The sequence below is a fragment of the Pseudomonas sp. MH10 genome (genome assembly GCF_034353045.1).
In the GTDB taxonomy this organism is placed as follows: domain Bacteria; phylum Pseudomonadota; class Gammaproteobacteria; order Pseudomonadales; family Pseudomonadaceae; genus Aquipseudomonas.
The window spans coordinates 3,838,598-3,896,268 of the sequence record NZ_CP133783.1 but is presented as its reverse complement, the minus strand read 5'-3'; the positions used below and the strand labels follow the sequence as shown (position 1 = coordinate 3,896,268).

The 57,671-nt window shown below is 56.5% G+C and carries 49 protein-coding genes (2 of these 49 running past the window's edge); 16 read left to right on the top strand and 33 right to left on the bottom strand.

What is annotated here, in order from left to right:
- A protein-coding gene (locus RHM59_RS17310) for an acetyl-CoA carboxylase biotin carboxylase subunit (protein WP_297837925.1) crosses the window boundary here: on the bottom strand, positions 1-1,378 show its 5' portion. Its footprint begins 38 nt before the window's first position; only the first 1,378 of its 1,416 coding nucleotides appear in the window; its start codon is at positions 1,376-1,378; its stop codon lies off the left edge, out of view.
- A 206-nt stretch (positions 1,379-1,584) separates the two neighbouring features.
- Here RHM59_RS17310 and RHM59_RS17305 point away from each other — a divergent pair, with 206 nt between their 5' ends.
- A complete protein-coding gene (locus RHM59_RS17305) occupies positions 1,585-2,550 on the top strand; it encodes a LysR family transcriptional regulator (RefSeq protein WP_322224875.1) in 966 nt (321 codons plus the stop codon).
- On the opposite strand, the gene RHM59_RS25560 is transcribed toward RHM59_RS17305, so the two are convergent.
- The 4 genes from RHM59_RS25560 to RHM59_RS17290 form a co-directional block, all read right to left on the bottom strand.
- Entirely contained in the window at positions 2,489-2,635 is a 147-nt protein-coding gene (locus tag RHM59_RS25560; RefSeq protein ID WP_369124696.1) for a PA3496 family putative envelope integrity protein, read from the bottom strand. The genes RHM59_RS17305 and RHM59_RS25560 overlap by 62 nt on opposite strands.
- Positions 2,636-2,932: 297 nt before the next feature.
- On the bottom strand, positions 2,933-3,799 hold the full coding sequence (gene hexR / locus RHM59_RS17300) for a transcriptional regulator HexR (protein ID WP_322224872.1): 867 nt from the start codon (positions 3,797-3,799) through the stop codon (positions 2,933-2,935).
- 165 nt (positions 3,800-3,964) lie between these two features.
- A complete protein-coding gene (locus RHM59_RS17295) occupies positions 3,965-4,267 on the bottom strand; it encodes a DUF2845 domain-containing protein (RefSeq protein WP_322224870.1) in 303 nt (100 codons plus the stop codon).
- A 679-nt stretch (positions 4,268-4,946) separates the two neighbouring features.
- Positions 4,947-7,484: a putative bifunctional diguanylate cyclase/phosphodiesterase gene (locus RHM59_RS17290; RefSeq protein WP_322224868.1), complete on the bottom strand. Its 2,538-nt coding sequence runs from the start codon at positions 7,482-7,484 to the stop codon at positions 4,947-4,949.
- Between the two features lie 246 nt (positions 7,485-7,730).
- Here RHM59_RS17290 and uvrD point away from each other — a divergent pair, with 246 nt between their 5' ends.
- The 5 genes from uvrD to RHM59_RS17265 all read left to right on the top strand — a co-directional run bounded on the left by uvrD (position 7,731) and on the right by RHM59_RS17265 (position 12,715).
- On the top strand, positions 7,731-9,914 hold the full coding sequence (gene uvrD / locus RHM59_RS17285) for a DNA helicase II (protein ID WP_322166735.1): 2,184 nt from the start codon (positions 7,731-7,733) through the stop codon (positions 9,912-9,914).
- A gap of 232 nt (positions 9,915-10,146) precedes the next feature.
- Positions 10,147-11,001 carry a Tim44 domain-containing protein gene (locus RHM59_RS17280; RefSeq protein WP_322224866.1) on the top strand — a complete coding sequence of 285 codons (855 nt, stop codon included), beginning with the start codon at positions 10,147-10,149 and terminating at the stop codon, positions 10,999-11,001.
- A 126-nt stretch (positions 11,002-11,127) separates the two neighbouring features.
- Complete coding sequence (locus RHM59_RS17275) at positions 11,128-11,535, top strand: SMI1/KNR4 family protein (RefSeq protein WP_322166737.1); 408 nt, start codon at positions 11,128-11,130, stop codon at positions 11,533-11,535.
- A gap of 196 nt (positions 11,536-11,731) precedes the next feature.
- The gene (locus tag RHM59_RS17270) at positions 11,732-12,217 is read left to right on the top strand and encodes an acyl-CoA thioesterase (protein WP_322166738.1); all 486 of its coding nucleotides are present in this window, start codon (positions 11,732-11,734) and stop codon (positions 12,215-12,217) included.
- 105 nt (positions 12,218-12,322) lie between these two features.
- A complete protein-coding gene (locus RHM59_RS17265) occupies positions 12,323-12,715 on the top strand; it encodes a DUF3301 domain-containing protein (RefSeq protein WP_322184535.1) in 393 nt (130 codons plus the stop codon).
- Between the two features lie 39 nt (positions 12,716-12,754).
- Here RHM59_RS17265 and RHM59_RS17260 read toward each other — a convergent pair whose 3' ends face one another.
- Entirely contained in the window at positions 12,755-13,717 is a 963-nt protein-coding gene (locus tag RHM59_RS17260; RefSeq protein ID WP_322184534.1) for a CobW-like GTP-binding protein, read from the bottom strand.
- 39 nt (positions 13,718-13,756) lie between these two features.
- Between RHM59_RS17260 and RHM59_RS17255 the strand changes: the two genes are divergently transcribed.
- Positions 13,757-14,113, top strand: a complete 357-nt coding sequence (locus tag RHM59_RS17255; protein ID WP_322171283.1) for an NADH:ubiquinone oxidoreductase — start codon at positions 13,757-13,759, stop codon at positions 14,111-14,113.
- Positions 14,114-14,132: 19 nt separating this feature from the next.
- On the opposite strand, the gene zigA is transcribed toward RHM59_RS17255, so the two are convergent.
- Positions 14,133-15,341 carry a zinc metallochaperone GTPase ZigA gene (gene zigA, locus RHM59_RS17250; RefSeq protein WP_322224864.1) on the bottom strand — a complete coding sequence of 403 codons (1,209 nt, stop codon included), beginning with the start codon at positions 15,339-15,341 and terminating at the stop codon, positions 14,133-14,135.
- A 103-nt stretch (positions 15,342-15,444) separates the two neighbouring features.
- Here zigA and RHM59_RS17245 point away from each other — a divergent pair, with 103 nt between their 5' ends.
- Positions 15,445-15,834: a glutamine synthetase gene (locus RHM59_RS17245; RefSeq protein WP_322184532.1), complete on the top strand. Its 390-nt coding sequence runs from the start codon at positions 15,445-15,447 to the stop codon at positions 15,832-15,834.
- Positions 15,835-15,843: 9 nt separating this feature from the next.
- Here the strand turns inward: RHM59_RS17245 and RHM59_RS17240 are convergent, their stop codons facing one another.
- Positions 15,844-17,073, bottom strand: a complete 1,230-nt coding sequence (locus RHM59_RS17240; RefSeq protein WP_322224862.1) for an N-acetylmuramoyl-L-alanine amidase — start codon at positions 17,071-17,073, stop codon at positions 15,844-15,846.
- Positions 17,074-17,403: 330 nt separating this feature from the next.
- On the opposite strand from RHM59_RS17240, the gene RHM59_RS17235 reads away from it, so the two are divergent.
- Positions 17,404-18,297, top strand: a complete 894-nt coding sequence (locus RHM59_RS17235) for a metal ABC transporter solute-binding protein, Zn/Mn family (RefSeq protein ID WP_322166746.1) — start codon at positions 17,404-17,406, stop codon at positions 18,295-18,297.
- A 108-nt stretch (positions 18,298-18,405) separates the two neighbouring features.
- Here RHM59_RS17235 and RHM59_RS17230 read toward each other — a convergent pair whose 3' ends face one another.
- Complete coding sequence (locus RHM59_RS17230; RefSeq protein WP_322166747.1) at positions 18,406-18,927, bottom strand: DUF3617 domain-containing protein; 522 nt, start codon at positions 18,925-18,927, stop codon at positions 18,406-18,408.
- Positions 18,928-19,085: 158 nt separating this feature from the next.
- On the opposite strand from RHM59_RS17230, the gene cls reads away from it, so the two are divergent.
- Positions 19,086-20,525, top strand: coding sequence for a cardiolipin synthase (cls, locus tag RHM59_RS17225; protein ID WP_322166748.1), 1,440 nt, complete (start codon positions 19,086-19,088; stop codon positions 20,523-20,525).
- Between the two features lie 46 nt (positions 20,526-20,571).
- On the opposite strand, the gene cfaB is transcribed toward cls, so the two are convergent.
- From cfaB to RHM59_RS17195, 6 genes are all read right to left on the bottom strand, one after another.
- On the bottom strand, positions 20,572-21,756 hold the full coding sequence (cfaB, locus tag RHM59_RS17220; RefSeq protein WP_322166751.1) for a C17 cyclopropane fatty acid synthase CfaB: 1,185 nt from the start codon (positions 21,754-21,756) through the stop codon (positions 20,572-20,574).
- 272 nt (positions 21,757-22,028) lie between these two features.
- Positions 22,029-23,969 carry a heavy metal translocating P-type ATPase gene (locus RHM59_RS17215; RefSeq protein WP_322166752.1) on the bottom strand — a complete coding sequence of 647 codons (1,941 nt, stop codon included), beginning with the start codon at positions 23,967-23,969 and terminating at the stop codon, positions 22,029-22,031.
- Positions 23,966-25,024, bottom strand: coding sequence for a protease modulator HflK (locus tag RHM59_RS17210; protein WP_322224860.1), 1,059 nt, complete (start codon positions 25,022-25,024; stop codon positions 23,966-23,968). The genes RHM59_RS17215 and RHM59_RS17210 overlap by 4 nt, the downstream gene beginning before the upstream one ends.
- The gene (locus tag RHM59_RS17205) at positions 25,021-26,052 is read right to left on the bottom strand and encodes a protease modulator HflC (protein WP_322166756.1); all 1,032 of its coding nucleotides are present in this window, start codon (positions 26,050-26,052) and stop codon (positions 25,021-25,023) included. Before RHM59_RS17205 ends, RHM59_RS17210 begins: the two co-directional genes overlap by 4 nt.
- Positions 26,053-26,063: 11 nt before the next feature.
- Positions 26,064-28,046 carry a protease modulator HflK gene (locus RHM59_RS17200; RefSeq protein WP_322224857.1) on the bottom strand — a complete coding sequence of 661 codons (1,983 nt, stop codon included), beginning with the start codon at positions 28,044-28,046 and terminating at the stop codon, positions 26,064-26,066.
- 142 nt (positions 28,047-28,188) lie between these two features.
- Positions 28,189-29,331 (bottom strand): acyltransferase, encoded by a 1,143-nt coding sequence (locus tag RHM59_RS17195; protein ID WP_322224855.1) that lies wholly within the window; start codon positions 29,329-29,331, stop codon positions 28,189-28,191.
- Positions 29,332-29,684: 353 nt separating this feature from the next.
- Here RHM59_RS17195 and RHM59_RS17190 point away from each other — a divergent pair, with 353 nt between their 5' ends.
- From RHM59_RS17190 to RHM59_RS17165, 6 genes are all read left to right on the top strand, one after another.
- Positions 29,685-29,999 (top strand): hypothetical protein, encoded by a 315-nt coding sequence (locus RHM59_RS17190; RefSeq protein WP_322224853.1) that lies wholly within the window; start codon positions 29,685-29,687, stop codon positions 29,997-29,999.
- Positions 30,000-30,289: 290 nt separating this feature from the next.
- Positions 30,290-31,909 (top strand): glucan biosynthesis protein D, encoded by a 1,620-nt coding sequence (locus RHM59_RS17185; protein ID WP_322224850.1) that lies wholly within the window; start codon positions 30,290-30,292, stop codon positions 31,907-31,909.
- Between the two features lie 388 nt (positions 31,910-32,297).
- Complete coding sequence (locus RHM59_RS17180) at positions 32,298-33,608, top strand: hypothetical protein (RefSeq protein WP_322184523.1); 1,311 nt, start codon at positions 32,298-32,300, stop codon at positions 33,606-33,608.
- Positions 33,609-33,620: 12 nt separating this feature from the next.
- Positions 33,621-34,922 (top strand): hypothetical protein, encoded by a 1,302-nt coding sequence (locus tag RHM59_RS17175; RefSeq protein WP_322224848.1) that lies wholly within the window; start codon positions 33,621-33,623, stop codon positions 34,920-34,922.
- A gap of 46 nt (positions 34,923-34,968) precedes the next feature.
- Positions 34,969-36,858: an acyltransferase family protein gene (locus RHM59_RS17170; RefSeq protein ID WP_322224846.1), complete on the top strand. Its 1,890-nt coding sequence runs from the start codon at positions 34,969-34,971 to the stop codon at positions 36,856-36,858.
- A gap of 689 nt (positions 36,859-37,547) precedes the next feature.
- Positions 37,548-37,859 (top strand): DUF6124 family protein, encoded by a 312-nt coding sequence (locus tag RHM59_RS17165; RefSeq protein WP_322224843.1) that lies wholly within the window; start codon positions 37,548-37,550, stop codon positions 37,857-37,859.
- 749 nt (positions 37,860-38,608) lie between these two features.
- Here the strand turns inward: RHM59_RS17165 and RHM59_RS17155 are convergent.
- The 18 genes from RHM59_RS17155 to tagH form a co-directional block, all read right to left on the bottom strand.
- Entirely contained in the window at positions 38,609-39,388 is a 780-nt protein-coding gene (locus RHM59_RS17155) for a hypothetical protein (RefSeq protein ID WP_322184518.1), read from the bottom strand.
- A 136-nt stretch (positions 39,389-39,524) separates the two neighbouring features.
- Positions 39,525-40,325, bottom strand: coding sequence for a hypothetical protein (locus RHM59_RS17150; protein WP_322224841.1), 801 nt, complete (start codon positions 40,323-40,325; stop codon positions 39,525-39,527).
- Positions 40,326-40,660: 335 nt separating this feature from the next.
- Entirely contained in the window at positions 40,661-43,234 is a 2,574-nt protein-coding gene (locus tag RHM59_RS17145) for a DUF2235 domain-containing protein (protein WP_322224839.1), read from the bottom strand.
- Positions 43,219-43,776 (bottom strand): DUF3304 domain-containing protein, encoded by a 558-nt coding sequence (locus RHM59_RS17140; RefSeq protein WP_322224837.1) that lies wholly within the window; start codon positions 43,774-43,776, stop codon positions 43,219-43,221. The genes RHM59_RS17145 and RHM59_RS17140 overlap by 16 nt, the downstream gene beginning before the upstream one ends.
- Positions 43,761-44,318 carry a DUF3304 domain-containing protein gene (locus RHM59_RS17135; protein WP_322224835.1) on the bottom strand — a complete coding sequence of 186 codons (558 nt, stop codon included), beginning with the start codon at positions 44,316-44,318 and terminating at the stop codon, positions 43,761-43,763. The genes RHM59_RS17140 and RHM59_RS17135 overlap by 16 nt, the downstream gene beginning before the upstream one ends.
- On the bottom strand, positions 44,303-44,860 hold the full coding sequence (locus tag RHM59_RS17130; protein WP_322224833.1) for a DUF3304 domain-containing protein: 558 nt from the start codon (positions 44,858-44,860) through the stop codon (positions 44,303-44,305). The genes RHM59_RS17135 and RHM59_RS17130 overlap by 16 nt, the downstream gene beginning before the upstream one ends.
- On the bottom strand, positions 44,845-45,399 hold the full coding sequence (locus RHM59_RS17125; RefSeq protein WP_322224831.1) for a DUF3304 domain-containing protein: 555 nt from the start codon (positions 45,397-45,399) through the stop codon (positions 44,845-44,847). The genes RHM59_RS17130 and RHM59_RS17125 overlap by 16 nt, the downstream gene beginning before the upstream one ends.
- A complete protein-coding gene (locus RHM59_RS17120; RefSeq protein ID WP_322224829.1) occupies positions 45,384-45,905 on the bottom strand; it encodes a DUF3304 domain-containing protein in 522 nt (173 codons plus the stop codon). Before RHM59_RS17120 ends, RHM59_RS17125 begins: the two co-directional genes overlap by 16 nt.
- Complete coding sequence (locus RHM59_RS17115) at positions 45,902-46,711, bottom strand: DUF4123 domain-containing protein (protein ID WP_322224826.1); 810 nt, start codon at positions 46,709-46,711, stop codon at positions 45,902-45,904. The genes RHM59_RS17120 and RHM59_RS17115 overlap by 4 nt, the downstream gene beginning before the upstream one ends.
- Before the next feature lie 35 nt (positions 46,712-46,746).
- Positions 46,747-46,884: a hypothetical protein gene (locus tag RHM59_RS17110; RefSeq protein WP_322224824.1), complete on the bottom strand. Its 138-nt coding sequence runs from the start codon at positions 46,882-46,884 to the stop codon at positions 46,747-46,749.
- The gene (gene tssI, locus RHM59_RS17105) at positions 46,884-48,857 is read right to left on the bottom strand and encodes a type VI secretion system tip protein TssI/VgrG (protein ID WP_322224822.1); all 1,974 of its coding nucleotides are present in this window, start codon (positions 48,855-48,857) and stop codon (positions 46,884-46,886) included. Before tssI ends, RHM59_RS17110 begins: the two co-directional genes overlap by 1 nt.
- A gap of 489 nt (positions 48,858-49,346) precedes the next feature.
- Positions 49,347-50,228 (bottom strand): serine/threonine-protein kinase, encoded by an 882-nt coding sequence (locus RHM59_RS17100; RefSeq protein ID WP_322184509.1) that lies wholly within the window; start codon positions 50,226-50,228, stop codon positions 49,347-49,349.
- On the bottom strand, positions 50,225-50,941 hold the full coding sequence (locus RHM59_RS17095; protein ID WP_322224820.1) for a PP2C family serine/threonine-protein phosphatase: 717 nt from the start codon (positions 50,939-50,941) through the stop codon (positions 50,225-50,227). The genes RHM59_RS17100 and RHM59_RS17095 overlap by 4 nt, the downstream gene beginning before the upstream one ends.
- Positions 50,941-54,438: a type VI secretion system membrane subunit TssM gene (gene tssM, locus RHM59_RS17090; protein WP_322224818.1), complete on the bottom strand. Its 3,498-nt coding sequence runs from the start codon at positions 54,436-54,438 to the stop codon at positions 50,941-50,943. The genes RHM59_RS17095 and tssM overlap by 1 nt, the downstream gene beginning before the upstream one ends.
- Positions 54,435-55,322: a type IVB secretion system protein IcmH/DotU gene (icmH, locus tag RHM59_RS17085; RefSeq protein ID WP_416195099.1), complete on the bottom strand. Its 888-nt coding sequence runs from the start codon at positions 55,320-55,322 to the stop codon at positions 54,435-54,437. The genes tssM and icmH overlap by 4 nt, the downstream gene beginning before the upstream one ends.
- Complete coding sequence (gene tssK, locus RHM59_RS17080) at positions 55,319-56,650, bottom strand: type VI secretion system baseplate subunit TssK (protein ID WP_322184505.1); 1,332 nt, start codon at positions 56,648-56,650, stop codon at positions 55,319-55,321. Before tssK ends, icmH begins: the two co-directional genes overlap by 4 nt.
- A gap of 2 nt (positions 56,651-56,652) precedes the next feature.
- Positions 56,653-57,153, bottom strand: a complete 501-nt coding sequence (gene tssJ / locus RHM59_RS17075; protein WP_322224815.1) for a type VI secretion system lipoprotein TssJ — start codon at positions 57,151-57,153, stop codon at positions 56,653-56,655.
- Between the two features lie 5 nt (positions 57,154-57,158).
- On the bottom strand, positions 57,159-57,671 hold the 3' portion of the coding sequence (gene tagH, locus RHM59_RS17070; protein WP_322224813.1) for a type VI secretion system-associated FHA domain protein TagH. 627 nt of this gene lie beyond the right edge of the window; 513 of the gene's 1,140 nt are visible here — the last part of the coding sequence; its start codon lies off the right edge, out of view; it ends in the stop codon at positions 57,159-57,161.

The window sequence follows — 57,671 nt, the reverse complement described above, 5'->3', positions numbered from 1 at the left end:
CCAAGGCCAGCTCTTCGGGTTTGCGCTTGATCGAATAGTTGGTCAGTTCTGGGTGGGCTTCAACGAAGCTGGTGTTGAACTGGCCGCTACGGAATTCCGGGTTTCGCAAAATTTCCTGGTAGTACGCCGCCGTGGTCTTGACCCCTTGCAGGCGCATGTCGTCCAGCGCGCGCAGGCCACGGTCCATCGCCTCTTCCCAAGTCAACGCCCAGACGATCAGCTTCAGGCACATCGAGTCGTAAAACGGCGGAATCGTGTAGCCGGTGTAAATCGCTGTGTCCGTGCGCACGCCGGGACCGCCGGGCGCGTAATAACGGGTGATCTTGCCGAAGCTCGGTAGGAAGTTGTTTTTCGGGTCTTCGGCGTTGATCCGGAATTGCAGGGCGAAACCACGGTGAATGATGTCTTCCTGCTTGACCGACAACGGCAGGCCGGAAGCGATGCGAATTTGTTCACGGACGATGTCGATGCCGGTGATTTCTTCGGTGATAGTGTGTTCCACCTGCACCCGAGTGTTCATTTCCATGAAGTACACCTCGCCCTCGGCGAGCAGAAACTCCACGGTGCCAGCGTTCTCGTAGCCCACCGCCTTAGCCGCACGCACTGATAAGTCGCCGATGTAAGCGCGCTGTTCAGGGGTCAACTGGGGGCTGGGGGCAATTTCGATCAGCTTCTGGTTACGGCGCTGGATCGAGCAATCACGCTCGAACAGATGAACGACGTTGCCGAAGCTGTCGCCGAGAATCTGGGCTTCGATGTGCTTGGGATTGACGATGCATTTTTCGAGGAAGACTTCCGCCGAGCCAAAGGCTTTGGTGGCTTCCGAGATCACCCGAGGAAACGCCTGCTCCAGTTCTTCAGGGCTGTTGCAACGGCGAATGCCGCGACCGCCACCGCCGGAGGTCGCCTTGAGCATCACCGGATAACCGAGGCGCTCGCCTTCGACCAACGCTTCGGCGATGTCCGCAACGTTGCCTTCGGTGCCCGGCGTCACGGGCACGCCCGCCTTGATCATGCTGCGGCGCGCTTCGGTTTTGTCGCCCATGCGGCGAATGACTTCAGCCGACGGACCGATGAATTTGATCCCACGCTCAACGCAGATATCCGCCAGTTCAGCGTTTTCCGAAAGAAAACCATAACCGGGGTGTAACGCGTCACAACCGGTTTCCACGGCCAGATTGACCAGCTTGCGCGGGTTCAAATAGCCAGCGAGCGGTTCGGCGCCAATGCTGTGGGCTTCGTCAGCGCGTTTGACGTGCAGCGCATGACGGTCGGCGTCGGAATAGACCGCAACAGAGCGAATGCCCATCTCGGCGCATGCACGCACGATCCGGACAGCAATTTCACCGCGGTTGGCGATCAGGATTTTTGTTATCACTGGCATTCCTCGACTGATAAGCCTCGACCGTTAGAACAGACGAACCGGCTGAGCCGTTCGGCGTGTGACCCGCATACTCCGATGAAGTCGCATGGCGAGAGCTACCCTAAGCCGTGAGCAAGATTAATAAAAATCAGTAAAAGTTGGGTTGTGTATAAGTAAAACCTTATAGTTGCTTTCATCGGCGTTTAGAGAAGGTGAAAAGTATGCGCAAGTCATTGATGCGTATGACATTACGACAGCTGCGGATTTTTAATGAGGTCTGTGACTTGAAATCCTACAGCCGGGCGGCTGAGGAAATGTCTCTTACACAACCGGCTGTTAGCCTACAAATTCGTCAGTTAGAGGAGCTTATTGGGCAACCGTTGTTTGAATACGTAGGCAAAAAACTCTACCTGACGGAGGCTGCGGACGCGCTCAAAGCCGCCAGTCGCGACATTTTTGGGCGCCTGGAAAACCTCGATATGCAACTGACCGACATGCAGGGTTCGTTGCAGGGTCAGCTCAAATTGGCTATTGAATCCAGCGCCAAGTATTTCGTGCCGCATTTGTTCGCCGCGTTTAAACGGCAATACCCCGACGTCATGCTGAACCTGACGGTGGTCAATCGGGCGCAGGTTATCCGGCGGCTGTCGGACAACCGGGATGATTTGGTGGTGATGTCGATGGTGCCGCAGGACATGGGCTTGGAATTCATGCCCTTTCTCAACAATCCGATCGTGGCCGTGGCACCGCCGGATCATCCGTTGTGCACTGCCGAAACGCTGACGCTGAAGGACCTTGAACCGTACTCACTGGTGATTCGTGAGGCCGGCTCAGGCACGCGCAAAGCGTGTGAAGAATACTTCAAGGAAAAGCGCGTGCACTTTAGTCACACGCTGGAAGTCGCATCGAACGAAGCCCAGCGTGAAAGCGTGGTAGCCGGTTTAGGGTTAGCGATGCTGACTCGCCACGCGTTAAGCCTGGAACTGGCCACCGGCATGCTGCGCGAGCTGCCGGTAGCCGAGTTGCCGCTGTACCGCAGTTGGTGCGTGGTGCAAGCCAAGGACAAACCGTTGTCGCCAGTTGCCCATGCCTTTCTTGCTTTCATCCGCGCCGAACGTGCGCAGATTAGCCAGCTTGTTGAGCGTTTCGACGGGAATCTACCGCGCTTTGTTGCCACACGCTCGTGACTGGGCCCAAGTCGAAGTAATCAGAAAGCTCTTGGGCCAGCTGTCGTTGTTCGGAATAACTTTCGATGGCGCGTCGGAACTCCATGCGGCGCTGATCTTCCTGCTGCCGACGGGTGTTTTTGGAGGTGGTGCCAGCGGTCGTGGTCGTGGCGTGCTGTTGTGATTCATCGTAGTGCCGAAGCATGTCCTGTCTCCCATCACGTTGCGGGAGCTTGAGCATGAACGCTGGGAATGACGATTACGCGGCGATCAGATGACAGAGCGATGAATGATTTTTGACGAGATTCTGCCGTTAACCGTGTGAACTTCTTCGCGAATGAATTCGCTCCCACAGGGGAATGCAATTTATCTGTGGAGCGAATTCATTCGCGAAGACGGTCTTTTAGTCGTCGAGGTTTTTGACTGATTTTGGCGATAAGCGAAGGCTACGAAGGCTGCGTTTTACACTTTTGAGGTGGTTAACCAAACTCGGTCCGCGGGCCATGGCCACGCCCATCGCCAGTACATCGATGACGACCAGGTGGGCAATGCGAGAGGTCAGTGGCGTATAGATTTCTGTGTCTTCATGCACATCAATGGCCAGGTTGATGGTGGCCAACTCCGCCAGCGGCGTTTGGCTTGGGCACAAGGTGATCAACGTGGCACCGCTTTCGCGGACCAGATTAGCGGTGATCAGCAAGTCCTTGGAGCGACCCGATTGGGAAATACAGATCGCGACGTCGGAGGGCTTGAGCGTTACGGCCGACATGGCCTGCATGTGCGGATCGGAATAAGCGGCAGCGGTCAGCAGCAGGCGGAAGAATTTATGCTGTGCGTCTGCCGCCACCGCGCCAGAAGCACCGAAGCCGTAAAACTCGACACGTTGCGCAGCCGCCATGGCCGTTACCGCAGATTGCAGCGCGTGGGGATCGAGATTTTCACGAACCTCCATCAGCGTGTGCAGCGTGGTGTCGAAAATTTTCAGGCTGTAATCGGCAACCGAATCGTCTTCATGAATGGCGAACTGACCGAAGCTTGCACCTGCGGCCAAGCTTTGCGCCAGCTTCAGTTTCAGGTCCTGAAACCCGGTGCAACCAATGGCACGACAAAACCGCACGATCGTGGGTTCGCTGATGCCCACGCTGTGGGCGAGGTCAGCCATGGAGCTGTGCATCACGGCCGCAGGGTCAAGCAGCACGTGGTCGGCAACCTTGAGTTCCGACTTGCGTAGCAGATGGCGTGACTGGCCGATGTGTTGCAACAGATTCAAAGGGGAGGACTCAATGATGACGGCTTGGCCGGGATGTAGCTTTCTTGTAGTTATACTACATGACCTGCGGGCCGCACAGCTAAACGAGCCGGGGCGGAAGATATGTCGAAAATGACGCGCTCAAAATAAGAAATATCCGACGCGTCATCACGGACAATTCGGTGCCTATTTCCGGTCACTACGGATGCTCACCAGTTTCCCGTCAATGAAGCGCAAGTACTGATAAAGGCCGTTGGTCGGACCATACACCCAGTCCTCGACGGTGACTGATTTGTAGGCCTGAACACCGTCGGCATTCACGGCGGGCGCCGACACTTGGCGATGGGCAGGTTGCCCGCACGTACTGACGACCACGCCGACAGTGTCGCCCTCATCAATCAAGCCGCTCGCGCAGCGCATCGATGCTTGGGCGCTGCCGCTTGCAGCCAACAACAGTGCGACGCCGATCATCCCTCTATTCAATGTCACACCACCTCTCCCATCACTGGTTCCGCAGGAGGGTCCGCCACGTCTTCGACGCTGCGCTGTCGCGCAGCAAACTGGGAAGCACTGTGTGTGCTTCGAGATTGCAGCGTGTCAGGACGGAAGCCTTCCCGAATAAATTCGGTCCCACAGATTTTGGCGCTGCACCGATTTTTGTAGGAGCTGCCGAAGGCTGCGATCAGGTCCGAAGGACCTTCGCCAACAAGTTGGCTCCAGATGGTCGCCTGCCTGTAGATCGCCCGTGGATTGAATATCAAATTACGGAAAGAGGCCCCGTGAAACCATGCGGCCGAACGCAGGCGTTGCGCAGGGGGTGACGAGGCAAGGATGCCGAGTAAGCCGTGCGCGGCCAGGGACGGCCGCTCACGGCGACCCCCGGAGCAACGCCGGAGTGAGGGAAGACCGAGCCTAAGCGAGGTCCTGCATGGTGGGGCAAGCGTTTTGGGTTACCTTTTTGGCGGTTGAAAAAGGTGACTCGCTGTAAAAGCGAAACCATAAGCTCAGCAACCACAAAGGCCGGATATACACGCCAAACCCGCGCCAACCCATTGTTTTCAAAAGACTAAAAAGTAGTTTGATAAGAGCCAACTTGTTGGCGAAGCAGCATACCTGACACGCCGCATCAGCCGCCTCGCGAACACGTTCGCTCTTACAGAGTCGTAGGTCACATCCACGTACCCGGCACATATTCGCGCAACAATTGCCCCACAGCGTCTGCCTCCACTGGCCGACTAATCAAATAGCCCTGCACTTCATCGCACCCGTGAGCGCTAAGAAACACCAACTGGTCGCGGTTTTCCACGCCTTCCGCGACGACTTTCAGGTTCAGGCTATGAGCCATCTCAATAATGGCGTGGGTGATCGCTGCGTCTTCGGTGCCCTCGCCCAAGCCTCGGATGAAGGTTTGGTCGATCTTCACGTAGTCCACCGGGAAGCGTTTCAAATAACTCAATGACGAGTAACCGGTGCCGAAGTCATCAATGGCCAGCTTCACGCCCAGGCCTTTTAGCTGATGGAAGGTTGCGATGATGTGCTCCACGCTGTCGAGTAGCTGGCTTTCTGTTAGCTCAAGCTCAAGGTATTGCGGCGCAAGCCCGGTCTCTTCCAGTACTTGGCGAACCAGACTGACCAATTTTCCCTGACGCAATTGATGGACCGACAAGTTGACCGAGACCCGAATCGGCTCAAGGCCCTGACGCTGCCATTCGCACGCTTGCCGGCAAGCTTGACGCAACACGAACTCGCCAATCGGTCCGATCAGGCCGGTCTCTTCGGCCAGGCCGATGAAGTCCGCGGGCGGCACCATGCCAAGTGTAGGATGGCGCCAGCGCACCAAGGCTTCGGCAGCGTTTAAACGGCCCGTCGCAAGGCACAGCTTCGGTTGATAAAAGACCTGCAACTGCTTTTCATCGATAGCTTTGCGCAGCTGATTTTCCAATTGAAGACGCTCCAGCGTGCTGGCCTGCAAGCTGTCGGTGTAGAACTGGAAATTGTCGCCGCCCAAATGTTTGGCGTGCTGCATGGCCATGTTGGCCTGGCTGATCAGCGCGGAAATCTCCCGGGCCGAATCAGGCAGTAAGCTAATTCCGACTGAGGCACTGATCACCAACTCTTGTCCATCAACTATCAACGGCATGCGCAGCTTGGCCAACAACCGGCTGGTCACCCGCGCCAGGCTGGATAAGTTGCCGTAGGCATCGAATAGCACGGCAAACTCATCCCCCGACAACCGCGCAATCGTGTCGGCCTCAGGCATTGCACTGCTCAAACGTCGGGCAACCTGACGCAATAGCTGGTCGGCAACCTCATGACCCAAGCTGTCATTGAGCAACTTGAAGCGGTCCAGGTCGATGTGCAGCAGCGCCAGCCCCCTGCCCCCCTGACGCACGCGCTGGTTGGCTTCGCGTAGACGCTCCTTGAACAACGAACGATTGGCCAGGCCGGTCAGCTCGTCGTAATGAGTGAGGTAACGCATGCGTTCCTCGGATTCACGACGCGCCGACAGGTCGGCGAAGAAGCCGACGATGTGGCTAACGTTTCCCCGAATATCGCGCACGACATTCAATTGAAGCCACTGCGGGTATAACGCGCCATTCTTGCGGGTTTCGACCAGTTCGCCTTGCCAACTGTCTGTGCGCCCCAACGACTGATGAATCGCAGAGAAGTGACGTTTTACATCTCGGCTGCACGCCAGTTCGGTGACGTTGTGCCCCAAAATGTCTTCCGGCGAGTAACCGGTAACCCGGCTGAACGCTTGGTTGGCGGTGACGATGATGTAATCCGGGTCGAGGATCACAATACCTTCGCTGGCAGCCTCGAAAACCGTTGCGGCTAACCGGCGGTGTTCTTCGAGGTGGTTGCTGGCGCTGACCTCACTCTCGCTCAGGGCCTGATTGGCCACGTCCAGTTCGCGGCCGCGCTGGGCGACTCTGGCTTCGAGTTCGATCTGAGCCTCGCGTAACGCCCGTTCAGCTCTGCGCCGCTGCTCGACTTCATGCGCCAATTCTTGATTAAGCTGTTCGCTCTGGGCATGGGCTTGCTGCAAACGTTCGATCAGCGCCTGATTCTGGAATCGCCTCAGCAAGCCTCGACGGACCAAGCGGTTGGTCTGCACCGCCACCACAATCAACGCCACCAGCAAAATCAGCCCGAGCCAAGCCCACCCGCGCAACTGCCCATCACCGCGCAAAAACAAGTAGACGATCGAGGGCACCAAGGACGTCAGGATGAAACTCAGGAACGCTGGCATGCTCACTGCGTAGGCGACGCTGGCCGACAACGTCGCCGCGCCGATCAGGCCGAACACCCAGGCTTGCTGCACGAAACTGTCGGAGGGCGTCAGGGCGAAGGTAGCGCTGGCAAGGGTCAGGCCACTGATCGAGGCCCCCAGCAGGAACATTCTGCGCCAGATCGGTTGTGCCTGACGCGACGGCGACGCCGCGTTAAACGCGGCTACCTGGATGACGCGCAAGCCCACTAATATCGTCAGCCAACCCAGCCAGATGCTGATCAGCATCTGACGCTTGGGACTCCACAATAACCCGCTGCAGATCAAACCATTGAGCAACATGAAGAGGGTCGGCAATAGCGACCCTTGATAAAGCAAACGTGTGCGATCAGTGGCAATCTGCTGGGCAAATCGCTCGCGGATCACTCGCCAGGTCGCAACAACGGCGCCCGAGGAGCTGATGCTAGAAGTCATAGGCGGTGTTCTTATAATGGTCTGGGCCTTAAACGTGGACGGAGCATACACAAGGCGCCCTCTACACCAAACTGTCGATGATCATATAATCCTTGCGCTGCTTGGTTTGAACACTCTATTCCAGACGGCTCAGCCACGGCCCGCGCAGCTTCCAGCCCTGACTAACCGGTCATCCCCGGCATCGCTTTTATCGGCTAATGCAAAGCTTGGTTTGCCCGACATAGCCCAGCACCCTAGAATGCGCCGATGCGCGATGATCTCTCCCTTCTGCTGAACTCCCTCAACGATGCCCAACGTCAGGCCGTAGCCGCCTCCGTGGGTCGTCAGTTAGTCATTGCCGGCGCTGGTTCCGGCAAAACCCGCGTGCTGGTGCACCGCATCGCCTGGTTGATCCAGGTCGAGCAAGCCTCATCACACTCGATTTTGTCGGTGACGTTCACCAACAAAGCCGCTGCCGAGATGCGTCACCGCATCGAGCAACTGATGGACATCAGTCCGGCGGGCATGTGGGTCGGTACGTTCCACGGCTTGGCGCACCGCTTGTTGCGGGCGCATTGGCAAGAAGCCGGTCTGAACCAGAACTTTCAGATTCTTGACAGCGATGACCAGCAACGGCTGGTCAAACGCGTGATGCGCGAGATGAATCTGGACGAAAAGATGTGGCCGGTGCGTCAGGCGCAATGGTTCATCAATGGCCAAAAGGACGAAGGCCTCAGACCCAAGCATATTCAGGCGGGCGGTGATTTCTTTCTGACCACCATGAAAGCTGTCTATGAGGCTTACGAAGTCGCGTGCCAGCGTGCCGGGGTGATCGACTTCTCAGAACTGCTGTTACGCGCCCTGGACCTGTGGCGTGACAATGCCGGGCTTTTAAAGCAATACCAGCGTCGTTTCCGCCATGTGCTGGTCGACGAATTCCAGGACACCAACGCCGTACAGTACGCATGGCTGCGATTATTGGCTCAGGGTGGCGACAGCTTGATGGTGGTCGGTGACGACGATCAGTCGATTTACGGCTGGCGCGGCGCAAAAATTGAAAACATTCACGAGTACTCGTCAGATTTTCCTGACACAGAAACCATCCGCCTGGAACAGAACTACCGTTCTACCGCGAGCATCCTGAAAGCCGCCAACGCGTTGATCGTCAACAACAGCGGGCGCTTGGGCAAAGAGTTATGGACCGACGGTGGCGACGGTGAGCTGATTAACCTGTACGCCGCGTTCAACGAACACGACGAAGCGCGCTACGTGGTCGAGACGATAGAAAGCGCCCTGAAAACCGGCCTGATGCGCAGCGACATCGCGATTCTTTACCGCTCCAACGCCCAATCGCGGGTGCTTGAAGAAGCGTTGCTGCGCGAGCGAATTCCGTACCGGATCTATGGCGGCCAGCGCTTCTTCGAACGTGCTGAAATCAAAAATGCCATGGCGTACCTGCGCTTGCTCGACGGACGCGGCAATGATGCAGCACTGGAGCGGGTGATTAACGTTCCAGCACGCGGCATCGGTGAAAAAACTGTCGAGGCCATTCGCGAACACGCGCGCCATGCCGACGTATCGATGTGGGAGGCCATGCGCCAACTGATCGCCAACAAAGGCCTGACTGGTCGCGCAGCCGGAGCGTTAGGTGGGTTCGTTGAACTGATCGAAAACTTGGCAGCGAAAGTCATGGAGATGCCGTTGCACCTCATGACACAGACGGTGATCGAGCAGTCCGGGCTAATCAACTACCACAAGGAAGAGAAAGGCGAAAAAGGCCAGGCTCGGGTGGAAAACCTTGAGGAATTGGTCAGCGCCGCACGCAACTTCGAAAACGCCGAAGAAGACGCCGATCTGACGCCGTTGGCGGCTTTCCTGGGTCACGCTTCATTGGAAGCGGGCGATACCCAAGCAGAAGAACACGAAGACAGCGTGCAACTGATGACCTTGCACAGCGCCAAGGGCCTCGAGTTTCCGTACGTGTTCCTGGTGGGCATGGAAGAAGGCCTGTTCCCGCACAAGATGAGCCTGGAAGAACCTGGCCGCTTGGAAGAAGAACGCCGGCTGGCTTACGTCGGCATCACTCGCGCCATGCAACAACTGGTGATGACCTACGCCGAAACCCGTCGTTTATACGGCACCGAGACCTACAACAAGGTGTCGCGCTTCGTTCGCGAGATTCCGCCAACATTGATTCAGGAAGTCCGGTTGTCCAACAGCGTCAGCCGACCGTTCGGCGGCGTGCAAAAGATGGGCACCAGCAGCCTTTTCAATGGCACCGGCATTCCAGACACTGCGTTTAGTCTGGGCCAGCGAGTGCAGCATTCGGTGTTCGGCGAAGGCGTGATTCTGAACTTCGAAGGCGCGGGGGCTCAGGCTCGAGTCCAAGTGAATTTCGAAGAAGGCAGTAAATGGTTGATGATGGGCTACGCGAAGCTTGAAGCGATATGACTTTAAGCCAGGACCTGGAGCCAACGTGTTGGCGAGGAACATGTTATGACTTCTCGCCAACAAGTTGGCTCCTACAGGTAATGTGTCAGTCGTAGCGGAAGGAAATGCCTTACAGGCTATGCAGAATCGGACCTCGCCTTTCCAGGTAAAAGCCCGAAACATTTAGTCGCTAGCTATCGCCATGGCTCATGTGCAACATGACGCGCGTGCAATCCACAAATGGGAATCCCTTATGCAACGTTTTTTTAGCATCGTAATGGTGTTGTGCATCGGGCTCACAATGAGCCTCGACGCCAACGCGCGCTTCGGTGGCGGCAAGTCCTTCGGTTCAGCGCCAAGCCATCAAATGCGCCAAGCGCCGACTTCTTCTCCATCTGCCGCACCGGGTGCTGCAGGTGCCGCAGCCGCTGCTGCTCGTCCTGCTGGCGGCGCGTCGCGCTGGTTGGGTCCTTTAGCCGGCCTCGCAGCCGGTGGCTTACTGGCCTCGATGTTCATGGGCGGCGGCTTCCACGGCATGCAGTTCTTCGACATCCTGATCATGGCCATCATCGGCTTCGTGATTTTCCGGTTTATCGCCGCACGTCGTCGCAAGCAGCCTGACATGGCTGCCGCTGGCCACACGCCGTTTCAGCGTGAAACCCATGAACCACCGGCTCAAGCCTCAATGTTCGGTGGGTCGTCCGCAGCTTCTGCACCGGCGCCAGTGATCCAAGCGCCAGCCTGGTTTAACGAATCACGCTTCCTAGACGCCGCTCGTGGCCACTTCCAGTCGCTGCAACAGCACTGGGACGCCAATGAGATGGACAAGATTGCCGAGTTTGTGACGCCACAGATGTTGCAGTTCCTCAAGCAGGAACGCGCAAACCTGGGAGACGGCTTTCAGTCGACCTACATCGACAACCTGACTGTACAACTCGACGGCCTGGATGATCGCGCGGATAAAACCGTCGCCACGCTGACCTTCTCCGGCCTGTCCAAGACTTCGCGCTTCGATCAAGGCGAAGTGTTCAGCGAAAGCTGGAACATGGAGCGTCCACAAGGTGATAACCAGCCTTGGCTGGTAGCCGGTATCCGCCAAAACGGCTGATCCGCGCTACAACACACAGAACCCCGGTCTTTGGCCGGGGTTTTGTTTTATCCATTCGGGTAGTTATTTTGAGAAACGCTTTACGCTACTGTATAAACCGCGCCAACAGTTTAGAGGATCCAGGTCGTGGAAGAAGTCATTGAAGAGCTGCGTGAAAAGAACGAACGGGTACCAGTACCCCTTGAATTGCCTGACGATGATGTCCTGGTAGAAATCGAGGAACAGCTGTTTATCAATATTCCGTTCGTGTTCAAGGAATTCCTGCTCACCGTCAGCGACGTGGTTTACGGAAGTTTGGAACCGGTCACAGTGATGGACCCGCAATCGCACACTTATCTGCCAGAAGTGTGCGCAACGGCGTGGGACATCGGCGTACCACGTGAATTGATCCCGATCTGTCAGGACGGCGACGATTATTATTGCGTGGAAGAAGACGGCACCGTAGTGCAATGGTCCGCTGAAGAAGAGCTGGTGACTGAAGAAAGCTGGGAGTCAGTCTGGCACTGGGCCCGGGATGTCTGGCTGGAAAGCTGAGTCGACATCAGGACGCCGTTCCGGCGCAATGCCAGGACGGCTCCAGCTGGATGTAACTATGTGGGACTTTACACACACGCCTACGTGACGGCGGCGACGTCGCCGTCGTCCCGAATAATGCTGTATAAAAATTGATCCAAGAACATGAGCGCCACCCTAAGGTGCACTTCTGACACACCCCACCTGTGAGTACGCTATGGAACCCGGAAACGCTCAACTATCGATGACTGTCTTGATGACCCCGGACATGGCCAATTTCTCTGGCAACGTTCACGGGGGCACTTTGCTCAAATACCTCGATGAAGTCGCTTACGCCTGCGCCAGCCGCTACGCCGGGCGATACGTGGTGACGCTGTCAGTGGACCAGGTGATTTTTCGTGAACCTATTCACGTGGGCGAACTGGTGACCTTTCTTGCATCGGTCAACTACACCGGCAATACCTCGATGGAAGTCGGGATCAAGGTGGTGACTGAAAACATCCGCGAACGCTCGGTTCGACACACCAACAGCTGCTTCTTCACCATGGTGGCCGTCGACGATCAGCGCAAGCCGGCCACAGTGCCGCCGCTTGAACCGGCCAACAGCGAAGATAAGCGTCGTTACGTTCAAGCCAAGCAACGGCGTCAAATTCGTCAAGAGCTTGAAAAGCGTTATCAGGAAATCAAGGAAGAAGCGCCTTAACGGCAGATGAACAAGAACGGAATTGAACGAAATTTAGGTCGACCGGTATGGCTGAAAATCGTCATACCCAGTTAAGCTGGACGTCCTTTGGTGGAGCACACTTTCATGCTGACGCTGGGTAATCTTTTTGTCTTGATGGTCTTGGCAACCTGCGCCGCATGGCTCTGGCATTCCCATGGTTTGCGTGAGCAAGCATTGGCGCGGGTTAAGCAACACTGCGCCAAACTCGACATCGAATTGCTTGACGGCAACGTAGCGCTGCGTCGCCTGACATTTGCACGCGATGCCAATGGCACAAAGCGCTTGGCTCGCGTGTATAACTTTGAGTTCACCGTAACCGGCGAGCAGCGGCACCCCGGCACGATCACAATGTTCGGCGCCCACACCGCGCAAATCGTGCTGGCACCCTACCCGTTTGAAATCAAAACTCCACCGCCAAGCGCCAACGTCATCGAGATGAGCGAATGGCGCGAAAACCATATCAAGCGCAAGTTGTAATTAAACGTGCATAACTAGACGGGGCTGTGCATAACCCGTTTAGATCAAGCAGGCAGCCAGTCCCGCTTGCAACGCCGCCTCGTCCTGGGGCGTGCTGAAAATCAGCTCCAGCCGTGAGTCTCGACGCCATTCGCTGTTTTGCCAGTGAATTGCAGCGCCCTCCAGCGCATTGCCTGACAACCACCCCGCGTTGCTGTGGATAACCAGCTTGGCCCGCCGCCACGCCTGACGATTAAGCCACTGCTGAACCTGCATCAATTCAAATTGTTGGCTTGGGTGCCAACGCCAACCGATGCTCCAACCCTCTGGCTGAGTTTGGCTTAGGCAAATGGGCTGACGGGAATCGGTCCAGATGGCCGGAAGTTGCGCCAACCCTTTTGGTGGACTGAAGTTATCCACAGACGCGGACGCCTGAGCATCAACGCCGGGCAAATTGGCCAGCGGCAGAACGCCTTGATCGGTCCAGAACAAGGGTTTGTCCGGTAATAACCCAGCCAGTTTGTCGCGTTCCGCCGGAACTAGCCCCGCAGATTTATTCATGACCAATACACCCGCACCGTTCAACGCCGCTCGCTGGCTGTATGGCAATGGCTGACCCGCCGCCATTGCCGCCGCATCTAGCACCAACACGCTGGGCTGAAGCGCCAATACGCCTTCCCACGGTGGCTCACGCAGCTGTTCCATCAACTGCGCCGGATGCCCAAGCCCTGACGGCTCAATCAACAATCGGTCCGGTCGCGCGCTCTTCAGCAAACGACCCAAACCGATTTGAAACGGCGCGCCGTTGACGCAACACAGGCACCCGCCAGCGACCTCGCCAAGTGCGATACCATCGGCGGCCGTGGTCAGCAGCGCAGCATCCAGACCGATCTGACCAAATTCATTAATCAAGATCGCCCAGCGCTCGCCGACTGGTTTTTGCGTCAGCAGCTGTTTGATCAAGCTGGTTTTGCCAGCGCCTAAAGGGCCCGCAATGACGTGGGTCGGGATGTTCTGCAACATAGTGGCCGATTTCTTAAGAGTGGAAGGTACGGGTAAATGATGCGCGTGATCTGGCTGGCGACACTGTTATGGATGACATCGAATGAGGTTTGGGCCGAAGCTTGCGTGGTACACACTCAAGCCGAACGCCTCGACGTCAAAGTTTGCCAGGAGAACCGAAACATCCCGACGAAGCTTTTTCACGACGGCTTTTGCCAACCGCAATTTGCCGGGCAAAAAGTCGACGTCGTCTTTGTCGAGCAATGCCCCACCGGCGCCTTTGGCGTGTGCAGCAATGCCCAAGTCGCCAATATGCCCTATCACCAAAATATTCACTATTACGGCGTTGCCACCGACGCTCACTACCTCAAGCCTTTTTGCGAAGGACAAAGTCAAGGCCAGTGGCTAACACCGTAAGCTGCTCAGGCCGTGAGCCTCAAGCGGCTACCTCGTCATGCCAGGGCCCGAAGGGGTCGGTAAACTGAAGCCATTCCTCAACACCCAGCGCCATTTCCTCATCGGTCAGCAAGCAGCTGTCCAGTTCGTCGACGAGCCGTGCAAAGTTGATGTGTTGCCCGATAAACACCAATTCTTGGCGGCAATCGCCGGTTTTTTCGACCCAGTTTTCCATGATCGTCGCCGCACTTTCCGGGTCCTGCGGCCAGTGTTGTTTGGGCACAAAACGCCACCACCGTCCGGCGAAACCATAGCGCATCAGCCCGCCGGCTTGCGACCAGCTTCCGGCGTCCTGATGCTTGCTCGCGAGCCAGAAAAAGCCTTTTGAGCGCAATAGTTTTCCATTGATCCATTCACGGTCGATGAAGTCATAAAACCGCTGAGGATGAAACGGCCTACGTGCGCGATAAGCGGTTGAAGCAATGCCGTACTCTTCAGTTTCAGGTAGGTGCTCGCCGCGCATCTCCTTGAGCCAACCCGGTGCCAACGACGCCCGCTCGAAATCGAAACGCCCAGTGTTGAGGATTTTTTTCAGCGGAATTTCACCCATGACCATGGGGATGATCTCTGCGTGGGCGTTAAGCCGATGCAGAATCGCGGTCAACTCCTCGCGTTCGCTGACGCTGATTAGGTCGATCTTGCTGATCAACAGAACATCTGCAAATTCGACCTGCTCGATCAGCAAATCGGTAATCGAGCGCTCATCGTCTTCGCCCAAAGTTTGGCCAGCGGTCGCCAGGCTTTCGGAGGCCTGGTAATCGAGAAGAAAGTTCATGCCATCCACCACGGTCACCATGGTGTCAAGACGCGCCATATCGGCCAGGCTTTTTCCTTGTTCATCACGGAACGTGAAGGTTTCCGCCACGGGCAGCGGCTCCGAAATTCCGGTGGACTCGATCAGTAGGTAATCAAAACGACCGTCCTGCGCCAACCGACTGACCTCTTCAAGCAGATCTTCGCGTAAGGTGCAGCAAATACAACCGTTGCTCATTTCGATGAGCTTTTCTTCTGCGCGGTTTAAGCTGACATCGCGCTGAACTTCGCCACCATCGATGTTGATTTCACTCATGTCGTTGACGATCACCGCAACTTTGAGATGCTCGCGATTGCGCAGAACGTAATTGAGCAGCGTGCTTTTACCGGCGCCGAGAAATCCAGACAGAACGGTAACGGGTAGACGGTTGGGCATCAGGCAGTCCTCATCGGGCGCAAGTCATCAAGTAAGCGCCGGCCGGCAGATGTTATAGTATAACAGTGCAGAATAGCTAACCCGTACGACAAAGGCCGCTTCGATGAATCACGTTTTAACGAGTTTGATGGTCGCCATACTGCTCGCAAGCGCCCAGGCGCGGGCGGCCCCAACCAACATGCAGGCGCAAACGACCCGCTGCTCACAGAGCGCGAACCTGATCGCGTGCAGCGATGCACTCGGCAATCGCTACAGCGTGGCAACGGCCGGCCCGGTGTCCTACGTTCGTGGGTTTGAAGTTCAAGGCAACCGGCTGTGGGCACAAACCAATAGTCGCTACGGCATGCTGACGTTCTTTACCGGCCTGGCGTCGAACGGCGACACCTGGATCGGTTACAGCCAACGCGTGGGCTGGACGACCATCACCCGGGTCTCCAGCTCTGACGGTAAACGCAGCAAATTCACCTGCAACCGTATGGGCGGTTGCCAGTAACGCGGGGCCTCAAACCTGCCCTCGTGCGTGCTCTTGTTGCCACGCCATATAGGAGTCAGTGGGCGGGTTATGTTTGAAATAGCGCTGTAACCCCTCAAACAGTCCATCGGCAACGGCCTGTTGATGACGCGCCGTAACCAATCGCTGGCTGTCGCGGACGTTTGAGATGAAGCCGGTTTCGACCAGAATCGAGGGCACGTCCGGCGATTTGAGCACGGCAAAACCCGCTTGCTCGACGCGTTTTTGATGCAGCGACGTTATATCAGCCAAGCTGCCAAGCACTGTGTTGCCTAGCTGCAAACTGGCCGCAATCGTTGCGTTCATCGACATGTCGAGAATCACCCCAGCCAGCATCGGGTCTTGGTCTTTCAGGCTAAGCAGACTCCTCGCACCGATCAGGTCGGCACCGTTTTCACGCTGAGCCATGAAGCGCGCTGTGGCCGAGGTGGCGCCGCCTTCTGAAAGCGCATACACCGAGGCTCCCGATGCAGTGAGCCGCGGCGCAGCGTCGGCATGCACGGAAATGAACATGTCGGCGTTGAGTTTGTGAGCGATCTCTACCCGCTTGCGCAGCGGCACGAAGAAATCGTCGTTGCGTACCAGGCGCACATCAAACCCTTTCTCGCGCTTCAAGCGCTTGGCGAGCAACTGGGCAATGGACAACACCACGTCTTTTTCCCGCTCGCCTTTGGAGCCGATGGCACCCGGGTCTTTTCCGCCATGACCGGGATCGACCACTACCATGATGCTGCGCTTGGGATGAGCTTTGTCTCGTAATGGCGACGGCTGTTCGGGCGGCGCAATTGCACCCACGGCCGCGATCTGCACGGGAACGTGAGTCGCACTGCCCAGATCCAGCACCAGCCGGTGGCCTTGCGAACCCTCAGGACCGAGCAAAAAACTACTAAGCTGCACCGGCGCATTCAGGTCCAACACAATGCGCGTATCGCCTTGACCAAAGTGCCCGCAGCGAATGGATTTGATGGGGGTGTTCGCCAGCGCCAATTGGCGGAAATCCCCGCTCAACTGCGCGCCGCTGAGGTCGATGATCACCCGCTCCGGCGCGCTCAACGTGAACGTCTTATAGCTGACCGGACCGCTAAGATCGAACACTAGGCGAAGTTTATCGTCCGTTCGCCACAGCCGAGCATTGCGAATCTGAGCAGCAGATACACCCAACGGCAATGCCAAGGCCGCACCGGCCAAAAGAAGGTTGAGCAACATTTGACGTCTGTGCATGGGATGTACCGAAAAAATAGGGAGAGCATCCAGGCTCAAAAAAAGTGACGTTGAAATAATGGTTATAACATAACATGATTTTTTACTTCGACGATGGGCCATTTGATGAACGCCTTGGCCCTGCCGGATACAGCCGCGAAGCCCTAGGCCAAGCGTTTCACCTGGACCGGGTGGGTACGTGTCGCATCGCTTGTCAGGCTAGAGATTCTGCCAACTTCGAAGAACAGTGTTCCACGTGGAACTGAAGTTTAAGGTCAGATACCGCATAATGCGTCCCACGGGTGAGCGCTGGAACGCGCTCGCCTACACCCTCCAGTGAGGTTTCACCCGATGCGCGTTGCCTTGGTGCTATCCAGTTTGTTGCTGCTGCCACTGTCGTTGTCGGCAGCGGAAAAATTGAAAGTCGTGACCAGCTTTAGCATTCTTGCCGACATGGCCCAGCACGTTGGCGGTGATCATATCCAGGTCATCAATCTGGTCGGCCCCGATCAAGACGCTCAGGCGTATAAGCCAACCGGTGATGACACGAAAAAGCTGGCGCAGGCCAATGTGATCATTCAGAACGGTTTGGGTTATGAACCATGGATGGATGCGCTGATTACACGCAGTGGAGTGAAAACACTGGTCATCACTGCGAGCAGCGGCATCACGCCACGCACCGCGAAGGAAAACGGCAAAACCGTTATTGATCCACATGCCTGGCAGAGCGTGCCGGACGCGGAGCTTTACGTGAACAACATCGTCTTGGCCTTTAGCGCGGTTGATCCGACCCACGCCAATTCGTATATTTCCGGTGGGAAGGCCTATACCAAGCAACTTCACGCCCTGATCAACGATGCTCACGTAAAAATTGGCTTGATACCCACGGGCACCTTGGCGCCTGGCAGTCGGCGCTTCGTGACGGCACATAACTCGTTTGGTTACCTGAGCCCCTCCTACCAAATCGAATTTATCGCGCCGCAGGGAGTGTCGGCCAACGTCGAAATGACGCCGGAACAGCGCGATGCATTGATCGCTAAAATCCACGACGATAAAGCCAAAGCAGTGCTGCTGGACAACACTCAAGACCCGCGCCAGTTGCAACAGATAGCCGAAAAAAGCGGTCTACCCGTTCGCGGCACGCTGTACTCCGACGCCCTGTCGGCTAAAGGCCAAGCCAGCACTTTTATAGGCATGTACCAAGCCAACATCGACACCCTGCGCGACGCGCTGGCCCAGCCATAGATAGGGTTAACCGCCACAACTCTGTAGGGGCCAACTAGTTGGCGAGATGATCGATCAGGTACCCGTTAGGGCCTCTCGCCAACAAGTCGGCTCCTACCGATTTTAGATTCAAGTCCTAGGCTTGATCGCACCGCACTGCGGCCCCAGCCAAACGGCGCGGGTGTCCATGCTGCCGTTTTGTTGCACGCCGGTCGCATTGAACGTACCGACGACAGAGGTGCTGAATTCGCGGTCGCTCTGGAATTGTGCGACCCCAGTGCCTTGGGCTTTAGGGCAGTTAAAGCGGAACTTCCAAGTCTTGCCATTGCGGTCGGTGATCTGCTGATTGCAGCCAGACTTCGGGTCTGTCAGCGGAATGTTGTCTGTCTTGACCTGGTCCTGAGTCAAGCACACCTGCACACCCTTACCGGCCAAGGTCACACCCTGCTTCTGCATGGCCTGTTCCATCATCACTTGCTGATCGGGCGCCAGGCTTTTCAGTTGGTTCAGCATCAATTGCAAATCGGGCAATGGCTGGCCATCGACCTGCATGTTGCTGGTGGTCAACTCCCACAGTCCCGGCTGCAGCATCTGCGCGTGGGCCAGCGGCGCACCCAGACAAAACAGCAAAGCCAAAAAGCGTTTGTTCATGTGCAAATTCCTTAATGAAAGCGACCGGTTACGCGCCAGCCTGACGATGAGTCTTAGACGATGCAAGCGCCTGCCAGTTGCAACCAGAATAAAATAGCGACAATCCCCACGTGCTGTGGTCTGTTAGAGACTTAAAAAAAACAGGATCAGGGTAACGCATGGATTTTCACATTCCGTCTTTTGTCGGCTATTTGATCGGCTTTACTCACTTGCTCGGCCTGATTGCTGCCATTCACGCACTGCTCACTGTACGCACTGCACAAGGCTCCATCGCATGGGCGATGCCGCTTATTTTCATTCCCTATGTCACCCTCATTCCCTATTTGGTGTTCGGTCGCAGCACCTTCGACGGCTACATCAACGCACGGCGCCAGGCTAACCAGGAAATGCGCACCGCCATTGGCACACTGAATTGGCGGCCCTGGATCGAAGAAGCTGTAACGGCGAGACGTTCAGAGGCGTATGCCTCACTGCGGGCCATGCCGCGACTGGGGCGCATGCCGTGTCTGGCCAATAACGAAGTGACGTTACTGATCAACGGCGAAGCCACCTTCGCCGCCATTTTCGAGGCCATCCGTGGTGCTAAAAAAGCAGTATTGATTCAATTTTTTATCATTCACGACGATGAGCTTGGCCGACGCCTGCAAGCCCTGCTGCTGGAAAAAGCCGCTGAGGGGGTCGCCATTTACGTCCTTTACGACCGAGTGGGCAGCCATGCCCTGTCTGCAAGTTACAGCGAAACCCTGCGCAACGGTGGTGTGCAAATCAAAGCGTTCGCCACCCGCAGCGGCTGGCTGAATCGCTTCCAAATCAACTTCCGTAACCACCGCAAAATTGTTGTAGTCGATGGAGTGCGCGGCTTTGTTGGCGGCCACAACGTCGGTGACGAATATTTAGGAAAGTTGCCGCCGCTCTCACCGTGGCGCGACACCCATGTGGCGATTGTCGGTCCGGTGGTAGCGTGCTTGCAGGAGTCGTTTGCGGAGGACTGGTTTTGGGCCACGCGCGAGTTACCTCAGCTGATCCTGCCGGAGAGCTACCCCGAAGACGGCGTTCTCTGCCAGTTATTGGCCAGTGGTCCGGCGGACGCGCAAGAAACCTGTTCTCTATTTTTTGTCGAAGCCATCCACGCGGCACAAAACCGAGTGTGGATAACCAGCCCGTATTTCATTCCCGATGAGGCGGTATTCGCGGCGCTACGATTGGCAGTTCTGCGGGGGGTCGATGTGCGGATATTGCTGCCATCGCGTCCCGATCACTACGTGGTCTACGCCGCCTCCAGCCTATTCGCCTTCGAAGCGGTGCGCGCAGGCGTGCGGATCTTCCGCTATGAGCCGGGGTTTATGCATCAGAAGGTGGTGCTGGTCGACAGTGAAATCAGCGCCATCGGTAGCGCCAACATGGACAACCGATCATTCAGGCTTAATTTTGAATTGATGCTGTTAACCGTCGACAGTGATTTTGCCAGCCAGGTTGAGGTCATGCTCAACGCCGACTTTGCCCTCGCCCGGGAAATCGCCCTGGAAGAAAGCAAAGAAACCCACCGCTTTCAGCAACTCGGCATGCGCATTGCGCGCTTGGTGTCGCCAATTCTCTAAACCGAGAACGCAGAACGGGGTCCGAAGACCCCGTTTACAGACATCTTCAAACGTAGATATCTTCCCGCGTCCACGGTAAGCCATGGCTGCCATCGGCATATGGTTTGACCGCCAGTATCTGATGCAGATTGATCCAGCCCCTTGCAAACGCGTATGCACAGCCAGCCAGGTACAAGCGCCAAATACGAAGGGTTTGCTCGGGCACCATCTCCGATGCTTCATCGAGCCGCGATTCCAAGCGTTCACTCCAGTGTTCGAGGGTCAGCGCGTAATGCAGCCGCAGGCTCTCAACGTCAACGATCTCCAGCCCGGTCTCGCTGATGAACGCACTGATCATCGACACGTGAGGCAGCTGGCCGTTGGGGAACACGTAACGCTCAATGAATTCACCCGCGCCCCGTCCAACTGGACGGCCGTCGGTGTGTTTGGCGGTGATGCCGTGGTTCATCACCAACCCGCCTTCGCGGACGGCACCGAACAGACATTGCGCATACAACTCAAGATTCGCATGACCGACGTGTTCGAACATGCCGACGCTGACGACTTTGTCGAAGCGACCGTCCTGAGGCAAATCACGGTAATCAAGCAACACCAACTCCACCTGATCCTCCAGCCCCTCGGCGATTACCCGCTCCTGAGCAAGGGTCAATTGTTCCTGACTCAAGGTGATGCCGAACACGTTCACGCCGTATTCGCGGGCCGCGAACCGCGCCAATCCACCCCAGCCGCAGCCGACGTCCAGCAAGTATTCCCCTGGTTGCAACCTGAGCTTGCGGCACAAGTGATGAAACTTGTCCTGCTGCGCTTGCTCTAGGGTTTCTTCGCCAGTCTTGAAATAGGCGCAGGAATAGACCATCTCTTGATCAAGCCAGAGCTGGTAAAACTCGTTGGACAGATCGTAGTGGTAGGAAATTGACGCTGCGTCGGTGGCTTTGTCGTGCTCTGAGCGAACCGGCACATAAGGTCCGTCATCATCAAGCAACGCCTGGCTTAGCTCGTCGCAGACGCGGACTACTTCCTTGATAGACCCTTCCAGCTCCAATCGACCCTCGACGAAAGCACTGCCGAGGAGGTCGAGGCTGGGACGCGTGAATTGCGACACCAATTGTGGGTCTTTCACCACAATGGTGACGCTGGGCATCGGGCCTAGATCGAGTTCATGGCCATCCCACAGTTTCAGCCGTAGCGGCAGATGAAGATTCTGCAAGGCTGTTGGAAGTTGCGCGAGCATTGAGTAAACCCTCTATCCAGAAACTCAGGAAAAAGGGTAGTCCAAAACAACGCTGATGCCGAAATCGCCGGCGATTGGCCAGTCGCGAGTCACTATTGAAACCTTGGGTTTACCGCCTATCGCCCAATGTTTCGAGCCAACATGCAGCGTGCAATGGAGCACCCTCATCAAGAATGACTGTCAATTTGTAACAGAGTTCTACAAAGCTCAAGCAAATTTTTATACTTAACAGACCTGTCTAGCACGGCACTTTTAGTGAGAGGCCCTAAGCGCTAGGCCTCTGGCTTGGTCTCCAACTTTAGTAGAGGCTCCTGAAAACGCAGTAAGCGACCGGCATTTCCGAGGACCAATAAGGTGCTGAGGTTGTGCAAAAGCGCAGCGATCATCGCACCCGCCGCCCCCAGAAAACCGAAGGCTGCCATGGCAACGATGGCCAAGGTCCAACCCAAGCCGATGATCACATTGACGTGCAAGGTCCGACGGCACTGACGGCTTAAACGCACGCAGGTGCCCAATCGTCGAAGGTCGCTGCCAATCAATACGATGTCCGCGGACGCCAGTGCGATATCTGCTCCGCCCGCCCCCATCGCCACGCCCACCACCCCGGCCTTAAGCGCCAGTGAGTCGTTGATCCCGTCGCCCACCACCATCGGCCGGAAACCGCTGCTGATTTCGCCCATCACCCGATTGAGCTTATCTTCGGGCAACGCCTGGGCCTCGATGTCGCTGATGCCCACCTCAAGCGCAAGGCTGTCGGCCACGCTTTGGCGGTCACCGGTCAGCAGCAACTGACGACCCAGCCCCAGCTCACGCAGTTCGGCGAGCGCCTGTCGTGCTTCAGGCTTGAGGCTGTCAGCCAGCAACAGCCACGCCAAAAACACACCGTCCACCGCGATCCCGGCAATCGGACCGTCGTGATTCGGAACTGGCGATGTACTGATGTTCAGTTGTTCAAACAGCTCAGGCCGACCCAGCGCCGCGAGGCCATGTTCTGTTTTAGCGACGACGCCCAAGCCTTGCCGCTCGTGAATGTCGGTCAGCACCAGCAATTGATCTTTTTCCACCAACCCTGCCAATGCACGGCTGACCGGGTGACTGCTGGCCGACCCGAGGCTCGCCGCCAGCGGCAATAACGTCGCCTGCTGCGTCAATACCGCTTGAATCGATTGCAGCCGAAGGGTGCCGTAGGTCAAGGTCCCCGTCTTATCGACGACCAATGACGTCAAGTCCGCCAGCTCTTCGAGAAACGCCGAACTGCGGATCAAAATACCGTGCCGTGCGGCCACCGCGATCCCGGCAATCGCCGTCGCAGGCGCCGATAACACCAGCGCGCAGGGGCAGGCCGCCACCAGTACCGCCAGCATCGCTTGCGCATCATTGGTGATAAACCAAGTCACCGCCGCAATCATCAAGACCAACACCATGTAACTGCCGGCATAGCGTTCCAGCAGACGGGTGATCGGCGGCTTGGAGCGTTCAGCGCTTTGCATCAGCGCGATGACTTTGCCCAAGGTTGACTCGTTGCCGATGCGCGTTACTTCGATACGCAACAGACCATCGAGATTGATCGCACCGCCGAAAACTTCGATACCGACTCGCGCTTCAAGCGGCACCGATTCACCGGTAATCGGCGCGGTATCAAGGCTGGCTTGCCCGGAGCGCACAACGCCGTCGGCCGGCACCCGGTCACCTGCGCGGACTTCCACCAAATCGCCCGCCACCAACACCGAGTTATCCACCTCACGCACCGTGCCATTAGCCTCGATGAGCCGCGCATGGCTGCGGGTCAAACGCCCCAGGGCTTGAATGGCTTCTTGAGAACCGATAACGCTGCGCTCTTCCAGCACATGGCCAAAGATCATGATGATGGGCAGTAACGCGGCGGTCATTAAATCGCCAGTGGCCCAGGCGCCGAGCATCGCCAGCGCAATCAACTGGTCGGTGATGCCATGCAGGCTTGGGTAACGCAGGCTATGCCAACCGGCGCTGACCACTGGCACCGCGACCAGCAAAGACGCTGCACCCAACAACAGCTGACTGACGCCGGTTTGTTCCGGTACGAAAAATCGCCAAACGAGCCCCAATGCCAACAAACCCAAGGCGAGCATGGCCAAGGTCAATTGCCGAGCGGCACTCCGTTGCTCGGCATTGCTGAGCATGCTGACCGGGACTTCGGAGGACTCGGGTTCAGTTGTCGCAGCGTGGGCACTCATTTTTCTGCTCCCTGAATAATCAGGTGGGAATCGTCATGGGGGTCGACCGTGGTCACGGAACCGGCTTGCCCAAGAATTTTTGGCACGCGCTCTCGGTAGATCCGCATCAGCAGACCCGGATCGCTCTTGTCGCGAATCGACTGCGCCAAACTCGTTACTGTGGCGGTCTCTGCCTGGGCTTTCGCCAAGCGCTCAGAGGCTTGGGCATGCGCCACTTGCACGGTGCGATCCGCTTGCTGCGTGGCGGTTTGCGTGAGTTTTTCCGCTTCGGTACGGGCGTTAGCCACCGCCTGATCGGCGAGTTGGCTGGCGGTCAGCACTGCGTTAAACGCATTGACGGCCGAAGCCGGCAGGCTCGATTGCACATCCACCCGAGAGATTTCGATGCCCAGTCCGACACCCGTAGCCGCCAGTGCTGTCAGGCGCTGATTGATCCCGCGTACCAGATCGCCACGCAGACGTTCACGGCGCTCGGCAGACTTGCTGTCGGGGCTGACCATCTCGGGACGTGCCACTAAAATCGTGTCTAGATCCCGCGCTGCGGTGAGCGCCACCGTGCTGCTATTGACCAGACGGTCCAGCGCAGGCAGCACATGTTCGCCCTGCAAGACGTAGGCATACGGGTCGGTCACTTTGTAATACACCGTCACGTCCAGCTGTACGACGCCCGCATCACCGGTCAACAAATACCCTGAGCCCGCCAACGCATCGCTCATCGGCGTGGCGAAGCTTGAGATTCGATCTGCGTCCAACGCTGGCTTTGAGCGCAGCAGGGTTTCGACCCGACGTTCAATCACTCGATCCGCCGACGGCAGCAACACCACCTGCTCGAACGGTTGCGGCCACGCCGTCAGCAGACCGGCGTGTTGAATACGCTCCAGAGCGCCGAGACGCAGGACCACGGCGCGGTTCTGCGGGTCAATCTGACGCACGTTAGACAACGCCCATCCCAATGCCGAGAGCAACGTTACCGCGTACAAACCGAGAAAAGCCAAACGGCTGGCCTGCAACCAGGAGCTATTGACTGCAGGCCGTTCAGTAACGACTTCACTCATGGTTGCGATCCGCTTTTACCGTCCAGCGTTGGCGGTCCATCAACCAATACGCGGAACGGTGCTGCGTCAGTGCGCAGAATCAATTTAGTCCCCGGCGTGATCACCGTGCCCAAGGTGTCCAACGAGCGCAGCAAGTTGTAAAGCTGCGGCGATCCGGCATACGCCTTGCCATAAATCTGTGCCGCTTCGACCCGTGATTGTGCTTCGATATCCGCCGCTTTGACCGTGGCGTCAGCCTCGACGATACGGGCGTCACGCTCTGCTGCCGAGCGGATCTGAGCGGCCTCGCGCTTACCCACTGCTGTTCGTTCGGTGGCGATGGTTTCACGTTCGGCACGCATGCGGTCCACCGTCGCGTTCAGCGTCACCGACGGCAAGGTCAGACGCTCGACACCGACCTGTAGGACGCGCACGCCATAGGTGGAGAGCAGTTGCTGTTCGATTTGATGGCGCAGCTGGTTTTCGAACGCCGTGATTTTTACTTGATTGGCATCGGTATTGATCAAGCTGGACAGGTCAAAACTGGCCGCTGTGGTTTCCAGCGCTGAGCCGACAAAGGTACGGATTTGCCGCGCCGCTTCGTCGGGCTGATTCTGCACGGCCCGCATGAAGCGCTGCACGTTGTCGGGATCGGCCTGCACCTGCCAGGCGACGTAGGCCTGGACGATAATCCGCAGGCCATCGCGAGTACCCACGTCTTGCAGACCACTGGAAGTGGTGCGCAACCGCAGGTCCACCGGAATCGTTGCCTCGAACGGCGCCGGCCAACGCCAGCTCAAACCCGGATCAAGCAATACTCGAGAGGGGTTGCCGAAACGGGTAATCACCGTCGCTTCGCCCGAACGCACTTGCACCAGACTGGCCGCCGCCACTGCAAAAGCGATCAATAACACCGCCAACGCCGTTCGGCGCCACGGGAAAGCGGCGGGAGTAGACGTGTCGCCATGCTGATGGCCATGGTGATGCCCAGCGTGACCGTGGTCATGGTCGGAGTGATCGTGATGATCGTGGGAATGAAACAGACTCAAGGGACGACTCCTTAATGGACGGCTTTACTCGGCGCCGTTGGGTCTGCCGGTAACGTGAAAGTACGCAAATCGATGGTCGGTGCAATGTTGCCGCCGAGTCGATGATCGAGAATCAACAGCTTGGCGTGGACCAAGCCCTGGCTCAGCTGCGTCAGGTATTGCTCAAGCAAAAAAGCCTGGCCCGCCTGGTCATACGCCTTACGCTCGGCGCTGAAGCGCAGGTCTGCGCCTTGAGCCAACGCCATTACTTCGCGGGCTGCCGCAGACGCATTGTCTTTCTCCACGCTGGCGTTAAGTTCGGCCAAGTTCGATTGCTCGCTGGCTGCGCCCCGCTCCCGTGAAATCAACGCCTGGGCGCCGATTTGCGCCGCCTGCACCGCATGGTAGGCGTTGGCCGCCCCAGCGGGTGGGTGAATAGACTCCACGACAGTGGCTAAAATTTCTACGCCGCTGTCGAGCTTCTTCAGGTCTGCTTGGACAGCGTCACCGATGTCGGAAGACAACGCGGCGCGTTGTTCTCCGAGTAACTCATCCAGGGTCCGCGATGCAAAATCGTGGACCAATATTCGGCTCGCGGTGCTGCGAATCAGCGTAGGAACATCGGCGCTGTTGTAGGTTGCCGCCATCGCCGCCTGATCGGTCAGGCCGATTCGATAGACAAACCGCACGTCCATATTGACGATCTGGAAGCTCTGCTTTTGGGTCGAAGGCTTGTCACCTGCACTGCTGGCGATGACTTGGGATTTTTCGTTGATATGGCTGGCGTCCCACAGACGGTTGGCACTCAGGGGCGCCGGCCCTTCAGCGGGCTCAAGGACCTGCTCGACGGCATTGGATTCTGAAACGCTGGTTGCCAACTCGTGGACAACACCATTTTCTACTGCCAACACGCGCCCGAAAGGCCAGGGTAAACCGGTGTGCAAGCCCGGACCGAAGACTTGCACCGGTTTGCCGAAACGCTCATAGATGCCTCGGCCCTGCATTGGTATTTCATGCACACCGCTCAGCACCCAACCTAGCCCCAACACCACCGCCAACACCGGCAAAAAAGCCCGGCGCATGTAGGTGAACGCCCATATCTGGCGCAGGTCGATGCCGAATCGGTTGTGCAATTCGTTCTGCAGCGCCAACAAGGGCTGCGGTGGCCAGCGCAGCAGTCCCGCGACAAAACTGCTGGCCAGCAGTCGCGGCTCGATCCGCTCTGTGCGCGGGCTAAACAGCGACATGACGGCCCGGAGCAATAATTCCAGCGCCACCAGCACAGGCAACAAGCCGATCAATACAGCCAGTCGGACTGGCCAGAGACGGTCAGGTGTAGAGAAAAACAGGCACAACGCACTGAGCAACAAGCAGGCGATCACGACCCGCGTCAGTTGCGCCATTTGTGCGGCTTCAGGCCACTCGGCCGGCAATTCGTGGGTCAGTTGGCGTTCCAGCACCAACAACCCGAAGGCCAGTAACAGTGCAACGGCGCCGACGACAGTGCCCATCGGGCCAACACTCGATCCAACGAGGCTCAGGTTCCAGGCCCATTTCACCACCAGAATGGCCAGCAACGCCCAGCCACCCAGCCATAACGTCGGCGGCCCCACTTGGGCCAGCAGCGAAACGCCGCTGCCGCTGATGCGGCTCAACAGGCGGTCATACCAGCCGATGGGCTCGTCGGTGATGGGTTCTGCGTCTGTCGGCAACGGCTCGATCACCGCCGAAACGTGCGCAGCGGCCAGGGTTTGCGCGCGCCAATGGGCGATCCAATACGCGGACTGCAAACCGGCCACCAACACCCACAACGCTGCGGCGTTATTAATCAGAACCGCGGACCACAACGTCGCAGGCGAAAAAAGCATCGCGAACATTGCCAGGACAAAGCTGAACAAGCCCAATACCGCAAGCCCGTAACAAAGCCGCTGCAACCGACGGGCATGAAAAGCGGCCCTTTGAAAGCGCGGCAAGCCATCAAGGCCAACGCTTTCGCCATCCAGATCAACCCGCATCGACACCCCAGACCTTACTCATAATGAAGACACCCGTGGGCTTGGCCCAACGAGCGTTATGATATAACAGGGGTCGTGAAATTATTGTTCAAAATATTTTGACGGGATTTGAAGGTGATCATGCAGGTGCGCCAGCCGGGTCCTAAACGGGGTTAATCACTGCAGGAATCTTTTTCAGCCTTCCATTGATGAGATAGCGGCCTACTTTCTGACCGTTAACTTCAATGACCGTATAGGTCACGTATGAAATACCGACCACACACAGGAGTATTAACGCCACCAACAGGTTATTGAGCAGGCTGCTGCCGGTATCGATATACCTCACATCCCCCATCATCGGCGCCAAGGTCAACCCGGTCCTTTTCTCCAAAACCAAAAATACCAATATCAAGCCACTGAGTACCACGACGTGGGTGAGGTAGATCGAGTAGGAAAGGCGGCCAAGAAAACTGAACACTCGGGTTTTTAGCAGGCTCGATACCACCCCCGCGTCAAAGGCAAACAGCGTGACCACGCCGCAAAATAACAGGCTGCAGACGATGGTTTTCTGGGTCAGATCTGAATTGAGCGCCATCACGATGAGGCACAAAGAAACAACTTCCAGTAGTGAATACACCACATAGTTAGTTTTTAGATTTTTTTTAATAACACCAAACACTCCATATGACAACGCCCCCGCAAAAAAGCAGGAGAGCCCCTTGTAAGCGAACTCAGTCAAGGCCCCGGCATTGTTATATAACAGAACGAAAGCGCCCAAAGAGATTGCGCTCCACGCGAGTTTTTTATGGGCCGCGCAAAAAAAGGACACCCCGGCAAATATCATATACATGTAATACTCGATACTGATGCTCCAGGCCGGATAGTTAAATGAGAGGTTCTCCGTCAAGGGTGTCCAGGCTTGAATCAAGAATAAATTGGGCAGTATCTGCGAAGGCGCATATTGCCCGGTAAAGGGTTCTTTATTGAAGGCAAATCCTTTATGTGCTGCCAGCAACTTTAGAAACTCAAATAAAATGAACACACCTAACATAAACACATGCAGCGGAAGCAGCCGAAAAGTCCTGAGTATAAAAAATTTACGGAAATCAATAGGCGCCCCTGAGCCATAAGCGTGGGTGATGACAAAGCCGCTCAAGACAAAGAAGAACTCGACGAACAGGTCTGCGTTACTGAAGAATTGCAGCTCGGTGATACTGCCAACAACGTGTAGATGGTAAACAACCACAGCGAGGGCACACACCCCTCTAAAACTATCAAGCGCATGAAATCGTTTGTCTTGGGCCATAGGGACATCCCTTTAATAAATTTCCTGTTTAGCGGGACTACTGAGTGTTGTATTTACGAGCGTGGAAACCGGAGAAATCCTAGATGAGCCCATCATTGAGTGCAAACTAGTGCGAAATAAAATAGATTTTTATTTTTCTGCTTTCCAAAATCACGGAAAAAATGGCGTCAATTTTCATCTGCTAGTTTGTCCTACAAAAAAAACAGAAACGTCCTATGCGTTTAAAAGCAGTCGTTAACGCAGCTTAATAATCGCGCAAAGCTACAGTTACAATTTCAAGGATTGAGCGACTTGCCGTTACAAGTTCCGATGATTATATTCCCTAACCCATCTAATATACGACGGCTAACACCATGAAAAAACATTGGGATTTCCGTGTTCCCACCTGTACTTCAGACATTGAAACTACGAGCTGCCTGACCATCACTGAACCCGGATCGTTTTTAGGGTTGAGCAATTTACTGGACCTGGTCAGCCACGACATAAGCCAAGACCACGACAAACACATTCATCGGCTTACCTTTAAAAGTGGTGAAACTCTTTTTATCAAAACTGACGCGCATGCGGTCACCGTCAGAGGCTCGCGCATCAACTTTGATTCGGACGGCAAATTTCCATCCACCACGTATCTCAGTGACCCCTCGACGCTGAACAGCTCCAACGACTGACGCTTGACCCTGCCCCATTGGGGGCCGCTTCGGTCGAGCGCGACTCCGGGCCCATCGCGAGCAAGCCCGCTCCTACAGTTTATTATTGGTAATCAATAAGATATGCCTTGCTTGATAGGCGCCAACTTGTTGGCGAGAATCCACATCGACATGCTAGGTACCCAGGCCACTATCTTTTTTTTCCCCCAGTAGCGAACAGGTCGCCCACTTTGTTATCTAGTGGGGGGTAGTTGTATGCATCTGCACGCGCACGTGCAGGCGTCACGGCATTACCTAGAGGCTCCATCGTTATGAATCGCAGGAATCTTCTGAAAGCATCGCTCGCTCTCGCGGCCTATACCGGCCTACCCGCAACGGGGCTATTTGCAGCACGGGCATTCGCAGCCACGGCTGATGGCGACGTCGAGCATTTCGATTTCACGGCCCTGCAAGTCAACGCCAAACAACTGGCTAGCACGCCCTTCGTTGACACCAACGAACAGCTGCCGCCGACCCTGGGGACAATGACCCCCCAACAATTCAACGCCATCCAATATGACCCGGCGCACTCGTTGTGGGGCGACAACAAAGGTCAGTTGGACGTGCAATTTTTTCATGTCGGCATGGGCTTCAAACAGCCGATTCGCATGTACAGCGTCGACCCCCAGACCAACGAGTCGCGGGAGGTGCATTTTCGGCCGGAAATGTTCAATTACGACAAGAGCGGCGTCGATAAATCGCAGCTCAAGGGCGACTTGGGCTTCGCCGGGTTCAAGCTGTTCAAAGCCCCGGAAATCGCTACCCATGACATTCTGTCGTTTCTCGGCGCCAGCTACTTCCGCGCCGTGGACAGCTCCGGGCAATACGGGCTGTCCGCCCGGGGCCTGGCCATCGACACCTATGCCAAGCGCAAGGAAGAATTTCCCAACTTCACCAAGTTCTGGTTCGAGACGCCGACCAAGGACAACACCCGCTTCGTTGTCTACGCCTTGCTCGACTCCCCCAGTGCGACCGGCGCTTACCGTTTCGATATCGACTGTCAGGCCAATCAAGTGGTCATGGCCATCGACGCCCACATCAACGCCCGCAAGGACATTGAGCAGTTGGGCATCGCGGCGATGACCAGCATGTTCAGCTGCGGCACTCACGAGCGGCGCATGTGCGACACCCTCCACCCCGAAATCCACGACTCGGACCGCCTGGCCATGTGGCGCGGCAACGGTGAGTGGATATGCCGTCCGCTGAACAATCCGGCCACCTTGCAATTCAACGCATTCGCCGACAAAGACCCCAAGGGTTTTGGCCTGGTCCAGACCGACCACGATTTTTCCAGCTACCAAGACACCGTCGATTGGTACAACCAGCGACCGAGCCTGTGGGTCGAGCCCACCACTGCGTGGGGCGAAGGTTCGATAGACCTGCTGGAAATTCCGACCACGGGAGAAACCCTGGATAACATCGTGGCGTTCTGGACCCCCAAAGCCCCCGTGACGGCGGGTACGTCCCTGAACTTCGGTTACAAGCTCTACTGGAGCGCCCTGCCCCCGGTCGGTACGCCGCTGGCACGGGTGCACGCTACGCGTTCCGGCATGGGTGGCTTCATTGAGGGCTGGGCGCCGGGCGAGCATTACCCGCAAGTGTGGGCGCGCCGTTTTGCAGTCGACTTCACCGGTGGCGGCCTGGATCGATTGCCCGAGGGCACCCGCATTGAACCTGTGATCACCGTCTCAGGCGGCGAAGTAAAAGACTTCAACGTGTTGGTGATTCCGGACATCAAGGGCTATCGCGTGACGTTCGATTGGTACCCCAACAGCGACTCGGTGGCACCCGTCGAACTGCGCCTTTTCATTCGCACCCACGACAGAACGTTAAGCGAAACCTGGCTCTACCAGTATTTCCCTCCCGCCCCTGACAAACGCCGCTATAACTGATTGAGCGACCGATATTAAAGCGGCTGACGCGCTTGAAAGCGTCAGCCGTTTTTACAGCTGTAAATACTATGAGTCATAGAAGCCACGCATTAACCGTTCAATAACGTACATAAAAATCGCGTCAATTTTTTATCCCTCGTTAAGTATCAATTACTTAAGTAGTTCTGGTAACCGCACTCAATAACTCGCGCTAAAAATTTGACGAATTGATTTGACAGCGCTCAAAAGTGACGTTGATATACCGCTATCTGCTGCGCAATAACGCCCACTTTAACTATTCGATCGCCTCCCCCCAGGTCTTTCGAGGGGCGGTAGCTATGCCCGCGTTTTATCCACGACGAATTTTCTACGCTCCTGATTTTCTACGCTCCTGAGAGGGCAACCCACCATGATGTCGACACCCGATCTCAGCCCTACTGAACGTCCGTCGATCCTGACATTCAACAAATCCACTTTAATTATTTGGGTCGCCATCAGCCTGATCGTGTCCGAAACACTGGCAGGTGCGCTGCGCTATTACTTCGACCAGGTGGGCATTTCGCCGCTGCTGTACCTGCCGAAAATAGCCTGCCTGATAGTGTTCGCGGCGCAGTTGCTGACCTACAAAGCCACCCGCGTGCTGTGGGTGGGCTTGTTGCTGCTGTTTGTGTCCTGCGCCCTGGCGATGCTGCACGGCGCCAGTTTTACCAACGTTGCGTTTAGCCTGTTCGGATTCAGCCCGTTGCTGTTTGGCGCGGTGTGCAGCGAACACATTCTTCATCGCAAACGACTGCTGGGCTGGGTCATCGGCATGTGCCTGATCTTGTCTCTGATAGGGCTGTTGCTGGACAAATACATCACGGTCCCGTGGAAAGGTTACAGCTACCTCGTGGGCAACACTGAGCTAGTCGGCAACACCGCATGGGCTGACGATGAGTTTGACCGGCTCGCAGGTTTTACTCGGGTCTCTAACGCGCTGTCGATCATCATTGCAATGTTCAGCCTGTACCTGGCGATGTTTACCCGCTCGCGAATCCTGTTTTGCATCATCGCCGCCGTGGGCTTTTACGCCATCGTGCTGACCACCAGTAAAGCGCCGGCGGCGGCCTTCGCCCTCACCCTCGCGGTGATGATGCTCAGTCGCTTGCGCTGGACCAGCGCGGCCCTTTTTGTCGGTTTGGTCGCTATTGGTTTCCTGTTGCCCATCGTCGGTGTGGCCTTCGATTTCGACCCCAACAACATCACCAGCGGCGACCGCTCCCTGATGTCGCTTTACGACCGCCTGATCAACACCTGGCCGCACGTTACCCAATACCTGTACCAGCAAGGCTGGAGTTTGACGGGCGCGGGGTTGGGCATGTTTGGCAGCAGCCAAGTGTTATTCCCGGTGCCCGGCGCGCAGATCCTGACCGGATCGGACAGCAGCGCGATGTACCTTTGGGCAACGTTTGGCTTTGTCGGCATCGCACTGTACGCCCTGCAAATTCCCATGTTCTTTATGCTGCGCGATCAAACCTCACGCATGGATAACGCCTTACTCGCGATCAGCATTTGCATCTGCCTGACCAGTTGGACCACCGACATGTTCGAGATCACCCTCTCCAACCTGTTTATGGGCTTGGCCATCGGGCGAGTGTTAAACCGCTCAACCGCTACCAGCACCGCGACGACTACAGCCCACGGTTTGGGTGAACTTTCCGGGCTGCCGGAACTGCGATGAGAGTGTGTTGATATGCGATTGAAAACCCATGTGTCCGCCTCTGCTTTGCTGCTTTCCCTGACCCTGTGCTGCGCCGCGTCCCACGCCGACGATGGGTTCATCATCGGCGTGGGAACGCACTTGATGAATTACGAAACCTCCCCGGTGAAAGCCCTGCAGATGGCATCGGATGCAGGCATCACAGCACTCAAGGACGACGCGTACTGGTCAACGGCCGAACCCTCGGCCAACCAGTACCGCATCGTGCCGCCATGGCGCACTTACCTGGAAACCGCTAAATCCAAAAAGCTGTCGACCCTGACAATTCTGGATTACAGCACCAACTTCCACGGCAACCTCAAGCCGCGCACGCCAGAGGTCAGGAAGGCGTATCTCAAATACGTCGATTACGTGACCCACCAGTTGCAGGGCAAAGTCGACTATTGGGAAATCTGGAACGAGTGGGACCTGGAAGGCCCCAAAGACCCAAAGCTTTCTGCCGACTACGCGACCCTGGTCAAAGACGCGGTGCCGCTGATTCGCAAGAACGATCCCAACGCGAAGATTCTCGCGGGCTCCGTCACACCTGACGGCATGAACTTCGGTTTTGCTGACCGCCTGATTGACGCCGGAATATTGGATCAAATCGACGGCCTGTCGATTCACCCCTACGTGCATTGCGCAGGCAGAGGGCAAAACACGCCGGAAGCCTGGGCCCAATGGGTGCGTGATTACGTCCGCCACGTGAACGAAAAAGCCGGTAAGGAAATTCCGATCTACCTGACCGAAGTCAGTTGGCCGACCCACACCGGCAATTGCGGCTTCACAGAAGACACGGTCGCGTCTTACATCGCGCGGACGTTTTTCCTCTCCCGCACCATCCCCGGCCTAAAGGGCATGTGGTGGTATGACCTGGTAAATGACGGCCTGGACAAGACCGATCAGGAACACAACTTCGGCTTGCTCGAAAACAACATGGACCCCAAACCCGGCTATGACGTGCTCAAAGCCATCAGCCCGTTCGTTCGCGATTACACCTACGACCCCGGCCCCAGCACCATGGTCAACGACGTTTACCTGCTGTATTTCAACAAAGGACCCGAGCACATCGCGGTCGGCTGGGCGGGCGGGCGTAGCCAGCAACAACAAGTGGTCAGCAACGCCTCACTCACCGGCAAAGTGCAACTGATCGACACCGCACACGCCACCAAAGGGCAGATCGACTCGGAGACATCGTGGACCTGCAATGGTGAGCGCTGTGCTACCAACGTGACCCTCACCAACTTCCCGAAAGTCATCAGCCTGAACGCCCCCGACGGGATGGTTAAACGCTGAGTGATCACCTGCTGAGCCTGCCGCCCGTTTCTGGAGTTGAATCGTCATGGACTTTCGAAAAGACATCAACGGACTCCGCGCGATTGCGGTTATCGCCGTCATCCTGTTCCACTTCAACCCGGCCTGGCTGCCCGGCGGCTACGCGGGCGTCGATATATTTTTCGTGATTTCCGGCTACCTGATCACCGGCATCATCTTCCGGGGTTTGCAGAAAAACAGCTTCGGCCTGATCACCTTCTACACATCCCGGGCACGGCGGATCATCCCCGCGCTGGCAGCCATGTGCTTTGCGTTGCTGGCATTCGGTTGGTTCTACCTGCTGCCCCTTGAATACAGCGAACTGGGCAAACACGTCGCCAGCAGCCTGGGGTTCTTTTCCAACTTCGTGTACTGGTCCGAAGCGGGCTACTTCGCCGCTGGCGCCCACGAGAAATGGCTGCTGCACACGTGGTCCCTTTCAGTGGAGTGGCAGTTCTACATGATCTACCCGATCGTCCTGCTGTTGCTGAGCAGGCTGGTCACGCTGAATGCACTGCGCTGGATCGTCTTGGCCGGGAGCGTTCTCGGCTTCCTCGCCTGCGTCTACATGTCCTTCAAATGGCCGGAGCCGGCGTTCTATTTACTGCCAGCGCGGGCGTGGGAATTATTGGCCGGTGGCGTTGCCTGCCTGTTCCCGTTCAAACTCATAAGCCGATCACAACGAGCCTTGGAAGCAGTGGGTATTGGCCTGATGCTGGCCAGCTTTTTCTTGCTCTCCGAGAAAGACGTATGGCCGGGTTACCTGGCGCTGTTGCCGGTAATGGGCACCTTGTCGGTGATCATATCGGCGCGGCAAGACTCATTCATGACCAACAACCCCTTCTCACAATGGACCGGCAAGCTTTCCTACTCGCTGTACCTGTGGCACTGGCCGGTGGTGGTGTTCATGAGCTACGCCGGGTACTTGAACGACACCCGTAGCGCTTTGGTCGGAATCGCCACCTCATTCGCCTTGGGCCTGGCCTCGTTTACGGTCATCGAAAAAAGCTCAACCGAGAAAAAGCCGGAACGCCCCTGGAAGTTCGTAACCGTCAGCAGCCTGATCGTGCTGGTATTCGCCGCAGGCGCGGCGGTCAAAGCGACCCAAGGCGCCGTTACACCGTTACGCGCCATCAGCATCTCGGACAAGGCACGCTTCGTTCAGGAGTACGCCGACCGGCAAAACAACCTCTACGAAACCTACTGGCTCAAGTGCGACGCGTTCTCCGCCTTCACCCAGCGCGGACAAAAAGCGATTGACCCGTCCTGCACGCAAAAACACGGTGAAGGCGGCGTCTTTCTGTGGGGCGATTCCCACGCTCAAGCGTTGTCGCTGGGCTTGAGAACCCTGCTGCCCAAAGAAACGCCGTTTTACCAAGTCACCTCGGCTGCCTGCAAACCGAGCCTCACCGACGACACCGGCCTGCAAACACCGCCGCGCATCACCTGCAACTACTCCAACAGAACGGCACTGGACAGCATCCAGGCCGACAAACCCGACATCGTGGTCATCGCGCAAAAAGACGAACACGACAAAACCCACTGGGACGAAATTGCCGCACGGCTCAAAAGCTACGGCGTCAAACACGTGGTCCTCATGGGCCCGCTGCCGCAATGGAGCCCGTCCCTGCCCAGCGTCATCGCCAACCGCCACTGGGGCGCCAACGACTCCCACATCACCGACGCCGCCCTCGACCGCAGCGTCATGGTCGCCGACCGCGTCACCCAAAGCTCCATCGACCACAACGCCGTGGACTTCGTCTCACTCATCGACAAATTGTGCGTCGCAGATTCCTGCCTGGTGCGGCTGCAAGGAGACAACTCACTGCTGCAAATCGACTCCGGTCACTTGAGTGAAAAGGGCTCGATTTATATCGTTAAGAATTTTGTGATGCCGGAGATTGAGAAGCTGAATTGAGGCCTGACACTCCGCTGGCATCCCTCGCCACGTAAACCCGCCAAGCGTGAATTGCCTTTGTAGAGCCGCCGAAGGCTGCGATGAATGTCAGGTGCCTGCGATTCCAAATCTGCCGAAGTACCCTGTGGGAATTGGCTTGCCAACGAAAGCGTCATTGCAGGCAACCCAGGTTTCAAGTCGACATCAGCAGCGCGATGATGGGCCTCTTCGCAGGCAAGCCTGCTCCCACAAAATGCGCGGCGGCGTGAGTCGTTCGGCGCCAATGAAATCCCAGAGCGGTTCCGGCTCGCCCGCCAGACTTAATGATCTGAGCGGGCTTTTTTATGCTCGAAAATTAGGGTCACCGGATCTCGGTAAGACAAATCCTTACGCCGCGTAGGACAGAGACTTATTCACCCGGAAACGACTGAGGGCATAGTCTGGCGGTTGCGCTTGCTCAGGGCCGACGCTAACCTTCGTGGGTCGCTGCAAAATCAGCGGCCGGGTTTAGTCGCCCGCAGCCATCAGGCGCAGTAGCGCCACTCTAACGTCAGGCGTTTTTTTTCGCCTGCGCATTATGGTGGCTGTGCGCAGGGCACCTTCGGGTGCGCCGGGGCCTGATGACCGGTCGACTAACCTGTTGCACAGTCACCACCCTAATCTCGTTTAGTCGCGAATTTTGGTGGTCCCTCATCATCAGGAGATTCACCATGACAAAAATCACCCCCGATCCACCCCGCCCAAACCGCAACCGCGTCGCCCCGCGCCCCTCCAGAACCACCCAACAAAACCTCCCAGACAGACTGTTCCACGTCCGCGAATACGTCAGCGCCGAAGAAGCCCTGACCACCGCTTGCGAAATCCTCGACTGCGCCGCCGCTACCGCTTACGAATCCGCCGAGAAACTCGACGCCCCCAGCCGCAAGTTGGTATTGGCTGTCGTGTATCTGGTAGAAACCGCGCAGGAATTGCTGGAGTCCGCATTGGCTGCTGATCGGCCGAAGTCGGCTGTCCAGAGCTAACTCCGAAACCTTGGACGACAAACACAACGCAGCAATTCTGTGGGAGCGAATTCATTCAAGAATGGATTCGCCTTCACGTTAAAGCTGTGTCTGGCTAACCAACAACTCACACTTAGCCCTATAACTCCCGTGCACCCTGACGATGACTATCGGAACTTTCCTACAGCAATTAACACGCAGGACTACAGACTGAGCTTTATTTGCTGAATATGCTTTCGATACTTTCAGCAACACAAGGGATGTCGAAATGACCAACATCTTCAAAAAAGCAAACCACATTGTAAAAACGACACTAATTTTGTTTTTATTACTCTCTACAAACGGATGCGGGACATTAGCAGGCAGAGCACAATACGACGATCCTGACGCCTATTTTTTTAAAAGTCTTCAAGGCAGCTACGAATTTCTTACGGGAGGTTTTGCGAGGGGATATGACCCTTCACATTACATATGCTGGATGTCGATAATCTGCCCCGTGGCATTTGTTTATTCCTTACCCGTCGACGCCGCAGTCGACACAATCCTCCTGCCTTACGACTTATATAACCAATTCAAATAATACGGCAAACCAACGTTCTCCGACTCCACTAGTCTGTAGGAGCTGCCGAAGGCTGCGATAAATCGGATGATTGATTCAAATTCCGGTCACCATCCGATAATCGAAGCCTTCGGCGTGTTTCCATCGATTGAATTAGATGCAAGCTCCTTAGCTTGCCGAAGCAAAGTTACATTTAGACGTTCCTTTGTACCTACTCAATGCAATTGGGATAAACATTACAATCGCGACCATCCGGCATAATGAAAGACTTAAACTCCTTTCTATTCTCACCGCAATACGCATCACGATCACTGAAGTCTTTTCCTAAACAGCGCTTCCAACCCGCTGGAAACTCAATCCAATTACCGTCAATTGCCGGACTCTCTTTTTTTGCAATCGTAAAGTTTATACTGACGGCTCTACCCACCAGTAAGTCCCGTTCTAAAACACCCCCTGCAAGCTGCTTTAGTACATCGCCCTTATCATCGACGGCCCGGCACTTTAAAAGTTTTATAATGTGGTGCTGCGGCCCGACAGTACGAAACAGCCACTGACACTCGCCGTTGTAGACATTATTAGTTTTATTAGACTGGTCAACAAACGAAAGTCCTGCAACATCATTGCTGACGTCATCAGCACCAGGCCCCCATTTCCCTTGTATATCCAACCTCACACTTCGCAAATACAGCGGGCAGCCGCCGGCTGAGTCGGATAAAGGGATTTCAAATTCCACCGAATGCTCAATATCTTGCATTTCGCTCCTTAATCTTTTTCGCCCGGGTATATAGCTACTCGTTGTTGGGGGCATCACACAGGTCGCGCCGGTAGCGGGTGAGTAATAAACATCCGCAGTTATATTAAAGTTGGCGGGCAGGTTGGTTTTCAATGTAAAGCTTTTTGAACCCATCGTACTGCAGCCGGCTAAGAGTACTACTAGAGGCAAAAACGCTAAAAACGTCATCCCCCTCAAACCTTTACCTTCGATACTCACTCTATGAATCTCCGTAAATAAATATTTTTGCCGTAGAGATTACGTTGCCTCGATGCTCTCCACTTCCCAAAACAGGTCTAAAAGTTCAGACCATCGGCGACTGAAGTTTTCAGATGCCAACCTTTTATTAGTGGAACTACTTTTTTGAAACATTTTTTATTTCCAGTTCAGTACAGCTGGGATATACGGTACAAGTTTTCTCAGACATTCTATAATCTGTAAATTTTGGCGGAGAAATACATAACTCTTCGTTATTACTTCCCCAACGACCAGTACACGGTTTCCAACCAACGGAAGTCTTCATCCAAGACCTGTTGTAATAAGGCGAATCCTCTGCTGCCACCTTGAAAGTTACATTGACTATTGTATTGATTAGGCTATCTCGCTGTAACACTCCACCCGCCGGTTGTTTTAATGCGACACCTTGTTCATCCACAGCGAGACACTTGATGACTTTTATTAAATAGCGATTAGGCCCAGCGGTACGAAAAAACCATTGGCACTCGCCGTTGTATAATTTATTAATTTTATCGGACTGATCAAGAAACGAAAGTCCTGCAATATCGCTGCTTACGTCATCAGCGTCAGGCCCCCACCTTCCTTGTATATCCAACCTCACACTGCGCAATACCAGCGGGCAGCCACCTGCTGAGTCGGATAAAGGGATTTCAAATTCCACCGAATGCTCAATGTCTTGCACTTCGCTCTTTAATCTTTTTCGCCCAAGTATATAGCTACTCGTTGTTGGGGGCATCACACAGGTTGCATTGGTGGCCGGAGAGTAATAAACGTCCGCAGTTACCTTAAAGTCTGCGGGCAGGTTGGTTTTCAATGTGAAGCTTTTTGAACCTGTCGTACTGCAACCGACGAAGAGTACTACTAGAGGCAAAAACGCTAAAAACGTCATCCCCCTCAAACTTTTACCTTCGATACTCATTCTATGAATCTCCGTAAATAAATATTTTTGCCGTAGAGATAACGTTGCCTTAATAATCTACTTTCTTAAAACAGGTCTAAAGTTGGGTCCATGGACGACAGATTTTTCCCCATTCCTGTTCAAGCGTGAACGTATCCATCACGAATGAGGCAGGCAGTCGATTAATCCGAGAGGGATACTTAACCCGTAGGTGTCGAGGATGAAAGGCGGATACAGTATCGCCATCAGGTCAAGGCGCGTTCCGCCATACATAGGAGCCAACTTGTTGGCGAGGCGGCGTAACTGAAACACCGCGTTAAGGCCTTCGCCAACACGTTGGCTCCAGAGGGGTGGGGTTATCCGCCCACGGCGCCTTTGATTTGGTCCAGCCAACTGGTTTTCTCTTCGGCGGGCAGGCTGTCGAACAGGTCTTTGGCCATTTCTGCGACCTTCGCCGTTTTTTGGGCTTTGAGCAGGGCTTTAAGCTTAGGCGTGGTGGCGGTTTCGTCGCTGAGGGCTTCAGGCAGCGGCAAGGCCTTGGCCAGTTTCAGCACGTCGCCCGTGTTTTTGGTAAAGGTCCTGAGGGCGCCGACGTCTTGCATCGGCAGGTCGATGTTCGTAACCGGGTCAAAGGCGCGCACTTCCGGCGTGGCCAGCGCGTTGAGCTTGCCGCGAAACGCCGGAATCCCCAGCGACGGAATAATCAGCCCAATCAGGTAGCGCGGGTCGTTGCGCTTGATGCTCAGGCCAACGCTGGCAAGCGCGATGCCGACCCCGATCACCTGCCCGGACCTGGCGATCAGCGATAACGACTTGTTGGATTGATCATCGAAGAACACTGCGCGAAAACGGAAATAGTCGCCGAACACTTCACGCTCATTGAGCATCGCGTTCATGAACCAGGCGCGTGAATCGTGGACTTGCTCGTCAAAAAAATCGGTAAGGGTCTGCGCTTTATCACTGAGGGGTTCAAAACTGCCGGGGGCGTAGAGCTTGTTGAAGGCTATATTGGCCGTTCTGCGCATTTTGACGTATTCCTCGGCTTCGTCCTGATCATTGACCAGGTACACCAACCCACCGAACAGCGTGTTGATCAGCGTGCCACCCGACGTCGCCTCGTTGGAATCGGCGAACGCCCACTTCCCCGTATAGTCACGGCGAAACTCGCTCATCGCCATTTCCAGCTGATTCTGGTCGAGGATGGGTTCAAAGGACTTGTGCGTGTTGAAGGTCATGGGCTGTGAGGCCCCGGTACGCTGTTCGTAGGCCTGCTTGATCGCCAGATGGCTGTCGCGTTTTGCCTGTTTTTGGTCTGACAGCGCCGACGGCTCTGTTCCGTTGTGCTGCGCCAGGTTCTCTTCGGACTGCCGGGCGTACAGCGCTTCGAAGGCGTTTTTCTCTTCGTCCGTCATGTCCTTGCCCTGAAGGTGCTGATAAACCGACGTCTCCCGCAGGCGGAAGGATGCGTACCGATTGATTCGCCAGGCAGTGATCAGGGCGGCTTGATGCTCCATGGCATCTTCCAGTGGGCCGGTTTGATGGGCGTCGAGCCAGGTGTTGAAGCGGTGGGTGAGGGTGTCGGAGACATCGAAGGCTTCATGCGTACTTTCGTGCATTTCCAGCCATGGCCATTTTTCTTTTTGCTCGGAACTAAGTACCCCTGGTGGCGCCTGCAATGGCGCACCCACTGAGTAGGCTTCTGAATACATGTGATGCAGCGGGATTTGCGACAACACATCCCCAGAACCGGCGAGCGACTTGCCCTGTTCACCTGGCGGATACCCGCCGCCGACGTCAGAATGCATGCCGGGGTAGAGGTATTCAGAGGTTCCGGCGCGATAGGTCGAGGGGCAGTTCGGATCGTCAGGGTTTGTTTTGCGCCGGATAGAATCCACCGGGAAGCAGTTGCGTTGCTCATGAGCCGCCACCAAGTGCACGCAACGCTCAAGAAATTTTTCCGATTCTGGCAGCCGCATGGTGTCATCCGCCCACCCCATGTGGCCGTCGGCGAACGGCGCGGCATAGGCGATACCGGATGAGGCCACGGTGTCGAACAGCCCCATGAAAGCAATGCTGATGGGGATTCCGGCAAACAAATAACAGGTCTCACCGTCCACCTCGACCTTGGTCAGCGCTTCCAGCCAGTTGGCAAACGCCCGAGCCTCGGCAGCCCCTCGAGAGAAACCGTAGATCCACAGGCGCATGCCGATGATGCGCGGGACGGTCTTGCGCGCATGCACGTAGTCGACCTTTTTCTGCAGCGCCACTAACGGCGCTTGCAGGGCTTGCCGGCGGCGGTAATCGCCACTGGCCAGCAGCGTAGCGCCCAACATATCTTCGGTTAAAGAGGTGCCCATTTTCTGCACCAGTGCGTAAGCATCTACAGGTTTTAATCGTGGTTCTCCGCAAGCCCGGCCCAACGCATCCAGCAAACGGGTCAACCCCCAGTTGATTCGATTCTCGCCACCCAAGGCGCTCACTAGCCCGACTATTTGCGGTTCGAGCTCTCCGATTTCTTTAAACTCGGTGCCGACACCTTGCATGTAATAGGCGTAAAACCCATTTTTATTCGCTCGGCTCTGACCCTCGCTCTGATTGGCGCCGACACTGGCATGGTAAAGCCGCGCCACGTTAGTGGTCGAAGGTGGCTGCCCCAGCCGGTCTGACGGTTCATGGTTGTTGGTGCCGTCGAAGCAGAGCGTAATGTTCAGTACGTTGATGCACGGCGCGCCGAGGTACACCTTGCCGGCTGCGATAGCCGCTTTTTGGGCCGCATAACCCGCCAGCAGTTTGGGCCGAAATTGCGTACGGTAATTGAGCCCGACATCCTCATGATTGCGTGGTAACAAACCTTCTTTTTTGAACGGCGGCGTCGGAGTCAAAGGCGCCGGAGCGGGACGTTTTGAAGCTGAATTCAAGGTGCTGGACATACAGAAGGGACTTCCATTTTGGATGGGTAGTTGAACGGGTAACCGACTTGACCGGGCGTTGCCGCCACTGCCGAAACGGCGACTTGGTCGCAGGGTAGAAAGTGGACGTCGATGACCCCCAACTCTTCATAAGGCGCCACCTCCACGACAGCGCGATGGCGGGTGTATCTGGAGCGGTGTTCTTTCATTCGCGTGCGCCAAGCATTAGAAAAGGCAGGCACATTCCAATATCGTGAGTTCCCCGCGTTTGGATCCTTCTCCCACTCCACCACCACGGTCAGGCCGGGGTGCCATTGACGCGGCATGCTCACGCAGCAGTTCTGTTTACCGCCTCCGCTGTAAGGCCCGATGTTCGGACCGCCATTGCCGTTGACCATGAAGTAATTGATGGCCGCCGAGGTGTGGCTGTAGCCCTCGATGGGCGCGCCGAGACGGTCGGGTATTGATTGGCTGCACGCTTGCAGGGCCAGGCAGGCGAGCACGCCCACAGCCAAAAGCACCGGCACGCGGCGAAGCGAACCTGAATTCAAGGTGCTGGACATACAGAAGGGACTTCCATTTTGGATGGGTAGTTGAACGGGTAACCGACTTGACCGGGCGTTGCCGCCACTGCCGAAACGGCGACTTGGTCGCAGGGTAGAAAGTGGACGTCGATGACCCCCAACTCTTCATAAGGCGCCACCTCCACGACGGTGCGATGGCGGGTATTTTTGGATTTCTGCTCTTTCATCCGTATGCGCCATCCTTCGGAATACCGTGGCTCTGACCAAGTGGCTGAAGCGAAGGGGGTAGAGTCTTTCTCCCACTCCACCACCACGGTCAGGCCGGGGTGCCATTTGCGCGGCAGGGTCACGCAGCAGTTCTGTTTACCGCCTCCGCCATAAGGCCCGATGTTCGGACCGCCATTGCCGTTGACCATGAAGTAATTGATGGCCGCCGAGGTGTGGCTGTAGCCCTCGATGGGCGCGCCGAGGCGGTCGGGTAATGATTGGCTGCACGCTTGTAGGGCCAGGCAGGCGAACACGCCCGCAGCCAAAAGCACCGGCACGCAGCGAAGCGAACCTGAATTCAAGGTGCTGGACATACGGCAGGCTCTTCCATTTTGATGGGATAGTTGTAGGGGTGATTAGGGCGCCCGAGGTAGCTCGGGCTGGCAGCGACCTTGACTTGATCGCAAGGAAGAAAATGAACGTTGACCAGCCCGAGCTGTTCATAGGGCGCCACCTCCACGACGGCGCGATGGCGGGTGTATTTGGTTTCGTGTTCGTCCATCCGCTTGCTCCAAGCATCAGAAAATCTGCGCTCGGGCCAATCACCGTAAGCGTGTGGCATCGGATCTTTCTCCCACTCCACCACCACGGTCAGGCCGGGGCGCCATTTGCGCGGCATGCCTACGCAGCAGGTCTGGCTACCGCCACCACCAAACGGCCCGATGTTCGGACCGCCATTGCCGTTGACCATGAAGTAATTGATGGCCGCCGAGGTGTGGCTGTAGCCCTCGATGGGCGCGCCGAGACGGTCGGGTATTGATTGGTTGCACGCTTGCAGGGCCAGGCAGGCGAACACGCCCGCAGCCAAAAGCACCGGCACGCAGCGAAGCGAACCTGAATTCAAGGTGCTGGACATACGGCAGGCTCTTCCATTTTGATGGGATAGTTGTAGGGGTGATTAGGGCGCCCGAGGTAGCTCGGGCTGGCAGCGACCTTGACTTGATCGCAAGGAAGAAAATGAACGTTGACCAGCCCGAGCTGTTCATAGGGCGCCACCTCCACGACGGCGCGATGGCGGGTGTATTTGGCTGCGTGAATTTTGTACGCTGCTCTATAGGCGTCTGTTCCAATTGGGGGCAAGTTCACATCGGGTCCGGTATTCGGATCTTTCTCCCATTCCACCACCACGGTCATGCCGGGGTGCCATTGGCGCGGCATGCTCACGCAGCAGTTCTGTTTACCGCCCCCGCCGTAAGGCCCGATGTTCGGCCCTCCATTGCCGTTGACCATGAAGTAATTGATGGCCGCCGAGGTGTGGCTGTAGCCCTCGATGGGCGCGCCGAGGCGGTCGGGTAATGATTGGCTGCACGCTTGCAGGGCCAGACAGGCGAGCACGCCCGCAGCCAAAAGCACCGGCACGCAGCGAAGCGAACCTGAATTCAAGGTGCTGGACATACAGAAGGGACTTCCATTTTGGATGGGTAGTTGAACGGGTAACCGACTTGACCGGGCGTTGCCGCCACTGCCGAAACGGCGACTTGGTCGCAAGGTAGAAAGTGGACGTCGATGACGCCCAGCTCTTCATACGGCGCCACCTCCACGACGGCGCGATGGCGGGTGTATTTGGTTTCGTGTTCGTCCATCCGCTTGCTCCAAGCATCAGAAAATCTGCGCTCGGGCCAATCACCGTAAGCGTGTGGCATCGGATCTTTCTCCCACTCCACCACCACGGTTAGGCCGGGGTGCCATTTGCGCGGCATGCCTACGCAGCAGGTCTGGCTACCGCCACCACCAAACGGCCCGATGTTCGGACCGCCATTGCCGTTGACCATGAAGTAATTGATGGCCGCCGAGGTGTGGCTGTAGCCCTCGATGGGCGCGCCAAGGCGGTCGGGTATTGATTGGCTGCACGCTTGCAGGGCCAAGCAGGTGAGCAGGCAAAACGTGAGTGGGCGGCTCATATGAACGGGCTTGTTGTCGGCATGTTTTCAGGCAGTTGCCGGGTCAGCCACTCGTTAATAAATGCGGTGTGCGCTTGGCCTTCGAGGTGTTTGTTTTGGGCTTCTTTGTGCGCCAGATAGAGCTGAGCGACCCGCAGTTCTTTACCCCATCGGTGCTTGATATCGATAGCGCCGTGACTCTCTTCCCATTGCTCTGCGGCAGTCCACGCGGACAAAGACTCGAGTTGATGTTTCCCGAGCATCAAGCCCGCAGTAGGGCGCCTGAATTCCTGCGGTTTAACCGCGCAACCACCGACGACTTGCGGTTTGTGATCACGGTCCATCCAGTGCCAACTGATAACGGCAGCATGAAAGTTCAGGTGCTCATCGCCGGAAAAGACCCCGCTGATGCGCTTGAACAAGCGCGTGTCGTAGTAGCGCAAGACGCCGCTGTTGGCGCCGTCGTCCCACTGCGCCTGAGTGCAATAACGCAAATGTTCGCTGAGTGCCTCGAACGGCCAATGGCTGAGCAACGTCAGCACGCGGGACTGGTACTGGAACGCCCGAACAAACTCGCCCAGCCAGTTCACCTGGGTGGCCTGGGTCCAGGACACCCGAACCAGCACCGGTCCTTGGGCGGCCAATTCATGTTCAGGCGTGCCCTCCAATAACAGGGTGAACAAGGGCGGTGGATCGAGTTCGGTCAAGCGTTGTACCAGCGGATAGTCAAGCAACGTGGCGTTGATGATCACATCCACGTAATCGAGGTCGGCGGCATCGGTGAGCGCTTTCATCTCACAAAGGCTGACGGGAAGGGCATAGTCCATGGGCATATCCTGACGGTAATGAGGAAAACCGGCCGTTAGCGGGCCGTGAACGTCTCGGAATTTTTTTGAGCCAGTTGGAAGCACTCTTCACACACCACCGGCTCCGGCAGCACCTCCACCGGTTCAGGCTCGTGTTCCCAGGCAAATTCGGGCAACGACAGCGGCAGCGTCATCAAGCGCCCCGCCGCTTGCGGTTCGCTTTCGCCGGGCAGTTGCGGGGGTGAATCGCGGGCGGGGTTCCGGGGATGGGCACGCCGCCAAGGACAATCAGGCTGCTGCTGAAGATGCCGGCGGGCGTCAGCACCAGATGCTGGCCACCACAGCTGAGCGTGAGTTGGGCGCCGGCGTCGATCACCACCTGCGCCCCCGCTTGTACTTGAGCGCTTTGTCCTGCTCGAACCACAAAAGTGGTGCCCGCCTGGGTATTGATGCTGCCCGCGACGCTCAGCGAGTCATCGGCGTTGAGCTGGGTTTTGCGCACACCGTGGGTGGTGTGGTGTTCTTCGGCGTGAAATTCGCGGTAGGCGTTGGCTTTGACGTGAGTGCGCTGTTCGTTGTCGACCTCAATGGTGTGGTCGTTAAGGGCGTGGGTCATGAAGTCGCGCTGGGCTTGCAGGAAAATGCGCTCTCGGCCTTTGCGGTCCTCGATCTCCAGCACATTGCTGCCACCACCACCGGGGTAGGAGAGCGTTTTGAACACGCTTTGGGTTTTGTTGGCCGGCAGTGGGCTGGGCACGGTATTGACGGTGTTGAACAGGCAACCGGTGACGATGGGTGAGTCCGGGTCTCCTTCGTCGTAGCTGATCTGCACTTCCATGCCGACCCGCGGAATGATCTGGCTGCCGTAGCCTTTGCCGGCCCAACTGCTGGCAACCCGGACCCAGCGGCTGCTCTGCTCGTTGGCCGATCCGGAGCGGTCCCAGCGCAAGCGAACTTTCACCCGGCCGTATTCGTCGCAGTAAATCTCTTCGCCCTGGGGGCCGGTGACGGTGGCGGTCTGGCTGACCAGCACCAAGGGTTTAGGGTGTTCAAGGGCCGGGCGAAACGTCACGCGCTCGGGGATGGCCGTAAACGTATTGCGGTAGCCCTGAGTAAAGCCATCGGCAGCCGCTGCGGGGGCTTGGCTGCGAAAGGCTTCCATCACCTGCGGTTGTCGGCCCCGGTGCTTGATGTCCAGCAACAGCCAGGCGGCGTTCCAGTCCGCCACCAAATGATCTTCGAGGGTGAACACGTGCCCGCTGAGCAGCATCGGTTGGTCGCTGGTGCCTCGCGCCAGACGGGCGTCGACCTGCAAGCGTTCAAGGGCCTTGATCGCCAGCCAACGATTGTGTTCTTGGCTGGTAAAGGGCGCGGGGTAGTCGAAATCTTCCAGCACCTGAAAGCGGGTCCAGGTTTCAGGGTCATAACCTTTGAAGGCCACATCCATGGACTCGTTGGAGGTAACGAAGTCGTACTGACGCCGGGTGACCCGCGACGGTTTGCTCTGCACCCCGACACTGAACGACTTCACCGCCACGGTTTCGGGGTTGAGGCCGTTGTCCGGGGCAAAGGTGATGGGGGTGGGGAAGAGCTTGAAGCCTTTATTGGTGTCCGAGAACACCACGGTGTGGTGGTTTTGGCTGTGTTCGAAGTGAAAGTGGATACCCTCTTCCTCACACAAGCGTTGGATGAACTGTAAGTCCGACTCTTTGTATTGGGTGCAGTATTCCCGTGGCTCGAACGCCCCCACGACCTCGAGGCGATAACGGTCAGTCAGAATGCCGTGTTCTTTCAAAACCTCGGCGATGATCTCCTTCACCGTCAGGTGTTGAAAGATGCGCTGGTTCGTGCGGTGGCTCAGGTAAAAAAGTGTGGGCATTAACTTGAGGTGGTAATGGGTCATGTTCAGGCGCGTCTCGCCTTGCACGAACTCGTGAATCACCCCATGAACGCCATAATCCTGCCCATCGTCGAAACACAAATAGGCCGATTTGTGCAGGTAATCGTCCAGGTCCAGGAAATGGCAGTTGATAACCACGTCAATCTCAAAACAGTAGGGCTGGTTGAGGGATTCCTTTCCGGAGAACTCGAACACCTGCAGGTCGTACCGCGTTGTTTGCTGGGCGACGGTCAGGGTGAATTTTTTCTGAGTGTTTAGAATCGGCATGTACGACCCTCATTGTGTAAGCCAAGAATTCATTGGCGAACATGCTTGCTCAGGTCGACCGCCGTCGTATGTAGGACGCGTCCGCATCCACCTTAGGAAATGTCCCAAACATCGATTAATAAAAAACCGCCGGTGTGAACGCGGCGGTTTTTGAGGGTGATGGGGGGTTATTGGCAAAGCGGCTAACCTGGTTCGACACATAACCCTCTCGCCAACAAGTTGGTATCTACAGGCGGTTGAACGGCATGCCTGTCGGGCCGAGTTTTGGTGTTAGTCCTGTTTTTCGGCGGATTGGCAGTGTAGGAGTGCGCTTGCCCGCGATCGGCTGCGAAGCAGTCGTAAATCAGGTAATTCGGTTTTTGCAGTTGAATCGAGTCAGTCTATTGGGACCGCTTCGCGATCAATCGCGGGCAAGCGCTCCTACAGTTAATAGATGTAATTCAACAAGTTATGTGTTGGCTGAAGCTTCACAGGTGTTTGGTGGTTTTCCTAAAACCAAAACCAGGATTGTGCGGGTGGAGCGGCTTTGAAACTGTCGCGCAACGCCGCTGCGTCAATCTTGCGGTTTTTGGGTTTGAACGCTAAGGCAGTTTGCAGCGCTGGCCAGCAAATTTTGGGGAGGTATTTGGGTTTTTTCAGGTGGCGATTTAGTTTTTTGTCACGGGCCTCTAATGCGTTCAGTCGTTGATAGGGATGCTTGCCGCTGGCCATTTCAAACAGGACACACGCCACGGCATAGACATCGGCGCTCATGGACAACGGTCCGCCTTCGAGCAGCTCCGGCGCGGCGTAAGTGGGTGTCCAGGCCTTGAAGTTTTCGCGGCTCAGTTGCGGCAGCCCTGGCAGCACGTTATCCAGCGTCTGCCCGAGACCGAAATCAAACAGGCGCACACGGTCTTCGGTGAGCATGACGTTGCTGGGCTTGAGGTCGCCGTGCAACACGCCTCGGTCATGGGCGTGGGCCAGTGCGTCCAGCAACTCGATAGCGATATCCCGCAGTTCTATCCAAGGCACGCCAAGCGGCCGCTCGCAGAGCAACCGGTCGAGCGGCAAGCCATGCATCAATTCCATCGTGATGAAGGCACGCTGACAGGCCGAGTCGGTCTCAAAATCGAACACTTGAATGACGCCGGGGTGACGCAGGTGCCGAGTCAAGGCGAACTCGCGATAAAGCAGCGCATTCGCGTCCGGTGTTTCAGCGAATGCGTCGCCGAGGATTTTCACCGCAATATCGCCGCCCGCCGTATCGAACTGCTCATGCAACAAATCTCGCGCCCGATACACCAAGCCCATGCCACCCGCACCCAGCAAACGCTCGATGCGATAACGGCCAGCCAGCACGCCGGGTAAAGGTGGCAAGGCGTCGGTCATTGGCTAATCACTATGGCAGTCAAATTATCCCGGGCGGTGCCACCTAATACGTCAGTGAACAGGGTGTGCATTGACTCAAGGCCCAAGGTTCTAAGCAGCACCTCGTTGTTGAGGCCCTCATAAAAACCGTCGCTGCAGAGCAAAAATACGTCGTCCGGTTGCACCTCCAATTCCACTATTTCCAACTGGAGCTGATCACTGGCACCGATGGCGCGGGTCAGGGACTGGGAATTGGGTTGCAGGCGTGCTTTTTCTGGGCTCATCTTCTGTTCATTGATCAGTTGCTCAAACAGCGAATGGTCGCGGGTCAGTTGATGCAGGTGGTGGTCGCGCAGCAGGTAACATCGGCTGTCGCCCGCCCAGACGCACGCACCGCGCTTACCTTCGATGAGCAGCGCGACGACCGTGCTGCCCATGATCTTGTCTTTGTGCTCCGGGTTGATGGTCAATTCTTGGCTCATGCGCCGGTTAAGCCAGTGCAGGCACTGGCGCATAGCAATCATCCGCTCGTCGAAGCTGCCCGCTTGGGGCAGATCGGCGAGGTGGGTGACGATCAATTGGCTGGCGATGTCGCCGCACTGATGACCGCCCATGCCATCGGCGACCACCCACAACCCGAGCTGTGGACAGTCAAGAAAAGCGTCTTCGTTGCGCGTCCGAACCTTGCCAGCATGGGTGCGGGCCACGCTGCGCCAGGGCTTCAGCTGATTCATCAGAGCTGCGCCGGCAGACGGAAGCTGCGCAGGGCAGCCACATCGAACGGGTTAGGTGAGCGCTGGGCGAGCAACAGGTAGTTAGCGCGCAGGCCACCGACATCGGCTTTGAGAACCATCACGTCGCGGCCTTTCAGGTACTCGGTCTGCATCAAGTCGAGCAGACGGAACAACGACCATGGCCCGGTGTTTTTCTCGATGCCAATGGGACGTCCGACCATTTTTTCCAGCACCAGGCTCGTGCGCCCGTCTTCGGCATCGGTGGGCCAGGTGAAGGACATCGGCACGATGGGGCCGTGGCGGTATTCGAGCTGTTGGTTGCCGAAACGGAATTCGGCGCGGCTCACGGTCGGGTCCAGGGTGTAGGGCTCAAGCTTGAATTGCACCTGTGGTTCGTTCGGGTCATGGGCGAAGAAGCTTTGGCGGATGACTTGCACATGGCCCATTTGCGCCAGGTATAACCGCGACATGGGCAGGCTGCGGCCGTCGATGCTGCGCAACCGGTAGTTGCCCGGTGTGCCGCTGACGAAGGGCCGCATGTAGTTGTCGAAGAAGCGGTCGGCAACACCCTGCGCTTTGAAGAACTCGCGGAAGTCGCTGATGGCAACGTCGCTGGTGCTGTGGGCGTTGAAAGGGTAACGCTGGTGCAGGGCTTTGCTATAGAACTCGTGAAGTTCGCTCTGATAACGCTGATTCAGGTATTGATAGGCATCGCTGAGGACAAGCATCCAGGTGTCTTCGGCCAACACGTCTAGCCAACCACTGATAGGGCGCGGCAAGCGGCTGGTTGCTCCGCGCAAACTGTTCAGCGCATCACGCTGGCCGTTCATGCGCAGCTTGGCCATTTCGTAGGCCGCTTGGTCCGGCTGGCTGGAGCGCGCCAGCGTGGCGACTTGCAGTTGCAAATCGTTAAGCGCTTGTAGTGTCGGCATCAGTTCCGGTGCCGGGCCGTTGTTGGCGTCCAGCAGTTGATGCAACGGTTCGAAACGGCGTTGCATGGATTTCTTCGCCGTGTCTGGCAGGCTCTTGGCGAGTGCGCCTTGTGCCTGGCCGGCTGCCGCAGCGGCGACTTTGCCCAGTGCGCCGAGTTTGCCGCCCGCATCACCGGCCGCATCGGCCAGTTGCTCGACACCTTCAGTGAGATCAGGGAAACGGGTGTTATCACGCACTTCGACCAGCAGTTGCAGTAGAGGCGAATTGGCGGCAATCAGCCCAGCCAGTTGGCTCGCGCCCTCACCCGCGCTGCCGAAGGGTTGCAGGCTGATCTGGCCAATGGCTTCGCCCCAATGGTTGGCGTAGTCGCGGAAATACAGCTGCTCCAATTCGACCATCAAACGGCGCAGGTCCATGCCGCTGATGCCCGCACTTTCACCCAGCACCCAGTTATCACGCAGGATATCGTTCACCAGACTTGCACCTTGGGTGGTGAAGAACTGTTGATAACCGCGTTGGGTGTAGAAGCCCGGAATCAGGTAGTCGGTGCCGCGAAATACTGCGCCCTGCGGACCCAAGTGCTGGCTGACACGGTAATCCGGCAAGCTCTTGGCTTGTTCACGCAGTGACCGATAAACCACAGCGGCTTGAGATTCGGCCTGTAACACCTGACGTGCCTGGGCCACTAAGGCGTCGTTGAGCGGGTAAGTAAATCCGTGGGCAAGCAGGCGACTGAAGTGCTCGCCCAGGCTGTTTTGCACCGAGGTGTTGCCCATGTAGCGCATCGACCAATCGGTGGCGACCCAGTCTTTGAGCCACGTCGAATCGCGGCGCTCGGTAAGGTTGAGCATCAGGTATGCACGCAGGCTGCCTAAGAGTCGCTCGCGGTCGTTCATGTTGGCGCGCACTTGCGCTTCGAGGGTCCGGGCTACGCGGGGCAGCAGTTGTTTTTGCAGTTCGCGTTGGTAAGCGTCATCCAACACCGGGTGGCTGAGCTCACCTTGATACAGCCCGCTGCGTTCGTGCAGTTGCACGTCGCTCAGGGCCGGGAATACAAGGCTGGCAGCGTAACCGGTATCCAACACCTGAAGCGCCGCCATGGCGTCGTCTTGCGGCGCCAATTCGACGTGTTGTTTGGTGAGGTTTTGTGCGAACTCGCGCAGTTGTTCCAGGCGACCGTGGTTAGCGGAGAAACCGAGGGCCCAGAGCAGGCCGAACAGCCCCAGTGCTGCGAATGAGGTCACGTACAGCGCACGTTGACCCCAATGGATACGGCGGCGCTCGCGTTTGTTGAGCCCGGCAAGTTCGGCTTCGGGGAAGATTACCCGGCTGAACAAATGGTTGATGAATCGGGCCGACCCGGTAAATAACGACTGTGGTGTAGTGTTTTTTTCTTTGCCGTCAGGGGTTTTAAGCGGCTGAGTGGCGCTGGTCAGATAGAACCCGCGAAGTCGGCTGGCACGCTGGTAGCGATTGCCGCCCAGGGCTTCGTGTACGAAGTCGCACAGGGCTGGACCAAGCACTCCCAACGCATGGGGAAAATCGAGAATGACTGCGCTTCTTTCTGCCGTACGCTCTTGATGCATACGGGTGATTACTTGGCTGTTGAGGCGCTTCAGCAAGGCCTCAAACTCCCCACGCAGCACTTGCCGGTCATTGCCGTTTTGATCATCGGCGAAGGTCGCGCCTAGCACTTGATCGCTTTCGTGCTTCGTCAGTTGATCGAAAAACACCCCAAAACCATTAATGTCGTCAGTTTTGCTGAGTATCAGATACACCGGCAAGTCGACCTTTAGCTGCTGGCGGATATCCTTTAGCCGCTCACGAATTGAACTGGCAATGGCGCTGCGGTTATTCGGCGTCTGGTGGTCACCGATGATCAATAATTGGGCAGGGATTGTTATCACAATGCCGTTGAGTGGCCGGTTGCGTCTTCTGGCACGCAACAGGCCGAGCAGACTTTTCCAAGTGCTTTTATCGACGCTGCTTTCAGACGTTAACGCAGCTCCCCCGGTGTCGATCAGGACACCGTGTTCGCCGAAGTACCACTCATAAAACGTGGGCTCTTGCTTAGCTTTGTCGTCAATATCATTAAGGGGAAATTCTAAACCTGAGCGCTTCAGCAAGCTGCTTTTGCCGCTCTGCTCTGGCCCGATCAGCAGGTACCAAGGCAATTCGGAACGCCAGCGCTCACTACGCCCGCGGTACAGGCTCGCAGTTTTGAGAGTTCTAAGCGCTTTTTTGAACAGCTTGCGCAGGCGCTTTTCTTCACTCTCTATTTCCTGTGCAAGGTCGAGGCGGGCTTTACCATCGTCGCTTTCTTGCGCCTGATTTTTGCGGCGGGTGCTTAGCCAACCACTAAAAACAACGAACAAACCCCAAGCCAGAAACAACACACTGATACTCAGCAAGCGATGGCTTGAATCTTCCCAGAATTTGTAATCGTCTACCGCGAGCAGCGGCCCCAGAAACCAAATCGCGAGGGCAGCCAGCAGCACCAGCAATAGCGTCCACACCCAGGTTTTACCGAGGAAGGCTGCCAGTTTTTTAAAGAAAATTTTCATCGTGCATTCCTGTCCTGCAACGGCAGTTGGATCACTGCCGCATCAAGCTGACGGTAAGGTTCAAGAACGGTCTCGCGCTGCTCACTTAACACCCAGGCGAACCCGGAATACATGACGGCCAGACACATCAAGGTAAACAACGCCACCAACCACCAAGGAACGATGCGTACCAGGTTGCGGCGCTTATCCTTGAGGCCGTGCCAATGCGGCGATAACTCTCGCGGAACGTCGCCGCGCAGGTGGCGAATGGTTCGATAAAGGCCGTCGCGGGTGTCCTCCAACTCAGCCTTTTCCTGCGTATTGACGCCGTACTTACCTCGGAACCCTAACGCTAGACATAAGTACATCAGCTCAAGCAGGTGCAGGTGCTTGACTGGGTTGCGGTTGTGGCTGGTTAGTATCTCGAAAAATTTTTCGCCGCCAGAGGTTTGCTGATGCTGCTCAAACAAAAGGGTCTGAGTGGACCAACTGCTATCTTTTCCTGCGTCAGTTTGCAGTACGGCTTCATCAACGAAAGTACACAGAACGTATGAGGCTTCATTGGTCAAATGGCTTTCGGCACCCAGCTTTAACGCTCGTGACTGGTACGCCTGGAGGTTTTCCAACAGCGTTCTATTGAGTTGGTCGAAGTTCGCCTTGCCACCTTCGCGCGTGAACGTCGATATTGCAGCTAGCAGAGGAGCTGCTGCTGCAATCAGCGGATTGATATTGGCACTGTAAGTGTTGATATCCAGATTTTGTGCGGATTGTTTTTGTTGTGCATCCAAGTCTGCGGTCTGTACCGAACTAGGCATGCCTGTTACTGGGTTGGAACCAAGGGGAGCGTTGCTCCCGTCAAACATATTGGTTACATCCGTGGCCATCCCTTCACTTATATCGCTCATTTCTTGATCGCCCAAAAATTCAACTCAAGGTCTGGAATCTCGCTCGACACATGGAATGCAAAGCCGCCGGATCGTCTAAGCTGGGTCAGTTCCTCGGTCGTCAAGTCAACAATGAAATAGGCTTTGTTAGCGTGGAACGCGAGCTGTCGGGGGGCGACGGGCAGCGGTCTGATTTTTATACCCGGCAGGTGCAAATTGACCATGTTGCGGATGGTTTCCACCGAGCCAACCTTTAGTTGTGCAGGCAAACGATTACGCAGTTCTTCCGCGCTGCAATACGCACTCGCCACCAGCACAAAGGAAGACGTGTCGAAATGCGCGTGATCGGCCACCATGGCCACCTGAATTCCATACTCGTGTGGCATGAGCGGAAGCGGCGTCGCATGCTCTTCCAACACCATGGTCATCAAATGTTTGAAAACGTTAGTCAGCGCTTCAAAGCTTTGGCTTAGATCGCTGTGCACATAGCGGAGCGTCTTCGGCGTGCGTCTATCCGTACCGGCAAACGTCGATAACTCGCCCACCACCGCCAGCAGCGTGCGGTAGAGCTCCTCCGGGTGAACGTGTTGCAGTTTTTCGTAATGCTGCAATATCAGCTGCGTGCGGTTCATCATTTGCATCAGCATGAAGTCGCCGACTTCGGAACCACCCGCTTTGCCGCTGGCGCTGAGCCGTTCGGCCAATGCGGCACAACGGGTATCCACCAGAGCGATGGCTTCGTTGAGGCAGCCCGTCAGGTAAGTCGAGGCCTTCGCGTGAAGGACCGTCGGCGCGAAATCACCGTTAAGCGTTACGCCCCCGTCCGCCGTGCAATCCAGAACTTCACACAGTTTGAGTTTCACAAAAATCTGGTCGCTTTGCTGCTCACCGACCAGCAAGCGGAAATCCGGGCGGCCACATTGCACTTGGCTGGCAATGCCCTCCCCGGCATTCGAATTGGAAATAGGGGCGTCGTATATGGAGTAACGCGCCAGTACGTCTTTGTCTTCGTCCGCCCGGGCTTCGATGTGATTGCCGGTCACTAGGGGCAGCGCCAGGTAAACCGGTGTTCTGCCAACATTGGGTGGCACCTGGATCATCAACGGCTCGACGCGGCCCTCCAGATTGAACAGGCTGCCGTCAGGCAAAATTCCGGTGGCCCGACTGACAACAACCTTGCCTTGCTTTAATGGATCCGCCTCAATCCCCAGATCTAAAAAACCCCACATGTAGCGGCCTAACAACTGCGTGCGGGTCTTCATTTGGTAATCGTAATAGCGGTCATTGTGTTGGAAGTGTTGCGGGCGCAGGAGCATGCCTTCCCGCCAAATGACTTTATGAGCGTTCAAGGTCAGTCTCCTGCTGTGTTGAATGAGGCTAAGGCGTTATGGATGCCAGCTTGGTCCAGGCGCAAGGTTGCGTGGGTGCGTTCGGTAGGCGTCAGTTGAACCACGTAGCGCCACTTGGTTTCTGGCAGGTCGCGGTAGGCAGCGAGAACGCCGACGTAACGGCTACCGCTGTCGACGCTGAGCTTGAGGTCGAGGCTTTCGCCGGGTCGTAATTCAAGCTCTTCGCTGGTCACCAGGTCCGGGGTCAGGGTTTCTTTCGGGCGTTCGTACAGGCTGAAGAAGTCTGCGTTTTCGAAGGCCACGGGATTTTTCAGCTCGATCAAGCGCACGACAATCGGAGAGGGGCGCCCATTCAAGTCCGGGTTGAGCTGGTCACTGGCGGTCAGCGTCAAATCCAGCTTGGTCAGCGTGGAATACGGTGACAGCGTCGAACAACCGGCCAACAGCAACAGGGCCGCAAGAACTGAAAGGGCTTTGAAACAAGAAACGTGAGAGCAGGACATGTGCGTCATCCTTGAGGGTCGGTGTGAAGGCTGTCGATTAGACGAACCTGTTCTTCATAGGCTTGGGCGAAGTCGCGGGCCAACAGGCGTTCGCTCCAGTCATCGTCTTGGCCAAGCGCCTGGTGATAACGCCCATAAGCACGCCACAAACCGCCGTCGGTGGAGAACAAAGGCCGGTGCCCGTCGCGCTCAAGGCGCAACGCCAAGTGTGGCGGTGAGAAGTGCTCCAAGGTGCTGCGCAAGGCGGCGCGGCTGGCGCTGAGCATGGCCACTTGGTGGGCTTGCAAGTCATTGAACGAGCGATTGATCGAACGCTCGGCATGCGCGCGTGATTGCGGGTCAAGCAGCAGCCCTTTCACTGCATCGCTGGCGGTGGCCGCGTGCTTGATCGGGTTTTGCCGCGTGTACTGTCCAGTGGTCAGTGCCAGGCGCAGTTCGTTTTTCAACTCCGTGCGCGTGCGCAGGCTTTGCTGCAAATTGTCGATGCTGAGCTTAAACAGGCGGGCCGTTTCCACCGC

Bases quoted from the DNA above. Each gene is read 5' to 3' on its own strand.
- RHM59_RS17305 (WP_322224875.1), top strand. From the start codon at position 1,585: ATGCGCAAGTCATTGATGCGTATGACATTACGACAGCTGCGGATTTTT.
- RHM59_RS25560 (WP_369124696.1), bottom strand. From the start codon at position 2,635: ATGGAGTTCCGACGCGCCATCGAAAGTTATTCCGAACAACGACAGCTG.
- RHM59_RS17290 (WP_322224868.1), bottom strand. From the start codon at position 7,484: ATGACTTCTAGCATCAGCTCCTCGGGCGCCGTTGTTGCGACCTGGCGA.
- uvrD (WP_322166735.1), top strand. From the start codon at position 7,731: ATGCGCGATGATCTCTCCCTTCTGCTGAACTCCCTCAACGATGCCCAA.
- RHM59_RS17280 (WP_322224866.1), top strand. From the start codon at position 10,147: ATGCAACGTTTTTTTAGCATCGTAATGGTGTTGTGCATCGGGCTCACA.
- RHM59_RS17270 (WP_322166738.1), top strand. From the start codon at position 11,732: ATGGAACCCGGAAACGCTCAACTATCGATGACTGTCTTGATGACCCCG.
- RHM59_RS17265 (WP_322184535.1), top strand. From the start codon at position 12,323: ATGCTGACGCTGGGTAATCTTTTTGTCTTGATGGTCTTGGCAACCTGC.
- RHM59_RS17260 (WP_322184534.1), bottom strand. From the start codon at position 13,717: ATGTTGCAGAACATCCCGACCCACGTCATTGCGGGCCCTTTAGGCGCT.
- RHM59_RS17255 (WP_322171283.1), top strand. From the start codon at position 13,757: ATGCGCGTGATCTGGCTGGCGACACTGTTATGGATGACATCGAATGAG.
- zigA (WP_322224864.1), bottom strand. From the start codon at position 15,341: ATGCCCAACCGTCTACCCGTTACCGTTCTGTCTGGATTTCTCGGCGCC.
- RHM59_RS17245 (WP_322184532.1), top strand. From the start codon at position 15,445: ATGAATCACGTTTTAACGAGTTTGATGGTCGCCATACTGCTCGCAAGC.
- RHM59_RS17240 (WP_322224862.1), bottom strand. From the start codon at position 17,073: ATGCACAGACGTCAAATGTTGCTCAACCTTCTTTTGGCCGGTGCGGCC.
- RHM59_RS17235 (WP_322166746.1), top strand. From the start codon at position 17,404: ATGCGCGTTGCCTTGGTGCTATCCAGTTTGTTGCTGCTGCCACTGTCG.
- RHM59_RS17230 (WP_322166747.1), bottom strand. From the start codon at position 18,927: ATGAACAAACGCTTTTTGGCTTTGCTGTTTTGTCTGGGTGCGCCGCTG.
- cls (WP_322166748.1), top strand. From the start codon at position 19,086: ATGGATTTTCACATTCCGTCTTTTGTCGGCTATTTGATCGGCTTTACT.
- cfaB (WP_322166751.1), bottom strand. From the start codon at position 21,756: ATGCTCGCGCAACTTCCAACAGCCTTGCAGAATCTTCATCTGCCGCTA.
- RHM59_RS17215 (WP_322166752.1), bottom strand. From the start codon at position 23,969: ATGAGTGCCCACGCTGCGACAACTGAACCCGAGTCCTCCGAAGTCCCG.
- RHM59_RS17210 (WP_322224860.1), bottom strand. From the start codon at position 25,024: ATGAGTGAAGTCGTTACTGAACGGCCTGCAGTCAATAGCTCCTGGTTG.
- RHM59_RS17200 (WP_322224857.1), bottom strand. From the start codon at position 28,046: ATGCGGGTTGATCTGGATGGCGAAAGCGTTGGCCTTGATGGCTTGCCG.
- RHM59_RS17195 (WP_322224855.1), bottom strand. From the start codon at position 29,331: ATGGCCCAAGACAAACGATTTCATGCGCTTGATAGTTTTAGAGGGGTG.
- RHM59_RS17190 (WP_322224853.1), top strand. From the start codon at position 29,685: ATGAAAAAACATTGGGATTTCCGTGTTCCCACCTGTACTTCAGACATT.
- RHM59_RS17185 (WP_322224850.1), top strand. From the start codon at position 30,290: ATGAATCGCAGGAATCTTCTGAAAGCATCGCTCGCTCTCGCGGCCTAT.
- RHM59_RS17180 (WP_322184523.1), top strand. From the start codon at position 32,298: ATGATGTCGACACCCGATCTCAGCCCTACTGAACGTCCGTCGATCCTG.
- RHM59_RS17175 (WP_322224848.1), top strand. From the start codon at position 33,621: ATGCGATTGAAAACCCATGTGTCCGCCTCTGCTTTGCTGCTTTCCCTG.
- RHM59_RS17170 (WP_322224846.1), top strand. From the start codon at position 34,969: ATGGACTTTCGAAAAGACATCAACGGACTCCGCGCGATTGCGGTTATC.
- RHM59_RS17165 (WP_322224843.1), top strand. From the start codon at position 37,548: ATGACAAAAATCACCCCCGATCCACCCCGCCCAAACCGCAACCGCGTC.
- RHM59_RS17150 (WP_322224841.1), bottom strand. From the start codon at position 40,325: ATGAGTATCGAAGGTAAAAGTTTGAGGGGGATGACGTTTTTAGCGTTT.
- RHM59_RS17145 (WP_322224839.1), bottom strand. From the start codon at position 43,234: ATGTCCAGCACCTTGAATTCAGCTTCAAAACGTCCCGCTCCGGCGCCT.
- RHM59_RS17140 (WP_322224837.1), bottom strand. From the start codon at position 43,776: ATGTCCAGCACCTTGAATTCAGGTTCGCTTCGCCGCGTGCCGGTGCTT.
- RHM59_RS17135 (WP_322224835.1), bottom strand. From the start codon at position 44,318: ATGTCCAGCACCTTGAATTCAGGTTCGCTTCGCTGCGTGCCGGTGCTT.
- RHM59_RS17130 (WP_322224833.1), bottom strand. From the start codon at position 44,860: ATGTCCAGCACCTTGAATTCAGGTTCGCTTCGCTGCGTGCCGGTGCTT.
- RHM59_RS17125 (WP_322224831.1), bottom strand. From the start codon at position 45,399: ATGTCCAGCACCTTGAATTCAGGTTCGCTTCGCTGCGTGCCGGTGCTT.
- RHM59_RS17120 (WP_322224829.1), bottom strand. From the start codon at position 45,905: ATGAGCCGCCCACTCACGTTTTGCCTGCTCACCTGCTTGGCCCTGCAA.
- RHM59_RS17115 (WP_322224826.1), bottom strand. From the start codon at position 46,711: ATGGACTATGCCCTTCCCGTCAGCCTTTGTGAGATGAAAGCGCTCACC.
- RHM59_RS17110 (WP_322224824.1), bottom strand. From the start codon at position 46,884: ATGACGCTGCCGCTGTCGTTGCCCGAATTTGCCTGGGAACACGAGCCT.
- tssI (WP_322224822.1), bottom strand. From the start codon at position 48,857: ATGCCGATTCTAAACACTCAGAAAAAATTCACCCTGACCGTCGCCCAG.
- RHM59_RS17100 (WP_322184509.1), bottom strand. From the start codon at position 50,228: ATGACCGACGCCTTGCCACCTTTACCCGGCGTGCTGGCTGGCCGTTAT.
- RHM59_RS17095 (WP_322224820.1), bottom strand. From the start codon at position 50,941: ATGAATCAGCTGAAGCCCTGGCGCAGCGTGGCCCGCACCCATGCTGGC.
- tssM (WP_322224818.1), bottom strand. From the start codon at position 54,438: ATGAAAATTTTCTTTAAAAAACTGGCAGCCTTCCTCGGTAAAACCTGG.
- icmH (WP_416195099.1), bottom strand. From the start codon at position 55,322: ATGAGCGATATAAGTGAAGGGATGGCCACGGATGTAACCAATATGTTT.
- tssJ (WP_322224815.1), bottom strand. From the start codon at position 57,153: ATGTCCTGCTCTCACGTTTCTTGTTTCAAAGCCCTTTCAGTTCTTGCG.